This window comes from Limosilactobacillus ingluviei DSM 15946 (genome assembly GCF_001435775.1).
In the GTDB taxonomy this organism is placed as follows: domain Bacteria; phylum Bacillota; class Bacilli; order Lactobacillales; family Lactobacillaceae; genus Limosilactobacillus; species Limosilactobacillus ingluviei.
The window spans coordinates 54,167-111,837 of record NZ_AZFK01000018.1 but is presented as its reverse complement, the minus strand read 5'-3'; the positions used below and the strand labels follow the sequence as shown (position 1 = coordinate 111,837).

The 57,671-nt window shown below is 43.0% G+C and carries 47 protein-coding genes (2 of these 47 running past the window's edge); 10 read left to right on the top strand and 37 right to left on the bottom strand.

The features are described 5' to 3' along the window. The 37 genes from FC43_RS03515 to FC43_RS03335 all read right to left on the bottom strand — a co-directional run. Nucleotides 1–2,210: the 5' portion of a collagen-like triple helix repeat-containing protein gene (locus tag FC43_RS03515; RefSeq protein WP_056954163.1), read on the bottom strand. 184 nt of this gene lie to the left of the window's left edge; the window shows 2,210 of its 2,394 coding nt (coding positions 1–2,210); it begins with the start codon at nucleotides 2,208–2,210; its stop codon lies beyond the left edge, outside the window. Between the two features lie 106 nt (nucleotides 2,211–2,316). Then, nucleotides 2,317–3,600, bottom strand: a complete 1,284-nt coding sequence (locus FC43_RS03510; protein WP_056954161.1) for a LysM peptidoglycan-binding domain-containing protein — start codon at nucleotides 3,598–3,600, stop codon at nucleotides 2,317–2,319. Nucleotides 3,601–3,691: 91 nt separating this feature from the next. After that, the gene (locus FC43_RS03505; RefSeq protein ID WP_056954159.1) at nucleotides 3,692–4,837 is read right to left on the bottom strand and encodes a PDDEXK family nuclease; all 1,146 of its coding nucleotides are present in this window, start codon (nucleotides 4,835–4,837) and stop codon (nucleotides 3,692–3,694) included. Between the two features lie 27 nt (nucleotides 4,838–4,864). Further along, entirely contained in the window at nucleotides 4,865–5,557 is a 693-nt protein-coding gene (locus FC43_RS03500; protein ID WP_056954157.1) for a hypothetical protein, read from the bottom strand. A gap of 11 nt (nucleotides 5,558–5,568) precedes the next feature. Further along, a complete protein-coding gene (locus FC43_RS03495; RefSeq protein WP_056954155.1) occupies nucleotides 5,569–6,693 on the bottom strand; it encodes a hypothetical protein in 1,125 nt (374 codons plus the stop codon). A gap of 9 nt (nucleotides 6,694–6,702) precedes the next feature. Next, complete coding sequence (locus tag FC43_RS03490) at nucleotides 6,703–7,092, bottom strand: hypothetical protein (protein ID WP_056954153.1); 390 nt, start codon at nucleotides 7,090–7,092, stop codon at nucleotides 6,703–6,705. A gap of 11 nt (nucleotides 7,093–7,103) precedes the next feature. Further along, the gene (locus FC43_RS03485; protein WP_056954151.1) at nucleotides 7,104–7,841 is read right to left on the bottom strand and encodes a hypothetical protein; all 738 of its coding nucleotides are present in this window, start codon (nucleotides 7,839–7,841) and stop codon (nucleotides 7,104–7,106) included. Nucleotides 7,842–7,945: 104 nt separating this feature from the next. Continuing rightward, nucleotides 7,946–10,045, bottom strand: a complete 2,100-nt coding sequence (locus FC43_RS03480) for a DUF5048 domain-containing protein (RefSeq protein WP_056954148.1) — start codon at nucleotides 10,043–10,045, stop codon at nucleotides 7,946–7,948. Nucleotides 10,046–10,057: 12 nt separating this feature from the next. Next, the gene (locus FC43_RS03475; protein WP_056954146.1) at nucleotides 10,058–11,068 is read right to left on the bottom strand and encodes a hypothetical protein; all 1,011 of its coding nucleotides are present in this window, start codon (nucleotides 11,066–11,068) and stop codon (nucleotides 10,058–10,060) included. Between the two features lie 18 nt (nucleotides 11,069–11,086). Then, nucleotides 11,087–12,589: a hypothetical protein gene (locus FC43_RS03470; protein ID WP_235807580.1), complete on the bottom strand. Its 1,503-nt coding sequence runs from the start codon at nucleotides 12,587–12,589 to the stop codon at nucleotides 11,087–11,089. 233 nt (nucleotides 12,590–12,822) lie between these two features. Further along, the gene (locus tag FC43_RS03465; protein ID WP_056954144.1) at nucleotides 12,823–21,669 is read right to left on the bottom strand and encodes a phage tail tape measure protein; all 8,847 of its coding nucleotides are present in this window, start codon (nucleotides 21,667–21,669) and stop codon (nucleotides 12,823–12,825) included. A gap of 67 nt (nucleotides 21,670–21,736) precedes the next feature. Beyond that, on the bottom strand, nucleotides 21,737–22,765 hold the full coding sequence (locus FC43_RS03460; RefSeq protein WP_156648259.1) for a tyrosine-type recombinase/integrase: 1,029 nt from the start codon (nucleotides 22,763–22,765) through the stop codon (nucleotides 21,737–21,739). A gap of 11 nt (nucleotides 22,766–22,776) precedes the next feature. Further along, nucleotides 22,777–23,310: a hypothetical protein gene (locus FC43_RS03455; RefSeq protein ID WP_056954142.1), complete on the bottom strand. Its 534-nt coding sequence runs from the start codon at nucleotides 23,308–23,310 to the stop codon at nucleotides 22,777–22,779. Nucleotides 23,311–23,413: 103 nt separating this feature from the next. Next, a complete protein-coding gene (locus tag FC43_RS03450) occupies nucleotides 23,414–24,124 on the bottom strand; it encodes a hypothetical protein (protein ID WP_056954140.1) in 711 nt (236 codons plus the stop codon). A gap of 91 nt (nucleotides 24,125–24,215) precedes the next feature. Next, the gene (locus tag FC43_RS03445) at nucleotides 24,216–24,467 is read right to left on the bottom strand and encodes a phage holin (RefSeq protein WP_056954138.1); all 252 of its coding nucleotides are present in this window, start codon (nucleotides 24,465–24,467) and stop codon (nucleotides 24,216–24,218) included. Between the two features lie 3 nt (nucleotides 24,468–24,470). Further along, the gene (locus tag FC43_RS03440) at nucleotides 24,471–24,722 is read right to left on the bottom strand and encodes a hemolysin XhlA family protein (RefSeq protein WP_056954136.1); all 252 of its coding nucleotides are present in this window, start codon (nucleotides 24,720–24,722) and stop codon (nucleotides 24,471–24,473) included. A gap of 92 nt (nucleotides 24,723–24,814) precedes the next feature. Then, nucleotides 24,815–25,108 (bottom strand): hypothetical protein, encoded by a 294-nt coding sequence (locus FC43_RS03435; protein WP_056954134.1) that lies wholly within the window; start codon nucleotides 25,106–25,108, stop codon nucleotides 24,815–24,817. Between the two features lie 2 nt (nucleotides 25,109–25,110). Continuing rightward, nucleotides 25,111–25,278, bottom strand: coding sequence for a hypothetical protein (locus FC43_RS11035; protein WP_156648258.1), 168 nt, complete (start codon nucleotides 25,276–25,278; stop codon nucleotides 25,111–25,113). Further along, nucleotides 25,268–25,621: a hypothetical protein gene (locus FC43_RS03430; RefSeq protein WP_235807579.1), complete on the bottom strand. Its 354-nt coding sequence runs from the start codon at nucleotides 25,619–25,621 to the stop codon at nucleotides 25,268–25,270. The genes FC43_RS11035 and FC43_RS03430 overlap by 11 nt, the downstream gene beginning before the upstream one ends. Before the next feature lie 16 nt (nucleotides 25,622–25,637). Next, nucleotides 25,638–31,703, bottom strand: coding sequence for a coiled-coil domain-containing protein (locus tag FC43_RS03425; RefSeq protein WP_056954132.1), 6,066 nt, complete (start codon nucleotides 31,701–31,703; stop codon nucleotides 25,638–25,640). 111 nt (nucleotides 31,704–31,814) lie between these two features. Beyond that, nucleotides 31,815–32,918 (bottom strand): fibronectin type III domain-containing protein, encoded by a 1,104-nt coding sequence (locus tag FC43_RS03420; RefSeq protein ID WP_056954130.1) that lies wholly within the window; start codon nucleotides 32,916–32,918, stop codon nucleotides 31,815–31,817. A gap of 23 nt (nucleotides 32,919–32,941) precedes the next feature. Beyond that, nucleotides 32,942–33,730, bottom strand: a complete 789-nt coding sequence (locus tag FC43_RS03415; protein WP_056954128.1) for a hypothetical protein — start codon at nucleotides 33,728–33,730, stop codon at nucleotides 32,942–32,944. A gap of 10 nt (nucleotides 33,731–33,740) precedes the next feature. Further along, nucleotides 33,741–34,301: a hypothetical protein gene (locus tag FC43_RS03410; RefSeq protein WP_056954126.1), complete on the bottom strand. Its 561-nt coding sequence runs from the start codon at nucleotides 34,299–34,301 to the stop codon at nucleotides 33,741–33,743. 14 nt (nucleotides 34,302–34,315) lie between these two features. Beyond that, the gene (locus FC43_RS03405) at nucleotides 34,316–35,317 is read right to left on the bottom strand and encodes a hypothetical protein (protein WP_235807578.1); all 1,002 of its coding nucleotides are present in this window, start codon (nucleotides 35,315–35,317) and stop codon (nucleotides 34,316–34,318) included. A gap of 61 nt (nucleotides 35,318–35,378) precedes the next feature. Then, on the bottom strand, nucleotides 35,379–35,861 hold the full coding sequence (locus FC43_RS03400) for a hypothetical protein (RefSeq protein WP_056954123.1): 483 nt from the start codon (nucleotides 35,859–35,861) through the stop codon (nucleotides 35,379–35,381). 25 nt (nucleotides 35,862–35,886) lie between these two features. Next, the gene (locus tag FC43_RS03395) at nucleotides 35,887–36,471 is read right to left on the bottom strand and encodes a hypothetical protein (protein ID WP_056954122.1); all 585 of its coding nucleotides are present in this window, start codon (nucleotides 36,469–36,471) and stop codon (nucleotides 35,887–35,889) included. 78 nt (nucleotides 36,472–36,549) lie between these two features. Continuing rightward, nucleotides 36,550–37,542: a hypothetical protein gene (locus tag FC43_RS03390; RefSeq protein WP_235807577.1), complete on the bottom strand. Its 993-nt coding sequence runs from the start codon at nucleotides 37,540–37,542 to the stop codon at nucleotides 36,550–36,552. 21 nt (nucleotides 37,543–37,563) lie between these two features. After that, on the bottom strand, nucleotides 37,564–38,010 hold the full coding sequence (locus tag FC43_RS03385) for a hypothetical protein (protein WP_056954120.1): 447 nt from the start codon (nucleotides 38,008–38,010) through the stop codon (nucleotides 37,564–37,566). A gap of 26 nt (nucleotides 38,011–38,036) precedes the next feature. Further along, nucleotides 38,037–39,677, bottom strand: a complete 1,641-nt coding sequence (locus tag FC43_RS03380; protein WP_056954118.1) for a prolipoprotein diacylglyceryl transferase — start codon at nucleotides 39,675–39,677, stop codon at nucleotides 38,037–38,039. 15 nt (nucleotides 39,678–39,692) lie between these two features. After that, the gene (locus tag FC43_RS03375; RefSeq protein ID WP_235807576.1) at nucleotides 39,693–40,895 is read right to left on the bottom strand and encodes a hypothetical protein; all 1,203 of its coding nucleotides are present in this window, start codon (nucleotides 40,893–40,895) and stop codon (nucleotides 39,693–39,695) included. A 354-nt stretch (nucleotides 40,896–41,249) separates the two neighbouring features. Continuing rightward, nucleotides 41,250–42,503 carry a terminase gene (locus FC43_RS03370; RefSeq protein WP_235807575.1) on the bottom strand — a complete coding sequence of 418 codons (1,254 nt, stop codon included), beginning with the start codon at nucleotides 42,501–42,503 and terminating at the stop codon, nucleotides 41,250–41,252. A 721-nt stretch (nucleotides 42,504–43,224) separates the two neighbouring features. Further along, nucleotides 43,225–44,046, bottom strand: a complete 822-nt coding sequence (locus tag FC43_RS03360; protein ID WP_056954110.1) for a hypothetical protein — start codon at nucleotides 44,044–44,046, stop codon at nucleotides 43,225–43,227. Beyond that, the gene (locus FC43_RS03355; protein WP_056954108.1) at nucleotides 44,043–44,258 is read right to left on the bottom strand and encodes a hypothetical protein; all 216 of its coding nucleotides are present in this window, start codon (nucleotides 44,256–44,258) and stop codon (nucleotides 44,043–44,045) included. Before FC43_RS03355 ends, FC43_RS03360 begins: the two co-directional genes overlap by 4 nt. A gap of 232 nt (nucleotides 44,259–44,490) precedes the next feature. Next, complete coding sequence (locus tag FC43_RS03350; RefSeq protein WP_056954106.1) at nucleotides 44,491–44,757, bottom strand: HU family DNA-binding protein; 267 nt, start codon at nucleotides 44,755–44,757, stop codon at nucleotides 44,491–44,493. A gap of 153 nt (nucleotides 44,758–44,910) precedes the next feature. Then, nucleotides 44,911–45,327, bottom strand: a complete 417-nt coding sequence (locus FC43_RS03345; RefSeq protein ID WP_156648256.1) for a hypothetical protein — start codon at nucleotides 45,325–45,327, stop codon at nucleotides 44,911–44,913. Between the two features lie 410 nt (nucleotides 45,328–45,737). Next, a complete protein-coding gene (locus FC43_RS03340) occupies nucleotides 45,738–46,529 on the bottom strand; it encodes a hypothetical protein (protein ID WP_056954103.1) in 792 nt (263 codons plus the stop codon). 302 nt (nucleotides 46,530–46,831) lie between these two features. Beyond that, nucleotides 46,832–48,094, bottom strand: coding sequence for a replication initiator protein A (locus tag FC43_RS03335; protein WP_056954101.1), 1,263 nt, complete (start codon nucleotides 48,092–48,094; stop codon nucleotides 46,832–46,834). A 558-nt stretch (nucleotides 48,095–48,652) separates the two neighbouring features. Between FC43_RS03335 and FC43_RS03330 the strand changes: the two genes are divergently transcribed. From FC43_RS03330 to FC43_RS03280, 10 genes are all read left to right on the top strand, one after another. Further along, complete coding sequence (locus tag FC43_RS03330; RefSeq protein WP_056954099.1) at nucleotides 48,653–49,852, top strand: ParM/StbA family protein; 1,200 nt, start codon at nucleotides 48,653–48,655, stop codon at nucleotides 49,850–49,852. 29 nt (nucleotides 49,853–49,881) lie between these two features. Next, the gene (locus tag FC43_RS03325) at nucleotides 49,882–50,454 is read left to right on the top strand and encodes a hypothetical protein (protein WP_056954097.1); all 573 of its coding nucleotides are present in this window, start codon (nucleotides 49,882–49,884) and stop codon (nucleotides 50,452–50,454) included. 326 nt (nucleotides 50,455–50,780) lie between these two features. Then, complete coding sequence (locus tag FC43_RS03320) at nucleotides 50,781–51,347, top strand: hypothetical protein (protein WP_056954096.1); 567 nt, start codon at nucleotides 50,781–50,783, stop codon at nucleotides 51,345–51,347. A 4,179-nt stretch (nucleotides 51,348–55,526) separates the two neighbouring features. After that, nucleotides 55,527–55,784: a hypothetical protein gene (locus FC43_RS03310; protein WP_056954092.1), complete on the top strand. Its 258-nt coding sequence runs from the start codon at nucleotides 55,527–55,529 to the stop codon at nucleotides 55,782–55,784. A gap of 12 nt (nucleotides 55,785–55,796) precedes the next feature. Further along, nucleotides 55,797–56,072: a hypothetical protein gene (locus tag FC43_RS03305; RefSeq protein WP_056954090.1), complete on the top strand. Its 276-nt coding sequence runs from the start codon at nucleotides 55,797–55,799 to the stop codon at nucleotides 56,070–56,072. Nucleotides 56,073–56,074: 2 nt separating this feature from the next. Then, nucleotides 56,075–56,413: a DUF8033 domain-containing protein gene (locus FC43_RS03300; protein WP_191979093.1), complete on the top strand. Its 339-nt coding sequence runs from the start codon at nucleotides 56,075–56,077 to the stop codon at nucleotides 56,411–56,413. A 100-nt stretch (nucleotides 56,414–56,513) separates the two neighbouring features. Then, entirely contained in the window at nucleotides 56,514–56,831 is a 318-nt protein-coding gene (locus tag FC43_RS03295) for a hypothetical protein (protein ID WP_056954088.1), read from the top strand. 21 nt (nucleotides 56,832–56,852) lie between these two features. Further along, nucleotides 56,853–57,098, top strand: a complete 246-nt coding sequence (locus FC43_RS03290; protein WP_056954086.1) for a hypothetical protein — start codon at nucleotides 56,853–56,855, stop codon at nucleotides 57,096–57,098. Nucleotides 57,099–57,104: 6 nt separating this feature from the next. Beyond that, complete coding sequence (locus FC43_RS03285) at nucleotides 57,105–57,356, top strand: hypothetical protein (protein WP_056954084.1); 252 nt, start codon at nucleotides 57,105–57,107, stop codon at nucleotides 57,354–57,356. Between the two features lie 250 nt (nucleotides 57,357–57,606). Next, nucleotides 57,607–57,671: the beginning of a hypothetical protein gene (locus tag FC43_RS03280; protein ID WP_056954082.1), read on the top strand. It continues 178 nt past the right edge of the window; only the first 65 of its 243 coding nucleotides appear in the window; its start codon is at nucleotides 57,607–57,609; its stop codon lies beyond the right edge, outside the window.

The following is a 57,671-nucleotide window of genomic DNA, read 5'->3' as shown; positions in this document are numbered from 1 at the left end:
CCATCTTCATTGGTAAAGAACGAGAAGCAGACACCCTTAAGCGTTCCATCAGTGCGGATAATAGCCGATTGCCGAATATCATCCCCTTTGAGGAACTTCTGCATAATATCCTGAACTGGCAGGATTTCCACCCCAGCTTCGTAGGAATTAAATCGCTGAGCACTACCATGAGCAATACTGGTATCTCTACTTCCACCAGCTTCATGAAGTTGCGGCGTAATTTGAGGGAGTAAGTTAACGTCTGACACCCCCCCTAATTCTGCTAACGCCGGTAAATCAATGATCTTGGTACGTGTGGGCCAATTATTGTATACCCGTTTAAAGCTAACTGGTTCCTTGTCGAGGGGGTCAAAACTAATCCCATTAGCACTATAAGTGCTATCGTAGACTTGCCATGTCATGTTCCTAAGATTGTCACCAAGTTGGTAACGCGCCCCACCACGTAGGTAAAATACATAACCACCGTTTTGAGCATTAATATCGAAATGGACTGGACAAGTCTCGTCACTGGTAAAGTAGCCTTCTTCGGCTTCGATGATCCCATTAGTCGGGATAGCTCCCCACGCAGGATAGTTAGCAAGGTACCGACAACTTACCGTAAAGCCATTCTCGTGAGTGGCCCATGATGGTTTAAACTCCCCGGGGTCTAATTCGTGACTGGCCGCAAAGACGTTAAACTTAGTCGCCGGAATACCACCGTTTTTAACAACAGGGTACCATTTATTTTGGTCAAACTTTGATGCGGTAAGGTCTACCCATTGCCAGTACATGGTGCCTTCCCCATCGCGCCCCGGAGTACCTTCTGCGCCCGGGTCTCCCTTGTCCCCTTTATCACCTTGGTTACCCTTATCCCCTTTGTCACCCTTGCTACCACGCAGGGAATTGAGGAAGGTTGCTTCGGAATCATTTTGGTGACCATTACGCTTCCAGATCTCGTAAGCCGATTCACCGTTAGCCCCATTAATGGCAATACCTTGACCACCAACTTGGGCAAAGACCGTAGCAGATTGAGCATCACTACCATTGGTTACAGCTAAATAACCTTGTCCCGGTTTTAATCCATAGTCGGTAGACATGCCAATAAATGATAGCACCCGTCTATTAGCAACCATTGGTAAGCCGTAAAGGTCATCAGTCGCACCCATCTTAACCAACTGGTCAACCAGATCTTTGTTCAACCCCGCGGCGTCTGCTTCAATTACGACGACGATTGACTTAGCCAATCCCTTTAAATAGTTGGCGGCGTTGGTCACATCCCCAGGATAATTTCCATACGTGTCAAAGTGCTTTTGTGCTTGTAGGTTTAAATCCATATCAAACACAAGGATAGTCATTCCCTGTGAGAAGTCGCGCATCGTACGCTTATTAGGACCCGTGATCACCAACTCACCATAAGTCTTACCAGATTGATATGAGTCTGACGTAGCTTTAATAGTGAGTGCTTCGCCGTGTTCACCTTGTGGTCCACGTAGGGAGTTAAGGAAGTCTTGTTCAGACCCCCGGTGACCATTTCTAATCCAAGTCTCGTAGGCGGATTCCCCATCGCGCCCCGGAGTACCTTGAATACCCTGTTCACCCTTAGTCCAATTCAGATAATCTTGTAAGGTTCCGGAATGCCCTTGCTTTAACCAGAGGTCATATGCTGAATCCCCTGTATCACCTTTAACACCAGCGCTACCACCTGTGCTACTACTGGGAGATTGCGGATTCAGATCCAATACCATAAAGCCATTCACATAGATGGCATTATTACGCATCTCGGCATGGACGTTGTAGGCGTCCATTTTAGCCCGCGCATCTTCAATGTATTCCGGCGTCGCATTTTCAAACGACTTAATAAATACGGTGGCCACCGGGCTATCCAACCCATCAAGGTGCATACTCCCAATGGTGATATTAGTTACACTGGCCGAGGTGTCGGGGTAAACAGTCGTTACCCCATCCTTTTGCGACCACAATTCCAGCGTATAATTGCCCGGCGTTAAATCACCTAAATCGGCAACCTTAAATGAGATTGAGTAACTTGTAGCTTTAACGGGAATTTGCTTAACCATCCCCGATTGATTATTGATTTTAAGGACATTGACGGCGCCTGATAGGTCTACCGTAGTGTAGTCATTAGTAGCTTTAAGTGACATGTCAGTAGATCTAACATCGTACTTAAAACCCGCCCCCACGACCCCAGAGAGCGGCTTGAGCAATCGTGTCATTGTACCAGTCCCTTCTTTTGTAAAAGTGTTATTTTAGATATGTATAAGGGTCGGCGAACCGACCCATTTGGGGATGATTAGTCCCGCGTGAGATTAAATATGTGGCCTAATAAGCCAGCGTTTGACCTATATAGATTAAGTTAGCGTTGCGAATCCCATTAGCTGCTTGCAAGTGAGATACGGAAGTGCCTAACCGCCATGCGATAGCAGATAAGCTATCACCAGACTTAACAGTGTACTTCTTAACAACACTACCGTTCTTAATCGTCAGCTTTTGCCCCGGGTGGATAACAGAGTTAATGCTCAACCCGTTGTTAGCAGCCAACGTGTACATGTTCATACCGTACTTTTGAGCAATGGACCAGAATGAATCACCATATTGAACAGTGTAAGTTTGCCCACCAGTTACTTGGCTAGGTTGAGCAATTGGAGCACCCGTCCCCAAGATTTCAACGTCGCCCTTGTTAATCCAGCTCATAACACCGCTCAACAGAACCTTGTTACCAGATTCTTGGACAACTTGGTAGGACTTGCCCTTTACCCAACTTGGGATAGCTTGACCCGTTGCCCAACGACTTGCTGAGTAGTTAACCTTAACAGTGTAACCTTTGGTAATTTCCTTCTTTGGCGTGTTGTCGGCCTTAATACCCGCATCAACCGCTGGCGTGTGGGTCTTTGGCTTTTCTGGGTTACCATTCTTGTAACCATTGTCCGTAATCCCAGTAAGGTCAATATCACCGTCAAGCCCTCCACCAATATAAGTGGAAGTAAATTGGAAGATTCCAATATTTTCAAATGATGGGAAGTAGTTGTAGTTCGGACGTGGCGTTACCGAATAGTTAGGGTATTCGGCAAGCCATAATTGATACTTGCTTGCTAGATAGTGCAAGTTAGTATTGTTTACAAGGAAATTCTTGTAACCATACAACATTGGAGTGTAACCCGCGTCTTTAATCCGTTGTAGGGCGTGATCAATAGCAGCAGTGTTTTGCGCCCCGCTTTCAACGTCTAAGGCAACGATACTTCCTTTAGGGGTTTGCACCTTTGGAAGGAAGTAGTTTAGTACATAATCGGCTTGAGCGTTAGTGGTTACACCTTGCCACCAAATGTACGTATGAGCACGTCGGCCCATGGCAATGGTAGAAGCCACTTGGCTGTTGTAGGTCCATTGATCATACAAATTCCATCCAGTGGTCGTTCCACCAATTTGACTAATTGCAAACTTGTCTGAGGAATATCCCCATACACCATTTGCACCTTGATACTTTGACCAGTCTACCCCTTGATCACCTTTAGCAGCATAGGCGCTTTGCACCCCGCCAACAAAAGGTAGAACCAGTACAACCGTAGCTAGTAACAATACTAGCTTTTTGCGTAATGATTTAAGCAATTTACATTGCCCCCTTATTGTATTTTTCCTCCTAAGGGGTCCTCCTAATGCATATTGCTATTATCGTAATTAATTAATTCGCCTATTTAAGTCAACCTGCTAGTGAGTCTAATTTTTCTTGAATGACCTTCCCAATAGCTTCTGTTCCTTTAACAGTATATGGGATTCGTAAGAGATTGATGCCATTGTCTTCACAATACTTGTTTTTGATTAAGTCGTGACGATGAGTGTATTCGTAGGATTCTTTCCCGCCAAACATCTTGACTGGATGGTAATGTTGTTCGCCATCATATTCAATAACTAGATTGTAACTCGGCAAGTAAAAATCAAACGGCAAACACCTTTCATCTCGACAGTCGTCAAATACTTGTTGAGAGTTAAAAGTAACGCCCTGGTCTTTCAACCATCTATCAATCCACTGTTCCCCACGTGAACGAGCATGGCAATACGGACATTGCTGTTCTAGGGTTATTGACACAGGTTTAACGTTCCACACATTCCCACAAACATTGTGGCGAATATCAACCTTGGTTATAGCATCTATTACCGTGCCAAGCACTGTATAGTCTCCACCGTAGCGTTTAGTCAATTCATCTTGTAAACGCTTATTGTTCCATTCCAATCCGCCGTTGCATCGAGGACAACCATGACCGTTCATAATGTCGTTTGGTCTAATTTTCCAAATAAAACCGCAGGCATTGTGCCGACATTTCATCTTAATCATATTCCCACGATACAATTCAACAAACTCATATTCTCCATCGGTTTTCTCAAAAATCAGCCGACTAAATTCCTCTTGTGAATAACTACGGCTTCTGATTGAACTTTCCATGCCACATTTGGGACAGCGATTACCATTCAAAAAGTCGTTGGGGCGTGCCTTATATTCCGTACCACATAAATTATGGCGGAATTTAATCTTTTGAAGCGCAGCCTTATATTCAGAAATAACGCTATATTCATCCCCAACCAATTCTTTAACCTCGGCTTTAAATTGGTCAGTCGTCTTAGTGCGTTTTTTCTTAAAGTACCCCTTATAGCAAACATCACAACTCGCTACCGGATTATGCATTACCGATCGCATTTCACGTTCATAGTCATTCCCACAAACATTACAGTGCATCTTTAGTGGTGTCTTGTTATTCACATAACCACCCAAGAACGTAACCCTATCGCCGAATTTGTCTTGAATTCTCTGTGCTACCTTTTCATCATCTAGCTTATTTGATGGACTCATAATACTAGCTAATTCCTCCTAATACGATTATTTTTTATACGTAATTCTTAATTGCGGCCTGTTATTCCATTCGTTTGTGCCAGAAAAGATCATGTATTGATCATGATTTTTATTGTCAGCATGGGTGGTGATCCCAGTAATTTTATTATCTCTAAGATCGTTTCCAACCCAGTTTGGTAAGGTAATCCATTGACCTTGACCTCTCCCAGAGTAACGGGCACGTGCTACTCCATGAGCGTTTTCCCACCAATTACGAGGTCTTCCTCCACGCGCATTGTGTACTCCAATAACAGCAGTCCCGCCGGCCCAAAAATACGAATGTTTTGCATATAAATACAATTCAACTTTCTCGATAGACGCTCCTTGGAGTACCCAGCGGATATTCCCGTCATCAAATCCAGCCATCCCAGATTCAATTCCAGGGTCAAAGTAATCGTGATCTGGGCTATAACAGCCACTTGAGAGCCATGAGGGACCCCAAACGGCTGTGTTGTATTTTAATGCATTGTTATGCACGGATGACCAATATCCACCCGTCCACGTGGCACCCCACGTTCCCACATGTACCTGTGGTACATAAGGCGGTTTAGGTTTTTCCAATTCAACCCATTTACCATTAACTCTAACGCGGGTATGGGCGTCTACCCATTTACCATCAGAGTAGACTTTAGGGCGGATGTCTTCCCATTTGCCATTTTTTCGGATTCTAGCAAATACCATTAATCCACCCCCTAGTTACCAATCCAAACGGAACCTTCTGGAATGTCACCATACGGCTCCCCTTGTCGGATAAACAGGCGCTTTCCTTGTTCACCAACATATGGATCCTTTTTAATCCACATAGTCCCAGAGTTGTTGTTCCACGTATATACTTCTTCCCCGACACTAGCTTGTAGCATATTCCCACTTAGCTTTGCACCACTAGCCAGCCCCAAGGTGGTTACGGAATTCATAACAATATCGCCACTACCATTAAATGTAATACGCCCGGCACCAGAATCAGCTCTAAATGACGTGTCTTTATACATTGTGAAACCGCTAAATAAAATGTCACCATCATCTAAAAACTCATAGTAATGGTGTCCTTGCAACGTATCAGCATCAATACCAGTCCCACCAGCTTTACTAGTTGTTACAACACGTTGGCCATTGTATAACAAATCCCCTTTACCTTTAATTTCGGTTTGCTGAGTATCTCCACCAATCGTGAATTTACCAACCTTGTCAAAACTAATGGTGGCCGTTTTCCCACTACCACTAAAGGTGAGGTCTCCAGTCATGGAATCGCCAGACTTCTTAACATACTGATCATCGTGATTGTGACTCTTAAATTCTTGATAGTGGCTGTCTTCCCGGCCATCTAAGCTGGTAATCTTGTCCCGGTTGTCCTTGGCATATTGAGCAATGGTTACCCCGCCAAGGTCACTAGCCCTCCCAATACTGTTGTTAATGGTGTTAATGGTATTTCTTAAATCAATACCACCTTCGCCCCAACCAGATTGAGCAGACCCAGAAACCGTGTTTTCAATCGTCTTTCCGGCTGGCGTAATAATCTTGTAGAAGATTACGTCTGGATTGTCGGGATTACTCCCTACCGCCGTTACTGACAAGATACAGTTCTTGTCATTAGGAACCCCCGTTGGCAAATCCCGGTCGTTAAAACCATGTACCATGTAGATCCCCGTGCGTTTAATATCCCGGTAACTAATATTTGATACCGGCTTACCTTCAAAGGCTAATTGCTTTAAAGTCCCGATTTCGTTGTTGTTGTTGTCAATGATTTTGACAGCCTTATCATCGGTTTCAAAGTGGACTTTATTGCCCGCCTTCCAATAAATTGCTCGTTTCGTTCCCATTTAATACCTCTATTCTAAGACTATTGATTCGTCAGAAAGAGTGCCGTCAGTCTTTGCAAATTTGGTGACGCCACCCTCTAAACGCTGTGTATTTTCGTTATTAACGACCAAGGTTTGATCACGAGTTGACCCCGTCGACCCCGTAACAACCAAGTTAGCCCCGGTTCCATTAGTATCTGTTACCAGTACAATATCATCTTTACTAATCCAAGCGTGAAGGTGTTCTGGGAGGATGCACGTTTTTTCAGTGTTTTGGATTCTAACAATGCACTGGTAGCCGGTAGGGTCTTGGACCACTACACCAACCTCAACTTTTGGTCCGCGAGCTTTCTTAGCTTCTTCCTGGGCAATCACGGTGATCGCGTCAATAATTTGTTTTTGCTTTTCTGTGGCACTCATTCAGTACACCTCTAATCGTTCAAGAATTGGATATAAGAGATGTCGGGGTGCAATTGCAATGACGTTGGGTCCGTTTCACCAGCCATCAATTGGCGGTATGGGAACCAATAATCATTAACCCTGTCCATCGTTGGTTTTTGTCCCTGGTTATCTTTCTTGGCGATAAACACCATGTCAACCGGGTCCCAAGGTGCTCCCAAACGAATAGAAACAGCATCACTAATCCTGTATTGAGTTGACCCACTCCATTCACCTTTGTAAATGGCAGCCAAACCAATATCACCTTTATCCCCCTTGTAGGCACATTGCCGGTAGTGTTCTGCGTCTACGTTCGGATCATGGGAGCTGTCTGCCACCACGTCCTTAATAACGATATATAAGTTACCGTTATAGGTAATGATGTTTTGACGCTTATATTTACCAGTTGATGACCAGTCACCTTTGTAAACAAAGTCATTAACGTATTGATCCCATTCTTGTTGCTTTCCAAGGATGTATTGCCGCACGTTTTCGTCGAAGAACGTCTCTAATGCATTGATACAGTCTTGGATACGGTTAATCCGTTCTGGGGTGATCATGTAGTCTTGTAATTGTGCGGTCAAAGCCTGGATACGGTTTTGATCGTTATTATCAAGGGTCGTCTTTTGCTTTAGCTTCTGCAATTCGAGTGCGGCACTAACTAAATTAGCGGGCAAATCAAACGCGTCGGTAAAGGTGTCGACCCGTTGGGGAAATGTTGATCTTGACATTTACTAAGATCCTTTCATTATTAGTCCCCTCCTAATTTAAATCACATTAATATTTATACTGTAAGCGCTTACATTTGTCAATACTAAAAAAGGATTTTGTTATATTATTCAATGTAAGATAACTTGAAGCCAAGCGATTCACTCTTAGCTTCTTCGTTGTTGAACACGTCATCCGCATCTAATGCTTTACCGTAAATATTTAACATGTGATCCCCTCCGATCGACCCAGTATCGGGGTCAGATTCATTGTCTAAGTATTGCCAGATTGGCATGGTCTTCATCATCGATACGACCTCTTGCTTAGCGGCATCCTCATCAGACATCCCCAGGAAGGTACCCAGGATTTCTGATGATCCATTCGACACTTCTTCAAGCCGTTGGAAAGCCGCTTGTAGGTTTTGTTTGTTGCCGAGAATGTAGTACAAAGCACAGGCGATCAGATAGGCTGAAACATAATCTTCCGAAGCACTTTCCCATTGACCATTCATTTGAGCAGCCGCCCGTTTAATCAAAGCATCTCGTTTCTCGGCACTTGATTGGTAACTGATGATGGATTGATACCGTTCCTTGGCCCCGTGTAAGAGTTCGGCAAACCCTTCTTTCCACCAGGTCGGCCAGTTGACCAGTTTGAAGTAGCCATAGTAATCGTTACATACGGCGTGGAACATTTCGTGGGCCAATACCCGGTCTAGGTAATCACCCTTAGATCGGCCCGTGTCCCCACTTTCACTCTTGGTGTTTAGTCCTTCTACGTCAGACAAGTCAATATCCATTAATTGGTTGTAGGTCGTGTCATATGCCTGGTTCCAGGCTTGGGCGCCACCTTTACCTTCCACGTCAAATTGGATAAATAGGATATTCTTACCACTAGCCATAATGCCATAAGTATCTTTAATTCGTTGTTCACCAAGTGATAACCAACCAAGATTGCTGATCCCACGTTTAATCGCATTAACTGTTGGCGTACCCCATTCACCATAAGATGGGCGAACAAAGTAGATCTTGTGAGCGTCAATTTCCATCGTTCCATCAACGCCCAGGTCAACCGACATCTTGTCAATCTCATACTTAAAGATCTTGCCGGTTACAGGGTTGGTAACCGTGATAATATCGTTGGGTTGCAGGAAGTAGACCGGCGCGACACTAATCGTAATCGTTTCTTGCAGGGTACTTGCCTTGTATAATTCCCAAGCCGCTTGTTGGACACATTGCATATCATTGGTTAAATCAGGATTACTAATGACCTTGGTTTTATTCCCGATTGCTTCAATGCTGTACGGACTCTTAATATCGGTTAATTGGACCGTCCCCATTGGGGTATACCCCGTTTTAACCGACGTAGAACCAACCACCATAATCCGATTCTTAACGTCTTTTAGGTCGTAAGTTTCGGAAAAGCTCAAGGTTAAATTAGCCCGATCATTACGTGTGGCGTCAAATTCCCACTTTGGGTCTGGTAGGTCGGCTTCACGTTGGAAGTCAACCCGGCGAATTTCAAACCGCCCTAGGACGTCATACCCACAAATATAGGTCTTATACATATCCCGCAGATCTTCGATAATATCCATTACCGGAGTCCCAGGCTGTTTCTCGTAGTCATACGGGATGACTTGACCATCAACTGGTTCTTCAATGTAACCAAATTCAGTTTCACCCCATGATTCAACCAGGCTCTTAATGGCAGTAACCGCCGGGATTTCTTGTTTTTCTTCGAGTTTGAGCTTGGTTTCTAGCCCAACCCCATCCCAACGGGTCATCTTATCCGATAGGTTCAGATTGATCGTTCTTTCTTCATTGTTGTAGTTAATAGTGTGCTCATCCAACCAGAACGTCCCCAACAAAAAGTTCATCGCTTCGTGAGGGTATTGAGATAGGTCAACTACCCCTTGGTAAACTCGGAACTTCTTGTTAAACCAAAGCACGCTATCTGGGGATGGCATATAAGCCGGGTCAACGACCATGGTTAATGCCCCAGTACGCCGAATTAGCGACGTGCCATCGTAACTAATCGATCCACTAATTACCTTTCCCGTGATTGTGTCAATGATTTCGTCATTGTCGCCGAGGATTTGAATCGTGGTTTCAAGGTTCCGGATTGGTTGCCGGAGAGTGCTGGCCGCTCGACCACTAACATCCCCTTCCAACCCGGTAATGATATTCGGCAATACTTCGTTGTAGTTAGGCTTTACGTAATCAATCGGCAATTACGTCACCCCCTACAAAACCACATTGCGCCGGCTGCGTTCATCGCCGTCCCGGTCGTATTCTTGATTCCAGTTAATATCACCAGCATCGTCATACGTGTAGACAGACTTACCAGCCGTAGCAATCATACCGGCTTTAACCATCGTATTGTAATCTAACTTCCCGATTTCGGTAAAGTCAAAGGAAACTGTAGAAATGTTGTCGATTGCTTCAGACTTAAGCGAGGTCTTAACGCCCGTTGTCGCGCAAACAATCACATCCCCATCATCACGTCTAATTACCTTAGCTTTCCCGTTGTTCAGGAAGTCGATGACCTTCTGCCGGTTCACTAATTCTTCGTGAGCATCAATCTTATTGGTATAGCCGAATTCTTGTTGTGGCGTTAATGGCAGGAATGACACGGTACCAGTCCGATAGTTAGCATTACCATACGACACAATTGGGAATTGACCATTCAACGGTACTTGAGTGCTCATATTAGTGTTGTATGCCATATCGGAGAATTGGAAGTCAATATTCATTGGGTAATTGGCTCCAATATCCGAAATAAACGTGCCGCTAAATTCACTATTGATTGGGTCTTTGTTAATTAACATCTTCCCCATAATTTCTTTGGCAAGTGGAACTACGGCATATTGGTAGACTTTGTGGTTCTCAATAAATCGATCGACCACGGTATATAGGTTGTATTCCTTCTCGTAGTCAAATTGGGCGACTAATTGCCACTCATTATCCGTGCTCATATACTCACGCCGATAACATTGAATTTCGGTCACCACATGCCCATTACCGTCAATACTCCCGGCTTCAAGTGAGTTGTTAAAGTCGGCATCCATAATTGTTTTCAAAGTCCAGTCATCTGGTACGGTTTGGTCTTGACCAATATCTTCGTCAACGCTGACAAACATTTCGTCATACATCCCCGCCCCCATTGTCACTTCGTCCAGTTCCGAGGTTGGGATTGGGGTGTCAAAAAACATCTGGTCAAAGCCGTAACCGTAATAATCTACACCGATTATCAAATAACGGTCGCTCCCTTCTTATAGTCTTGGGCTATCAATAATCCCATAATCATCAAGGTATTTGTTGTAGTTCTTGGCAAAGTTCTCAAAGGTCATTCGTGGCGCGTTAAAGTCAATAATTTCCCGCAAAATCATACCGTAAACCGTGTTGTATGAGTTCAACTTGTCCCGGCCATCGGCAAGCGTCATTGAGCCATGCTGAATGTTGTAAAGCACTTCGTAAACCCGGTAGATATATTCTTCCCGGTAGGCTTTGTAGGCCGCTTCATTTTCATCATTAACCCGCTTGATTTCCTTCCAGTAGTTGACCATTTCGACTTCGTTAAAGTATTTCCAATAACGATTGTCAATTTCTTGGATTCTGTCCCGTAGTTCATTGTGAGAATAGATTCCGGCCCGCGCACTAGTGATTAACGCCTCAACTTGGGTCGCATACTTTTGCCATTCTGCATTATGGGTAGCGTGTAATTGATTCAATGCCGCGGTCATTTTGGCATTTTGCGCGTCAATTAATGCTTGGGTACTCTTGGTGACGTTCGGATATTCAGACAACTCATTTTGTTGTTTGCCACCGCTATCACCATCGTCCCCGGCATAAGTCGTGTCTGGTTGGATTACAATTTCAACTCGGTAAGCATGAACCCGAATGAACATAAAGAATGGGCGCAACTTCAATCCCGGGATTTTATTAGACCGTGTGACGTACTTAACATTCCCAAAGACCTTCTCACAAGTAATGTAGTCATCATATTTAACAAACTTAATATGATTACCCTTACTTTCTTTCGGAGCAAAGTCTAGGAATACCCCGTTTTGAACGTTCATGAGCCAGATCTTAGCAATCCATCCCCGGGCCTTTGCCATCGCCAGGTTGGTAAACATCAGCGGGTTTTCTTTAGGGACTACCACATAGTCATCTTTCCAATAGGTGTAATGAGTTGGGGCCGAATTGTCTCTTTTCGGCACATACGCCCGTGCTGACGTCCCCAATAATTGTTTTAAGAATAAGTCGACGACGATCTGACCATCATCCTTATTCATTCGTGGTTGGACAACCCCGGAGATACTTGGTGAGATATATTGCGCCGTAAACTCTTGGAGCTTTTCGTAGATAATATCGTGCTTGGTTTGGACCTTTAGCCCAATATAGTACAGCCTACCCTTTTCAAGATCACTGACCCGTTCGCTAAACCGAGTTGGGGATGCCGCGGTTGGGACCCGTTCCGGATAACGTTGCAAAATCACGTGACGTTGATCGTAAAGGGTGAATTGATAATGTTCAACGGGTTCGTTTTGCTTTTGAGAATACAATGCCGACATCAAAACATCGTTGGTATAGATGAATTGTTTTTGGTCGATCGTATCAAACCGAATTACCGGTGTGTCATAGCAAGTAAACCGAATTTCTGGCGACCATTCCGACTGTTCACCCGTTTGATTATTAATGATTACCCGAACTTTAGCTAAGTAAGTATTCCCATTGTTAAGAGTTCCTGGCGATAAAATATGGTTTTTATCCATCGAGATTTGCTCTTTTTCATAAATGGGTTTCGAGTCGGGTCGATCTTCTCGTATCGACAAGATATTTTTCGTTGTCGATTCCGCCCCAAGATACATGAACTTGAACGTGTATGAATTCGTCGCGTCATAATTTGGGACTTGATTAAGTGTTGGTTGGGTCAACCACATTAACCCCTTTCGTTTTTAGATTTTTGGATTATGTATTGCCGGGGATGAACCCGGCTTCCTTACCGTTACTTACTCGTGGCCTTTTGAGCAGCAACCTGTGGCAAGGTATTAAGTGCTTCGCGGAATTCATCAATATCTCTAACATTAGGCAAGGTTACCGTCATGTTTTGGATTGAGAGGGAGTTCGTGGTTCCCCCACCGATGAATCCGGCGTTTTCTGGACGGTATAGAATCGTCTTTAGTTCCTTCCCAAAGATTTCCCCTAGGTCTTTAGAAACAGCCTTAAACTGTTCCGTAAATCCTTTCATCAGATCTTGGTAGTTATTGTTGCTGGAGATGGTGCTGTTCCCCGTAGCACGATTCAAAATGTCCTTATTAGTTTCTACAAACTTGTTGTAGGCTTCAATTGGCTTTTCCAGTAGTGATGGATCAAAGCCCTTAATATCACCAAGCACAAATTCTTTACTCTTAGCAAGATCTTGAATTTCACGCTTTGCCTCGTCTTGGTTAACTGAGCCATCGGTCATGGCGTCAATAATTTCCTTAAACTTGGTGTTAAAGTCGTTAATTTCACTCTGCTTCAAGTCTTCCAGTTGTTGCTTGTCAGTGTTAACTTCTTTCCGTGCGTCATCGACCTGGGCTTGGTCATAGACGTAAGTGTTTTGGAAGCGCCCGTCTGCCGTCTTAGTGATCGTCTGTACGTCACGCTTGTGGAGTGCGTTGTTCAGCTTCTGTTGAGCTAGGGCCAGGTCTAATTGCTTGTCCACATAGTCGGCTTCAGCTTTTGACAATCGTTCTTGTCGATCCAGGGCACCAATCTTCTTATCAATTGTCTTGTCTTCCAATTCCGTGATCTTCAGCCGCATTTCTTCAATCCGCAGTTCCTTTTGGGAGCGCGTGTACCAAAGGTCTTGATCAAACTTGGCTTGATCCATCGTCTTGCCACCGTACGTATTCCGTTGCACGGCCTTCATATTTTCGTCGAGTGACTTCTTAAATTGGGTCCGCGTTTCATCTAGTAATGTCGTAATCAACGATTCTAGGTCGGCTTGGTATCCTTCAACCATTTCGGATAGTTGGTTGTATTCAAATGATCCCTTTTCGTATTGCGACATTTCCTGGCGAATCTTCGCAATCTTTTCGAGGTAAAGATCATACCGATCCATATCCGCGTCAATTTGGCGCCCGATCAAGCGTGCCTGGGTAGCACCATCAAGGTTCAAAGCGTCAGCAATCGTGACCAAGTTTGAGACCGTTTCGCTCATTCGTTGGTACTTGTCCAGCGTTTGGTCGATTAACTGTTTCTCATACTCAAACCGTTGCTTGATCGCTTCCTTGATATTGTTTTGGGCTTCAATCGCATTATCAGTGTATTCCTTGATTTGATCCTTGATATTCTTCAGCTGTTCGGAGTTCATGGACGGGTCTTTTGCCATTTGCTGGAGAGTAGCGATCGCCTTTTGGTCTGCACTGATTTCTTCCTTTAACACTTGCTCTTGGAGGTTCAGCTGCTTGTAAACCATCTCTTGGTTCAAGGCTTCTTTAGCAGAGGCCGTGTTTGCCCGAGCTAGTTTATTCGCATACTCTTCCTTCAAAGCATTCATGCGCTTCTGATATTCTTCTGAGGTCTTTTGGTATTCCTTATTGCGGGTAATCCCTGGAATATCCATATCACTGGCCGACCCCTTGGATTCAAACTGAACACGAATTGGTTCAATGGAGATAAGCGTCTTGTTGGCAAAGTCTTGGGCCATCTTTGCCAGCTCGTTATACTTCTGGAAGTTGATTTGTAGCTCTTGGTTAGCAACCTGGGCCGTCCGATCAACATTCTTCTTAGCGAAGGCGTCTAACGCGGCGTCAAATTGTTTCTCAAGTGCTACACGATCCTCAACGTTCTTTTCGTAAGCCGTCCGTTGATCAAACGAAGCAACGTCAAATGAGCTACTAATTAGGTCCGTGTAGTCCGTTCCGGAAAGCAACCCATCTTCAAGGTTGGTTACGTTGTTCTTTAACCGATCAATGCTGTCGTTTAAGTTATCAGTGTAGCGAGCTAAGTTATCAGCTACCGCAGCAATCTGATTGTCACGCATTGACTTCTTTAGTTCTTCAATCGCGTCCAAGTTTTCCATAACGGAATCGCGGATAGATTGGAGACTTTCATAAAGGTTTTGCGCGTTATCAGCTTCTTTGGTCCCGACAAAGTTAGCCTTACTCAACTCATTAAACTTCTGCATTAATTGGTAAACGTCTTCCGATTTCGTCATTATCTGATCGGCGTTATTCTTGTTCTTCATAACGTAATCAAGATCCGTTAACGATTCAGCATAACGTTCCATAATGCTCTTATGGTTTTCAACAACCGTGTTGAGGATTTCTAATGACCGTTGGAGCTTCTCGACCATCTTTTGGTCCTTAGTATTCCGATAGTCTTCTTGGTTCTTACCCTGTTGCCAAATATCGGTTTGTAGGTCCTGGATGGTCTTTGTTGCTTCCGACAGATTTTGGTAGGCCGTTTGGTACTTACCAAGGTATTCGTCAACCTTCGACGCATTATCGCCTTTAATGTCCTTCGCATGACCTAAGTTAGTAATTCGATTCCCATTGGACTGGAAGCCGAATCCGCGCAACTTATTGATCATATCCGTGACTTCTTGTTGGTAGGCGGCTTGCATTTGCTTTTGGTAAGCGATCTGCCGATTATCAACATCGATTCGTTGTTTAGCAACACTAATCAACTTATCCATGTCTTCGTCAGCTTGGGTAACCGTGTTTTCTAACTTATTGATCTGTTCGTCCAATGGCAACCCTGTGTAGAGTTGTTTATCCATATAACGCCAGTAGTCTTCATTCACAGTTTGATCGTCACCACCAGCCGAATAGTTGGTTACTGATCCTGGCATACCCGTTCCAACCGCTTGAGTTGGTCCGGCGCCCACACCTACATCAGCCGATACACCGGCGGGGATGGACCCAATACCAACCGACTTACCCTTTTTATGGTGTTCAGTAACGGTGATACTTTTGGTGATCGTAACAGTAGCGTGACGGTCAGTAACTTGGTTCAATGCCCCAACAAGGGCCAGAACATCACCCAACCCTTTGGTTTTAGCGGTTGCCGTAGCACGCTTATCAGTAACCTGGTTTAAAGCACTTACTAAACTTCTAACCTTACCAGTACCTTTAGTGGTTGCAGTAGCCGTTACTGATTTACTTTGTACTTGATTGAGGGCGCTAGTAAGGCTCTTAACCTTGCTTAATCCCTTCGTTTCTGCCGAAACATGAACCGTTATTTTCTGACCTTTAGCCGCAGATTTAATCTTGTTGACCATGCCCGAAGTATCAGCATCAGTTTTAACCCGAGCTTTCTGACCTTTAGCTGCAGATTTAATCTTGTTCTTCAGCCCGGCAGTATCAGCATCAGTCTTAACCTTAACTTTGGTACCCTTACCGGCCTTTTGTAACTTACCTTTGACGTTCTTGGCGTCTACGTCAGCCTTAACCTTGACTTTAGCGCCTTTGCCAGCCTTTTGTAGTTTACCTTTGACATTCTTCGTATCTACATCGGCCTTTACTTTTACCTTTTGTTTTTTGCCGGCACTCTTGAGCTTAGAGTTCATGCTCTTTGTATCAAGGTCGGCCTTTACTTTGACCTTCTTTTGGCTCTTTTTAGCCCCTTTGCTTCCGGAGCTTGCCCCCTTAGATTTTGCCTGTGCCTCTTTTTTACCTTGATTTTGTGCTTCCTTAACAGCTTTCTTGGACTCACTTGCCTTTTTTGCATTAGCTTGACGTTTTACTGAGTCACGCCCGCGTTGACGTGCTTTTTCTTCGTCACGCCCTTCTTTTTCGGCTTTCTTGTTATTTGAACTAGACTTCTTTTTAGTAGAGCTATAACCACTCTTAGGTTTTGACGACGATGACTTCTTGCCAAAGCCTAAAGCCTTAGCCAACATCTTCCCTAATTGAGAATTAGCCTTAATTTGCCCCGCTTTAGCAGTGCCTTTCTTTTTACTACTATCAGTGGTCTTGTTTGTCTTAGTGGTTTTATTGGTTTTACCATTACCACTATTTCTGCTTTTACCAGAATTGTTATTCTTCGTAGCAGTTTTAGGGACCTTTAAACCAAGCTGTTTAGCCAATGACTTTTGAGCTGATTTAGAAAGTTTCCCGGCCTTCAACAAATCGTTGTAAGCCTTGCGTTGGGCATCTTTATTACTTTTTAGGCCGTCACTCTTCATCTTTTTATTGAAGTCACTCTTGGAAACTTTACCCTTTTCGCCTTTTAAACTACCAACGGCAGATTTAATAGCGGCTTTTTCGACCTTATTTAGCTTCCCGTCACTACCCTTGCCGGGCATAGTAGAAGATTCGGTCTTTCCATTTGAGTTACCATTGGACCATTTTTCAAGAGCCTTAGCCTGTTTAGCTGTTAATAACCCTTTGTTCTGGGCGTCTTTTAAAGCTGCCTTCCGTTCTGTACTAGAAAGTGCTTTCCCCAGATCCTTAAACTGACTCTTAGAAAGTGAGCTTAGTCCCTTTGTAGCTTCAGCGAACCCTTTTAGGGTTTTTGCATCACCATTCTTAGTAAAGTTCTTTTTACGTGCTGCTAGTGCCGCGTCTTGCTGTTCCCCAGTAAGGTTCGATTGTCTTAGCGCGGCGTCAAACTGAGTATAGTTCATTTTGGTTCCGCTTATCGCCTGTGATTGGGCAATGGCTCCAGCTACTTGCGCCCCAGTAGCTTTCCCCCCACGGGCATTGTTCACAACAGAGGCGATAGTATTGGCGGCCGCCTTCCCTTTGGCGATATTGGAAAGTATCTTGGTTGGGTCACCATCCATACCTTTCGTGAGATCAAGGGCTTGACCAATAGACATAGTTCCGTCTTTTTGATACTTACTCCCCATACTCTTAAATAACGAACGGCCCCGCTTAGTGGTAACAGCACCAGAATTAAATCTAGCAATCTTACCGTAATCCAAGAATCCAGTATTAGGGTCATATAACGCTTCTGCGTTAGCGGCATTTTTATGCTTGCCACGGTATTTTTCGACCTGTGACTCATCACGAATAGCCGCTTTAATAGCCTTATTCCCAAAGCCGTGTTGCTGTTGATATTGTGCGGCTATTCCGGCCATCGCACCGATATTCCCAGCGCCAAAACCACCGGACATCAAAGCTCGCATCATGGACGAATTGCTTCCGTTCAAAGCGGCATTTTGAATCTTTTCAATATTCTTTTTGCCAATACCAGAAGCAGTTAACACATCGTTCAAGTTCTTTTTAGCGGTAGCAACATCCGACCCGTTCTTATCAGCACCAGAAGCAATAAGGTCACGAAGGTTTTTAACAACCCCCAAACCCGCTAGTTTTTGCTCCTCCACTGACATATTAGAAACTTCGTCCTTGGTCAACATGCCATTCGCATAATTTTCACCAAACGCCCCAATAGCTTGTCTCGTTGATTTTTGTGCCTTAGCGACCATGGCCGATAATTTACGCCCTTCTTTGGAGTTCCAAAGGGCTGCGTTGTTCGGACCGACCATAAACGATTGTCGAAGTGCATCCTCATCCTTGTGTAGTGACGAGGCACCCTTACCGGCATTGCGACCAGTATGACGACCCGTGACTGAGTAACTATCTCTAAGAGCGTCTAATTTTTTATTATATACGGAATTGCTTTTTAGCAATTTGTCCATATTTTTGCCGCTTAGAGCTTTGACAACATTTTGGTTTTGTTTAAACGCGTCAGATGCTAATTTGCTTGCGTCGTCCTTTTTGACGTTTTGCAAAACTTCTTGCAGGTCTTTAACCTTTTTAAGGACATTACCAACTTCCTTTTCGCCAGTAATTCTTAATTCAAGACCATTCTTTTTCGCTATTGAGTTGTAGGTATCTTTAATGTCTTTTAACGTGCCTTTATCTAGCTTAGACGCTGGATTAAGACCACTTAATGAATCACTAAGTTGTTTGGCCCCATCAATTCCTTGTTTAAGACTACCGTTTACAAGTCCATTATTTTCAATAGACTGGCTAGTCTTATCAATAGAACCGGCAGTGGCATCCAAGCTCTTGTTAAGAGCATTTGCGGCCGTACGTGCTGGATGAAGCGCCTTAGTAAACTCTTTAACAGGGTGAATACCAAATGCGTTTAGTACCATCCCAGTAACTGTAACGGCATCAAATATTAATCCAACAGCCCCAGCAAATTGGGCAACAGTATCTACTCCGGCCAGAGCAACACGCCCGACTGTTTTTACTGTCGAACCGATTCGAGCTATTTTACTAGCCCCTTTAGCGGCGGTAGTGGCCGCCCCCTCGGCTACCCTTGCGCTATTTTTCATAGCGCCACCAGCCATAATGGCGTGTTCACCAACGCCTTTCATGGTGTCGCCAAGGCCCTTTTGACTAGTACGAGCCTTTTTACCAGCACTTGCTAGTTCCTGTTCAGCTTTGGCCGCTGACTTAGTTGCGCCGCCGCCCACATATCCACCACCGGACAATTGTGGTTCATTTTCTTGTGATGAATGTCTTGGGTCATAAACGTCATTCTCTTTTCGAGGAATGTATTCTCGCGGTGCCAATCCAAATTGTCCGCGAAGTTTATTCATTTCATCATTAAAACGTTTGCGTGCAAAGACACGTCTGTTGACCTTACCCCGGCTACCTCTACCTTCGACACCGAGCGCTTCAAAATCCCTTGCAAAATCTTCACGTCTTTGACCGATACCAAGATAATCATTGAAGTTTCTTAATAATCCATTCAAAGCGCGACGAGCCATTAGAATACCGCCCGTCATAGCGGCCCAACGCGCAGTGGACATCAACCCCTGACTTGAGGTTAGTTTCTGCCCAATGCTAAGGAACTGATTTGCCATCCCAAGCATATCAGCGATACCTTCTCTGCCACCCGTTAAGTTGGCTAAGAACTGACGCCAATTGTTTCCAAGTGCGGCCAATTGGAATTGAATGGACTTCTTTTGCTTTTCCATTTCTTGGTAAGCAGAACCGCTCTTTCCAAGTCCAGTTTGACCTTCTGCTTCACTGGTTGCCTTCTTAACAATATCCCAGTTGTTAAGCATACCAGTAAATTGAGCTGAGTGTTCCTTACCAGCGGCGTATAGGGCGGCGTCTTGCTTTTTTTGTTTACTCAACGTACCCCATACTTTGGACAGATCGTCCATAACTTGGTATGTTGACTTCATCTTCCCATTAGAGTCTTTTAAATCGACACCTAAACCATGGAAGAATTCAGCACGCTTCTTGTCGGTTGCCGTTACTCCGGAACTCATCTTGGCGAAGTTTTGGGAAATTGCCTTGATAGACCGACCAATAACGTCACCACCAGCACGAGTAGCTTCTTGGGCACCAGTAATCATCCCAGTAAGTTGTCCGAATGTAGTACCAGTGGCAGACACAACGGCACTAGCCTTACTGTATGCCTGCCCCAAGTCCGTCATTTCAACGGCGTGCTTGTTGGAAACTTCGTTCATTGAGTTAATAATATCGTCAGCTTTTAAGTGTTGACGCTTAAAAGAGTTTAACGGCACAGCCATGTAATTAACCATGTCATTAACGTCAACATCACCAACGAAAGAACCCATCACCGACCGTTTAGCCAAAGCATTAGATTGCTTTAGGTTGTAACCGGCTGTGGCCCATTGTTCGACCGCGTTAGCATATTCTGGTACTGACTTCCCAACAGAAGAGGCATCCTTGTAGATCCCCTTAGTCCATTTTTCAACAGCCTTTTGGCTATCTGGGACGACCTTGGTAACCTTAGTAACAGCACGGTCGACTTCATTCATGCTCGAAATAATGCCAGCTAATGAATACCCAGCTGTTTGAAGAGCGGACCAAACATTGTAGCTATCACCAAATCCTCTGGTATTTCTTCTCCCGCTACTATAACGAGCCGTGCTTTGTCGAGCATCTTTCGCAATTCCTATATTCTTTGAAAGAGCAATATCCTTTTGAGCGGCTAAATATGCCTCTTCATTAAATTGTTTATTAACCCTTGCGAGTTCTCGCTGTTTACTAAGTTGTTCATTCAAAAAATTGCTACGTGCCCTGTAAGCATTACGCTCAGCAGAGCTAAGACTCGCATTTCTAGCACTGCGTTCCGACCGCGCCAATTCTTTTTCAAGCGAAATAAGTTTCTTTAAACTCGATTCGGCATCTTTAACTGCGGTCTTCAAACCCTGCTCATCGGCCTCAATGCGGACTCTAACGACCTTTCCATCATTCTTCATTAGGTCTTTCATTTCCGCATTAACTTGAGCCATCGCCTGGTTTTTGCCCATACCACTATTCTGGTATAGTTTGACCATCTTAGCCCTTGTAGCATCAAGCGATTTTTCGACTTGTGCCACCTGGTTCTTATAATGACTAACTAGATCGTCAGTCATATTGGCTGGGCTAATCTTGTTTTTGGACGTCTTAATCCGTTCAATCTCTTGATATAGATCACGAGCATTACGCCGAAGGGAATTTAACTGACGTTCAGCCGAAGCAACACCCTGCACACGAGTACGAACTTCGACATTGCCAGATCTTTTACCGCCCTTTCCAATCGCTTTTTCAAGAGCTTTGTCTGCTCCGGCCCCCACCACAGAAGCATGAATTCGAATTGGCTTTTCTGCCAATTTCTGCAATTCCCGTAGATTCCGGGTTAAATTGTTAATGGCTTTATCGCCTTTAACGTCGGTGTGAATGGTTACTTTTTTGGAATGACCTTCGATAGCCTCATCTAATTGTTTTTTAATACCATTAAGCGATTTCGAGCTTAATCTGGCATTAATACGGGCTGTCCCGTCAACATTTATGTCTTTGAGTCCCTTTAATTGGTCTTCGATTTGTTTTTGAATATCGCCTTCTTTTAAATGGACCCGAACGTTAATCTGTAATTGTTCTGCCAATTACTCTCACCGCCTATTGAATGTTTTTTGATTTTTGCGTTTATACCATTCATTGCGGTTTCGTTAATTAAATACCCATCAAGTTGTTAATTTCTTTTAGGGTTTCGGACGCGTCCTTCTTTTCCATGTAGAAACGAGAAGTCGTGTCCATCGATTCATGGTGGGCTAATTCCTTAGCCAATTCGATATTCCCGGTTTGCCCAATTTGGTTTAACCGTGACTTCCGAATACTGTGTGGCCGGAAATCACCAATCCCCACAATCTCACCAATCTTACGAATACGGAGCGCTAATGCTTGCTTACTCATTCTTTCACCTTCACGGTTATAGAAGAACGCATCCGTTTCAATACCATTTTCTTTACGCCATTCAAGATATTCGATAATCATTTGCTTGGTCCGATCAGTGAATGGAATGTCCACGATCTTGCCACGTTTCTCGCGAATATCGGTAAATACATTGCGCGACAAATCTAGGTCTGAAACACTTAACCGTTGTAGTGCACCAATCCGGCAGGCACTATCAAATGCAATGTTCCAGATTAATTCGTCTTGTCGATCATACTTATTTAATGTGGTCTTGTCTTGCGCTAAAGTTTCAGTGATCAAATCAGTCTCTTCTTTGTGGAGGAAGTGAACCGAGATCCGCTTTTCATCTTGAGCACCCTTAATGCGATCCAACTTCCCATCAAATGGATGATTCTTAATCAAACGACGCTTAGTAGCCCAGATATAGAAGCTAGACACAGCACTTAATTTAGTGTTAATTACCTTCTTACCATTACCACATTCTTCCGCCAAGAACGCCATGTATGACTCCATAACGTCTAGCATTTCATCTTCAATAAAGTCTTCGTCAAGTAAATAAAAGTTATCCCACTCTTCTGCAATGTAGCACATGAATATGTTCATGTAAGAGTGGTAAACCTTATAAGTAGTACCTTTAACGTCGGAGTTTTGGATTGTCCGACTCTTTAAATATCGATCATAGATCTTCAAATTCTTTGGGTTGACTTTAGCCATACGGGCTTTAGTCGCATACCGCACGATCTTACGATTCGACTTGGTTTGGTACTTTAAACCCTCTCGTCTTTTCAAATTATTACCTTCTAACCTTCTGTTACTTCAAACCCAGCAGCTCTCAATTCTTCTGCTAGGATATGGATAAACTGTTCTTGATACATTCCATAGGTACGCTCAAAATATCCAGAACCATGGTGTGGCACCAATCCGCCGCCACCGTATTCAAGTAAAGCTGGCATTTCAGTATTAAATGCCTGACCTCTCACGCCCATGTGAACACCCCATTGAATAGGTCTATGGTTCACAGCATTCCTATTTTTTACGGTCCCGACGTGTACTGGGGCAACCATGCTCATTCTCGAACCATCCATGCTAATAGTTAGCGACAGTCCGCTACCGGTAATATTGATCGCATTGACCAACTCACCAGTAGATACATATCCATTAGAGGCCCTACCGGCCGGCCAGTCTTTGGCAGCTTGTTCTCTCAAAATTTGATATGCCAACGCCCTAATTCGTCCCTGTAACGCCGCAATCGAGGTACTTCTAATTTTCCCTTCAATCTCTTCGGCGCCAGTAACGTCAATATCAAGCGTCCCGTGTAATTCAATCGTCGCCATCTTTTTTACCTCAAAAATAAAAAGGATAACGCAAAAGAAAGGTGGACCATCTATCCATCTTTCTAATTACTTGCGTTATCCTTATACCATTTGTTAGTTGACGCTAAATACCTTGGTACTTTTCGTCTAATTCAGTTGACATTTTCGTTTGTTCCGGGTCTAGATCGGCCCCAACAACGTGGTCAACTTCTTGATCAGATTCCGGTAGACCACTTGCGATAGTCCTTTCACCATTTCTGATTTGTTCTTTGATCTTTGCCTTAGTCATGTTATTCGCTTTCGCTTCCGCCAATTCATTAGCGTTTTGTGCCAGACCAGACAACATCATTCGACCTTCGTCCGTTTTAGCGGCCGACGAAACATAATGGTCCATCGTAGCATCACGCACATCATTCGAGCGTTCTACGACATCTTCCATCTGTACAATATTCCGATAGCGAAGAATCATGAACGTATAAATTTGTGTCACGATACCAGACAAGACCTGCATAACATTTAGCAAATCAATCGTAGGACTTTCGATGATCTTTTGCATTTCATCTTCAGTCATATCTTTGTCAATCTCAATATCCGTAAGCAAAGGAATTAACTCTTTAAGAATTGTTTCCCCACGTACATTGAGCATCATACCATCGTCGTCTTCCCCATCTTTAGATTCCGAGTTAAACGATGCAACCACATCGTTCATTTGCATAATACGATCAATGTCACTTTGCGACGGTTCAAAAATCGTAATTGGACCCGTAGTCCCATCAATAATTTCGCGGATCATGCGGTTTTCCGGATCATTGTATAAACTTCTAAACTTTACCAAATCTCTCTCGCTTTCCCGCTTATACCATTCTTACATTAATATTATATCACACTTTGTAAGCGCTTACAATAGTTTGACAAAGGTTTTTGCATTATTTTTTATTTTCTTCAATCTTTTCTACCGTAACTGGTGTTGGGTCAGCAATCACACCAACCAGACCAAAGATTGTCAATAAAGTGTTGATCAAGGCTTGCCAAGCACCGAGGTCCCCAGTGAACTTAAGCCCAAAGCAAGCCGCCACTTGTTGTACTGCTACGATAACCAAACTGATTAACGGAGCTAAAATCTTGCCGTTGATACTGCCATCTGGTTTAACTAGCGCTTTCTTGATCTTTTCAAACATATTTTAGTGGCCCCCTAGCCAAATCGTAATTAGCCCTGTGGCAATGGTGACGAAGGCGCCGACAGCGGTTCTCCAAAACCATTGCATAGAGTTCTGCAATTTTTTGATTTCTTCTTCGTTCTGTTGCGCCAAAGTCAATGCTGCATTTGACCGCCTTTCAGTTTCGTCGAAATGTTTGGTCGCTTCTTCGATCCGCGTTACACGGTCTTTAATATCCATGAGCATTTCTAATACTTTGTCGTTCCCCATTTCCATCGATTATCACCACCTATTACATATGTTATATAACAAGTGGCGTGAATAAAGGGACGGGCGTCCCCGTTTTCTTGGTAAAACTTGCATTTTAGTTACTTAGCGCCGTCCGTACCAGCAACTTTCGTTTCTTCCGTCTTAGCAGATTCGTCTTCGGCTACTTCTGCGGCAATTGCGTCTTGTTGTTCATAGACGTAGTTTTGGAATTCAGCAATATCTTGCCGAATTTCCCGCTTATTTGCCGCATATAGTTCCGGTGCGTGTACCTGTTGGTTTACGTAGTCAGAGTCACCAGCCGTAGACAACGTTGCTGACATACTTACTACCGTAGTCCCATTAATCTTGGATTCACCAGACAGGTTCGTAGTTCTATTCTTTACTAATGCCATTATTAAGCACCTTCCTTAACATCAGACTTTTGCAATTCTTGGATCAACTCGTTTGCTTTTTCCAAAGCAACTTGATTTGTTACTACCTGATATTCAAGTTCAGCAATCCGAGTTAATAACCGTTGAGTAATTTGAGTTTGTGTTTCTTGTTGATCGTTATTATTGTTCATTATCTGTACCACTCTTTCTTTCTGCATTAATAATATTCACTAAATCTGGGTCCACACCTTTTTCAACACATAACGCCTTTTGTTCTTTAATCGCGGTAGCCATAAATTTAGTCTGTTCACTTTTAATCAGTTCGTCGTCTTCTTTTGTCGTAATTGCAGTACCATCATCGTTGTACCCAACAATGCGCCCAATGCCACCGATAGTCGTAACGACTGGGGTCTCACCATCGCCATTAAGATAAGTGTGCATTTGAGCAACATGCCTACCATTTTCGTCATAAATAGTTTCTTGCAATTGTATTTGTTGGGTTTGATCATCTTCCATAATAATGACTTTTTTCATTTCAATGCCCCTTGTATTAAACAATAAAGTGTACACCACCAGTATTATCTGGGTTATTATTACTGGTACCAATATTGTTCATATCCTGTCCAAAGTTAATAAAATGCTTCCCCCAAAAGGCACTTACATTACCTTGAGGGTGGAATACAAATCCTCCATTGGCAACCTGCATATCTTTACCGCCATTAATTAGGTCAACTCGTATAATGCATGGCGCTTTTCCATCGTTATCCCAGTTATTAACATGCAACCATCCAATTGCTAATCCCGTCCAAGTCTTTGTCCCATCCTTTGTGCCAGCCCCCGATGGGTGGAAATAAAAGTCGTTAGTAATGATACGCCCATATGGGGTAACACCCGAAGGATTAAATTGAATACCGTTACCCTGCGGCTTACCTGTGCTATCAACGGCTTCGATAGCAGTATAATAATTGTTAGGATCCACAGAACCCGGTAATTTTTTGCCTAAAATTGTAATACCTCGAGTAACTGGAACCCCGCTTTCTGATTGCCATCCATATATTGAAGAATAAGGATCTGGATAAATGTGATCAGCTAAGTGTATTCCCTTTTTATACACATCACCATTAATATTAACGTCTCTCCAATTAACCAATAGTTGAGGTTGTATAAAATCTTCACCGGTTGGGGAACTATACCCAATGGCGATATAGTTGCCACCATCATAATTATCACCGGTGTTATTCTTTGTTGGGGACGCACCAATAGATAGCCCATTATAATCAGTTTTAGTTCTAAAGTGAGTCTGCTCGATTACTCCATATGCAACACCATTGCTATAATTTGCGCTATTACCCCAGAAAGACATACCGTATGACATAGCTTTCAATCTTAACGACCCACTCCCAATAGTGATTGACGAACTATCAATAATGAGTGACTGTGTTTTGTCTGAATTTGAAATTGTAATATTGCTACCAGTTAAATCGATTTGACCTGATTTACCCTTTAAGATAACTGTTGGGACATTCAGTGTTCCACTAATACTGGTATTCCCATTAATTTGTATTTTCGTAGCATCAATTTTTACCCCCTCAGTGGAGGCATTAATACTATTAATAACCTTGCCAGTATCAACCTTTAAGGCAATACTATTACTATTCTGCTCAATAGTAGCTTGGGCCGCACTCAATCCTTTTTGTAAATTCGTAGTTTTACCTTCAATTGTTTTAGGGTTATCACTCCACTCCGCATCATTATGAAGTCCTTTTTCTAGCTTATAAGAACCAATATGAATTTTTGTATTATTGCTCGAAGATTCAACACGAGGATAAACATTACCCGGTTCTGAAACCTCAAATGGGAATACGAACTTTTGCCACCGGTTCTGCACATTGGGGACCGCAGCAGATTGTTGGAATATGATGGCTGCGTTACTGTCTTTATCACGTGCCAAATTAGTATAAATATATACTGGGTCATTCCCCTCTATATAAACCAATCCAGAAAATGTATATGTCCCATTTGGCAGCCACCTTACTTGAGTATTACCATTCCAAGCGCTATTTTGTTTTAGAGCAATGTTACCATTAGCATCTTTCCAATTGTCCGATTGCGAAACGTTACTGCTATTAAAATCGAATCCCTCAAATGTTGAGCTTCCCGTAAATAAGTTACCAGATCGATCTTGAGAGCTTGCACACCAAGGGGTCGGATTGTCACCAACCTCTAATTTCTCGTTTCTTAGCTGAATTTCTTGATCACCAGTAGCTAAACCATCAGTATTTATAATATTTACTTCCATAGATAAGGCGCCTTTTGGTTTCGCTACTGGATGACAAATAGCAGTCTTTGTCTCTCCCGGTGCCACCTCAGTTCCCCAACGTCCACTATTAGCAATACGGCCACCATTCGAGTCCAACCAAATTAATTCTGGGACAACAGTTCTATTGGAAGTATTCTTAACATCAATGGAATATACAAAGGTTGTTCCTTCACCAAACTGAATCATTGATGGGTGAGCAGTATTAGCGGTACTAGTATGCCACCATGGATTAGTCGAACTATGAAGTGGAATTCGTCGCCAATTAGGACTTGTTCCTACAAGAATATTGTCGTGATTGTTTAAATCAATAGTCTTTTGATTGCTACCACTACCAACTGTGAATTTAAAGCCATCAGCTGTTTGTTCCATGGAGGAATATTGCAACGTATTATTTTGGAGATTTGTCACATTAGTTCTAATCCCGTCAATAGATACGTCAAAATCTGTTTTTCTAACGGTTGCAGGAACATAATTATGGGCTATTGAACCACGCTCAATTTGCAATTGATCAACTTGTATTTTTTTACCCTGCGTATTACTTGCGGCGCCAGAATATATCAGAACCTTGTTGGGTTGTATACCACCCAAAGTTGACGAATCTTGTGTTACTGTCAGAGTAACGCTATCACGTCTCCCCGGCCGTAAAAACTGTTGATTTGCGGCCTGTTTCGTTATTTTTTCATCGTATAAAACAACTTGGACACCACTAGGGTCATTACCAGTTAGGAATTTAGTTTCAGCAGATACGGTAATTGTATCGCCGATTTTAAGACCATCCGGGATCAGAATTGTACCCCATTTCCAACCATTGGGCTGTTTATTGGCTGTATCATCAACAATAAAACTCTCTAAATTACCAGTATTTTCCATTAACTGTAAAGCAATATTGCTACCGCCATCAGATAATTCAGATATTGTTGGTGACCAGTCGGTTGCTATAGTTCCCAGTTCTTGCTGTGGATGCCGAAATTTAACCGTGATTGATTGCCCAGTATTATTCACGATCCCCATGGTTGATTCGTCCCATAAGGCGGTATGATTTTTATTCTTCTCCGCTTTGTTCCAAGCAGTAAACGATACCTTTACCCATTGATTAGTTGGTATCGCAGTTGTAGTTGATGGTGACTGTGTAGACAAACTTCTTTCGTCGTTATCATTACCATCGAGGTTGGAGTCGGCAACAACACCATGATTATTAATATCATAACTCCAAGTCAACCCCGGATTGGTTACATAGACTTCGATCGAATCGGTATAAGCTTGCCCCCAAGGTACTTCCATTTTTGACTTATTAAATCCTATACCGCCACCCCAAGCACCACCGGCACCACTTGGAATCGTAACGGTATAAACATCAGTATTCCCATCATAACTAACAAGGGTACTATTTACAGCGCTAATCAAATTGTGGCTCATGTAGTTCGTGCCCCCGACCGAAATCCCGTCGATCTTATTATCAATACTACTAAACTTAGTGCTGAAGTGATCGTCCGTCATAGACAGGATGCCCTCTTTAATGGTCCCCCGTCCATTCTTCAAATCGTTGGTAACTGAGGTAACGGACGCCTTAATTTCACTATCGGTTTGTTCTAACTTACTTGCGCGAGATTGCAGAGAGCTAATACTTGAATCGGTGTCTTCAGGAGCCGGTGACCAGTCGGTGGGCTTGTTACCTTTTTCTATTTTAATTTTCCATGCTCTAATCTGATTAGTCGAGCCAGGATGATAAGTGTTCACTCGTAACACATATTTCTTTGTTGGATGCTCCCAGGTAAATGTTGTACCTTTTGCAGTATTTTCATCAGATATAATCTGATTGATTCCTGCATTATCTACAAGCCATAAAACACATTTATCGGATTCTTGGCTCGGATTATGTTCCTGAGAAAACACTCCATTAGTTTGTCCCGATATGGTGTATTGTTCCCCGTTAACTAATTCAACTACTGAGTCGTGATACTCATCATAATTGTCAATTGGACGATCTGTATGTGGCTGAAATGGCCCCACTGAATTTTGAAGCAGGTTCGTGCCCCCGACCGAAATCCCGTCGATCGTTTTGCTCAAGGTCGAAACGCTAGACGTAATACCATCAGCTTTAACCTCTAGGTTGGCCGCCCGTTGTTCTACCCTACTAATTGCACCAGACAATGATGATTTAGCCGCATCGATATCTTGGGTTACTTTAGTTTGGTCAGCCTTTAATGCAATGGCGTGATCGTTCTGTTCAATTCTCGTTCGTTGTTGTACAACTTGTTCATGTAGGTCAGCAGCGTTTGGAGCATATTCACCAGAATCTTCCCCATTAGCTACCGTCCGTGCCAAAACATTGGTTACGTACAATACACCATTCTTAGGCAATACAATGTGGACAGCCATGTATTGGGTATCATCACGCGTTTGGTTGTATTTGTAAGTTACCCGGTGTGGACCATGGTCAAATAACGTCTCTCTCGTAATCTTAAAATCACTGAACCCGACTTCTTGAGTAAATACCCGTTTTTGGTCCGCGTTATAACTTTCTAAAATCACGATATTATCGTTGTCGATCGCCCCAGCGTTATCCGTCCGAATATCAAGAGCAACCGTTACAATACCCTTCTTAACCCGGAACAAGTTACTGGTCAATCCAATTGGACTATCAGCAGTCAGCCCAGATTGTTCCATTTTAGCCCATTTCAGACCATTATCATCTTCAACAATCCGTACCTTCGGGCTAACGTTGGTCCACTTATCGTAACTATTCTTTAGGTTCCCAAACGAACTGTTAAGGATCAGGTTTGAACCGCCATCAGCCATTTGACCAATTGCTTGGTTGGTAAATGATTGATATTCAGAAGTCAAACTCTTGGAAGTGGCGCTGATCTTGCCATCAAACTCTTGGCGTAAGCCATCAGTCTTGGCTACAATCGTTTGGTTCGCTACTTCAACACCGTGTTCCGTTTGAGTGATTCGTGATTCATCTTGTTGCTGGCGATCGGAAAATTCTGATTGTTTAGTGATCGTTGATTCTAACTTATCAGCCGTCAGCTTTAAGTCGTGTGCAAGCTTTTCAGTCGTTGCGTATTGATCACCGGTATTAGTTGACCATGCACTAGGCCGATCAGATTGTTCCAGCTTTGGTTCCGAAATAATCAGATTACCTTGCGTAGAAGTATCACCAGTAATCCTAATATCTTGTTTAACGATAGTTGGCACAAACGTCCAGTAAACGCGTTGGTATTCGCCTTTGTCTTCCTTAACCTTCATATTGGTTAATTCAGCACTACCATACCAAGCCCGCGGCTTCTTACCTTTTTCAACCCACATAGCAAGCGTAAACGTCTTGCTCATATCATCAGTATCTAAATCAGTCGTTTGGGTTAAGTATGCCCCATTCCGGATCGATACCGACTTAACATCATGTTGGGTGTCAAATAGGTGGTCGTCGTCGATAATATCGTTACCGTTTAAAGACCAATCATTGGAAAAGTCCCGTGAATACTTCAAACGGTTCTCGCGATACTTGGTAAAGTCGTCCATTTCCTTGTACATGGTTTCCTTGGTAACAGAAGCCTTGATACCTTGGGCGTTTTGTTGAATATCGCTTTCAGCTTTCTGAACTCGTTGGGTAACCATATCAAGTTCATTGTTGGAAGCCTTCGTTGACAGCTCATTATTCAGCTGTCTAACCATCGTTTCTTGTTCTTGAAGTTTGGTCCGTGCTTCATTAAAGTCGGCACTAGATACCTTAGATTCAAAACCATTTTGGAGTTCCTTAACTGACGTTTCGACAACCCCGGCTTGAATTTCCATTTCGTTAAGGTGGTCAGCCGTCTTTTGTAGATCTTCATTCGTAGCCGCCAAGCTATCTTCTAAAGCCTTTGCGCTATTCTTTAGGGCTTCAGCGTTGTCCTGTTGCATTTTCTGGACGTCAATAGCATCAGCTTTCTTTTTCAATTCTGCGGAAGCTTCTTGGAGCTTTTTATTCTGTTCTTCCGCCAGCTTTTGCAGTTCAGCAACCTTAGCTTGGACCTCGGCTTGCATTTGTGCAATTTGTTGTTGCATTTCCTGACGCTCTTGATCACTCATGTTAAGGGCGTCAGCGTTTTGGTTGGCCTGTTGTTGGATCTGGTCAACCTTATTATTAATTTCGTCGATATCACTCGCAGCAATACCATTCGTGGCGAGTTCGTTGATGGCCGAAACCAAGTCTTCCTTCGCCTTCGTTTTTAGTTTATCTAAGTCCCCAGCGTCCTTGACAGTGGCGTATTGATAATTACCATCATTGTCAAGGTACTTGATCGTCTTCTTCATCTAGCGAATCGCTCCTTATTAAAATTATTTTAAAACCGTAAATATGTACAAAGGAAAGCTCGGTTCCCCGAGCCGTCCCATTAATAAGCGTTTTGTGTAAGCGCTTACAATTTAGTCTTCAACAATCTTGTAGTTAGCCATGTGGTCGTTTTCGTCTGGCAATAAGTCAAACTTGATAGATAACGACGTAGGTTCCTTAGAGTTTTGGTTGAAGTTAAAGTTCCCTTGTGGTTTAACGTTAGGGTAGTGTACTTGGATAAAGTGACGGTCCCCAGTTTCGCGTTCAACAACGTAGGATTCAGCGTAGATTTCGTAGTTTTCAGCAAACGTGTTTGCATCGATAGAGAACGAAGTCAAACCATCTAATTGCGTAGTGTAGTAAACTACGTAGTCAGCGCCCGCAACAGCTGCTTCGGACAATTGGATCAAGCCGTTTTCCTTCAAAGTGAAGTTCAAGCCATTTGCGTTTACAACTTCTGCTACCTTCTTAGCAGCTTCGATTGCTTCGCTAGTAGCCTTAACGGCTTCCCCTGCTTGTTGCGTCCCGGCAGTAGCAGTCGTAACAACAACTTCTGCGGAAGGAGCGGAAGCACCGTTCTTGTTTACAGCAACAACCTTGTACTTGTACGTCTTTTCTGGCGTCAAGTCAGAGTCGTTGAATGACGTTTGCGTAGGTTGACCAATTTGAACGTTGTCACGGTAAACTACGTAACTATCAGCGTTAGCAGAAGCACCCCAGGTAATAGCAGCAGTCGTGTCCTTTGCAGAAACAGAAACGTTTTCAACCATTACAGGAACAGAAGTAGCTTCCCCATTAACTTGTTGTGGAATAGCTTGGTCGTGCGTAATCCCGTCCTTGTTCAAACGGAATACGGATACAGAACCAGCTTCCGGAACATTTTCCAGCTTGATTTGCCGGTCGTTAGTAAGCGTGAACTTTTCAGTCTTAAATACGCTGTCAGCGCCACGCTTTGCTTCCTTACCAGCTAACAATGCCATCAAGCGGAAGTCGATGATTTCCGTTTCAACCGTCATTTCGGAAGTACGTGCAGCGTCAAAAGCAATGGCGTTAGCACCCTTCTTCTTGGCGAATACACGGTCAGCCTTCCATTCCACTTGAGTGGTGTTAGCGTAGTCGGCTCTAAATACGACTTCCTTCGTCCCGCGCTTAACAAGCACCAGATCGAAGGCGTCTTTCATACCATAAGTTGCCATATATTTTTCACCTCAAAGGTTATTTATTTAACTTTGACCACACCAATGGCGTTGGTGAGGTCTGTTATCTTCATGTTTTGTGTATCGAACTTGTAGCTTGTGTAGATCGTAAAGTCTTGATCGTTTGCCCGCTTAGATAAGTAAGCGTTAAGCAAGTTGGTGAACTGGTAATAGGTCATTTCACCGATCTGCTCAAACGGAATAAATGAGTTGGTCAGCGTTTCTAAAATAAGGATTTTATCGGCGAGCGTTTTGGTCTCATGGTTCTTCCTTTGACGTAGCCGTCCCTTATAAATCCCTTTGAAGATTCGACACTGATTCTTTTTCTTACTTATCCCTCTAGGGGCAATCAGATCTTCGTCTACCTCATAATTGGTAATCATGGTCAGTAGTGACCGAAATAACAGAAACATCTCTTTATCAACCACCAGGTCGATCTTTTCATTAACGATCTTGCCGTTAGACATGATCTGAAAGTCTGACATTTCCGTTCTTGTCCAGTAGGCAAGCCCGGCGACCATCATTGACAAAATATCAATGCCCTCACCGAACATTGCCTCACCGACGCTCTTACTCATATCGGCGTCATGTGCGATCTCCCAAAAGGTTGGATACTTATCTTCAATCTCATCAACCTTTTCGGGGACACTACTGAATTGCTCACGCACGCTTACGACAAACGCCCGCGAGAAAGCTAAAAGTTCATTCTGTCCTTGCTTGACTAGATCGTTGATGGTTGGGATATATAGCTTTGCTTTTTCTCCCAACTGAATCTCTTTACCAAGCAAGAGTTGATCGTAATTGACTTCCATGGCGTATCACCTAGGCCATGTCAATTACTTTCATAACTAATACGTAACCGCCGAATTTGTTATTTTGTTCCCACACCTCTTGCAAATCATCGACGGACAAGCGGCCCATACCGTAGTTATCGGCGTCCTGGAACTTGTCGTAGATCTTCTCTAGCAATAAGTCCTGGCGTTGACCCTCGTCACAATCCATGATTTGGTTATCAACTAGAATCCAGAAGTACAAATACCCCATCACATACTTGTCGGCGACCGTCCGATATGGGGCGAACGCTTCCTGTGGAACGAATCCGGAAACACTTAATCCGACGAATGATTGTTGATCCATCATCACTTTCGGAGTGTACCTAGTTGGGTATATCCGGCGTTTTTCTGATTCCCTATCAACCAAACTGTACCGTTCGTCTTCCGTTAGGTCAGGACGTGATAGAGCGTCTTCTGAGTTGTAGTAAAGCAACTTACCAATCTCTTGGTCTTCAACGAGCACTTCCATCATTCGTTGTTTCCATTCGCTGATTCTAGTGATAGCTGCGTGGTGGGGAATATGCCGAGTTGGCAATTTCTTAGCTGGCAATTCGTTATCCCCCTTTAGCCGAATTTCTTAATGATCTTGATCGCGATATTCTTGATCTCGCCATTAACTTTGGCTGCGATTGTAGACGTCTGTCCTACCAAGCTGTAATTGTCTTTAACCTGGATGGTCAATGCGTGTTCATTGCGGTCCTTAACATAGAATGGGATTCCTTCAATATCGCCGGTAATCCATTCGGTCACTTCTGGTTCAGAACCATCCGTACCCTTCACTGAGTACACGTAGGTGCGTCCTAGACGCGCTCTAGTTTCACCTTCGATATTCCATTCAACTTTAGGTTGAACGTCCTCAGACGGCGTCTCAGTTGATTCTGAGTGATCATCTTTTTGATCACTGGTATCAGGGTTGTCTTTGGGTTGAGCACCACTTGGAGAATCAGCATCCCAGTAATTGGCAATTTCTAATTCAGCGTTATCAATTTCTGGATTCTTGGTGTCTTCGTCCAATAACCAGTTGACTAGCCCAACACGAGAAACATAGTCAGCAAATTCAACTTTGTAGACTTGTCCGGCGATAAAAAGTCGAGTTCCGACCCTCACCGCCCGTGTTTCTGGTGTGTCCTTGATATAGACAGACATTTTGGCGTTTGCTAATGGCATGTGTTGCCCCGAGAACGAAACCCCTAAGGTATACAGAGTTTGGTTCTGAATGTAGGCACCCCAGCCATCGCCGTTGTTACATATCGTTTTCTTTTCTTTATCCACCAACCATTTAAGCCGTCTATTAACGTGCTTAATCTTAAGCTGTTGGTGAGTGGGAATCGTCTTAAATTCTTCCGTAAAGACAAGCCATTCTTCGTCACGCCACTTAATATATGAGCCAACGTCAATCGTTACTGAGTTGGGAGCGACAACGTACTTGTCATCAGAAAGGTCTTTGTTGTTACTTTGGGAATGGTCTTGGAAGACCAATTCAGTCTCAACCCCATCAACCAGGGCTGGTTCTTTATCCAAAGTATTTTCAAAGTATTTTTCAAATTCCCGTGATTTACGAATCATGTTGCGTTCTCTTTGGCTATCGCCAAGCACCTTCATTCTCTGACGATATAAGCTGGCAAAGTTACCCATTCAACATATCTCCGTATAATTCTTCGTCAGCGTATTCAAGCTCATTAATCAACGTCTTGATTTCACGTTGTAATGACTTATCCATTGCGCTGAGTCGATCTAAATATTGGTACCCTTGGACGGCCGCGTAATCACGGTCCCCAATGGCTTTTTCCATGAGTTCTTGCGAGTATTTGTGTGATCTTACCCATTCAAGCTTCATGGCCCGTGCCAAAATCGTGATTTCGATTCTGCTTAGTTTAAAATTGAAGCGGCCCTTTTCTTGGTCAAGGTCGGTAAAGTCTTTTGAGATATAAGTGCTAAAGACCGAAATACCGTTATTCAGGTACCCAAACAATGTTTCTGACAATTCTTCATCGTCCATTTTGGAAAAATAGTAGGATTCAATCGTCCCTAGGAATACCCGATAAACCTCTTCAAAGTAGGTGTAATCGGGGTCATTAATGACTTCTTCATTTACCGTTTCATCAGCCATTGTCATTCCCCTTTACAAAAGTTTGTTATTTGCGACCAAACTTCATAGAGGCGTTAATATCACTCCAGAACGTTTCCTGTTCACCTTCTGGGCGTGTTTCTTCGATCAATTCGATCTTGTCACGGTCAGATAGGCGACGGTCCTTGTAAAGTCCAACAGTGATTTCAATAATTCGCGATCTAACTTTGCTCTTAAGCATATCGGCAAATTCGTCTTCGTCTGATTCCAACACAGCGTCTTCAATATCAGTCGATTCAATCAGATCAACATTATCGAACTCTTCGGGGTCATAACCCAAGACCGTTCCCAAAATATCGTCATACAACTTGGTAAGACGCATACCTCTAACAACGTCCATAATCGTCGTATCGTCATCATTTACTTCAGAGATTACCAACTGACCGTTTGCCAAGAACGGCTTCAATTTCCGAAGTTCGCCATAAGTGACATATTCAGTTTCACCAAAGTTGGACAGCTCAATACTTAAATCGCCATTCTTACTTTCGTATACGAACATGCCCTTGGCATTATTGATAACTACAACTTCAACGTCTTTATCAACCAATTTGCGCTTCCGGCGCTTAGTGGTTACTTCCTCTTTCCGTGACATATTTAATCAACCTCTCTCTTCTCTTTAGTCACAATGGCGGGAGATGGGAGTCGAACCCATTCCCGTCTAATCGGTAATTTACTTAGCGGCTAATTCAGCCATCCCGTAAACCTTCATTTGTAGAACCCCAACACCGATCTTTTGGAGAACCTTCATGCTCATTTGCAAGTCGTTCCGGGCCGTGTTGTCACCTTCGATAACTTGAGTGTCACCTTCAAGAACAACACCAATGATCTTTTCGTTGTCTGGCAATACCAGTACCTTGTTGTCGTCGATAGCGAATTCATCGCTGTTTACCTTCATAGCTTGTGGGATTTCGATTAACTTCAATCCGCGAACCATACCAAGGTAGCCCTTAGTGTTCATTTCATTCTTCATGTCGCCAGAGTAAAGCGATACGTTTTCCATAGCGGCAACCTTAGCCAATGCGGAAGCAGTACCGTAAACAGCAACAGGAGCACTAGCCTTCAACTTAACCCGGTTAGCCAAAGTGCTGATGGCATCCAACGTAGCGGCACCGGATACCTTGTATGAAGCATCCAGGTCATCGTACGAAGCAGTCATAGCATCAGCAATCATAGATTCAATTTGAATAGTGAATGCATTAGCGCAACGGTCAACCAGCGTAGACCAGTCAATGTCACCGGCAACGTATTGTTCAAATTCAGCGTAAACAGCTGCACCGAACCATTCGGTTTGGATTTGGAAGCTCCGGCCAGTGATCGTTTGCCGACGAAGGTCTTGGTCACCAGCAGCGACACGCCCAACCCGAATACCGCGTGGGTCGTTTACCTTGAACAGTGGAGTGTCACCAGTAGCAACGTTCCGAATGTCTGCCAGGTTGTCGAATTGGTTCGTCAACAGCGTAGGAACAACAGCGTCAATAGCGGTAGCGATGATTTGGAATACATCTTGCTTGTGCTTTTGCCAAGAGTAGATAGTGTATTGGCCACCCAAAGCGTCATTAATAGCATTGCGCATGGCATCTTCACCAGATACCCCGTCGAATTCCATCTTCGGGTTGAAGTACAGGTCACGCGCTAATTTTTGTAAATCTTTCGTTTCAACCAAAATTAGATACCCCGTTTCTTATTAGCGAATTGCAATGACAAAGACTTTGCCGTCAAAGCCGTGTGCTTCTTCACCGATAACCTTGGCAATCCCGTTGCCAGAGTCGGCCTTCTTGAAGCCCAAACCGTTAGTACCGACCGTCAATGCGTCACCCTTCTTAGCCCCAGATACAAGGTCTTCCGTTACAGAGATAACGTCACCCTTGCCCAGGTGGTATGCGCGACCCGTGCGACCAGTGGCCACTTTGTAAGTTGCCAGGTCAAAGTGTGGGTCGTCGTAGGATAATGGAGCATCTACCAGGAATACTTCTGCGTCAGCTTCCCCAGTTGCTTTAGTTGCTTCCCGAGCTTCGCCATCTTCTGCCAAAACCCCAAGGGACAGCCATTGACCATTCCCCAAAGGTTCGCCAGCAACAATGGTTTCAATGTGTTCGGTAGCAGGAATCTTGTCTAAAAATACCTTAGCCATATTGTGCTAAAACCTCTTTCTCATTCTTATTTGTGGAATAGTGCGTTCGCACTTCCGTATCCGTAGTCAGTCTTGACGTTGAAGTCCACGGTCTTAATGCCAGATGACTTCGTGGTCTTTTGGAACGTTGCGCCGTTCTTGTAGATGGCAAATGCAACTTCCTTTTCAACTTCTTCCGGCGTCAACATTTCAAATTGAGCCTTGATAGCTTGATATTGTTCGTTTTCGATTGAGTCCCGAGCGCCTTCTAGGATTTCGCTCTTCTTGCTCATTTCGATACCATTCTTGTAGGCTTGTAATTCATCAATCTGCTTTTGCAGTTCAGCAGCCATGTTCCGGTCGTCTTCGACCTTCTTGACTTCTGCCGCCGTTAAGTAACGTGGGAAAACTTCCGTTTTATCACTTAACTGGATTGAGTCATCAGCGCCAACTGTATAGTTAAATCTAATGTAAGCGCTTTCATTTTTGTCGACAAAATTAACAACACCGTAGTCTTCATAAATGTCAACCGGCATTACATAACCATTACCTTGTGGGAATAGGTTTGCCTCAGCGGCATAAATGAATTTGCGTTCACGATCACTCAGATTCAATTCAAATTGAGTCTTGCTAGACTTCTTCTTGTCGTCTTCCGACGGTTCCTCATCGCTCTTGTCGTCAGATCCATCAGTTGGAGCGGGTTCTTCATCTTTTTCTGGGTCTTCTCCCTTTGAATCTTCCTTCTTGAACGTCTTCTTCTTTTTCTTAGAACCAGTACCGCAAGCCATTTCAGCAGTTTCTTCTTCGTGATCTTCTGCTTCTGGTCCGGCACCTGCTGGTTCAGCAGAACTCTTGCCTTTGTCAGCCGGTTGAGCAGCCTTTTCTTCGCCACTATCAGCGCTAGTTGATGCTGCCTTAATTTCGGCTGAATCGGAAGTTGCCTTCTCTTTGGATTCTGCGGGAACCTTAGCCGGTTCTTGTTCCTTAACTTTTGGTTCCGCAGCAGACGTCGTTTCGTCCTTATCCTTCTTCTTAGTAGGCAATTCATTCACTCCTTTCTCAGCCGAATATTCGGCTATCATTTCTTCAAACATTGACTTGAGGTTGTCCCCTTGACTGAAAATAGTCGAAATAGTGGAACCTTTCATAGCCGGTGGTGTATCGTCGCCCAGAATACATAATCCGGTAAATTCTGCCTTCGTAAACACCATGCGACCACGATCGTCCTGGTACCCATCAGCGTTTGAGATTTCCATAGATTGGGCCTTGCTACCGTTTGCTTGATCAAAAATACTCATCGCGTCAGTAAATCTGGTCCATAACACACCATCTGCCACCAGCCATTCTTTACCGCCGGTGATTTCAAAGTGTGCATTGTTCTCTTCCGGAATAAATCCGTAAGCACTGGTCATAAATTTGACGGTGATACTGTTATCTTCAATAACAACTTTCTTTTCATGACCGCGGAAGTCTTTTTCGCCATCCTCTTGCTTGGCCACGTAACCAAGAATTGGCACATTAACCAAGCTAGGGATCATATCTTCCAACACCTCACGTGAGAAAATCGAGTTGTTTAAGTTCTCACCGGTATGGGCGATATAAATGCGTACTTTCTGGAAACGAGTATCATTCGCTTCCTCTTCGACCTTTTCAAATCGAGTGGGCAACTTGATTGTTACCTTAGACATAACGTCAATTACCCCTTATGCTCCCCCATCAAGGCGATCGGTATCGTCCGTTGGGTTATCTGTCTTCGGGCGACCAACCTCACCCTTGACCGGGTTTAGATTATTCTTATTGCCATTACTATTGCCGCTATTCTTACTTGAAATGGTGTTAGACGTTGGCTTAACTACCATAAGCGAGTCAATATCAAGCACCTTTTGTTCAAATTCAAGTTTCGATATGATTTCTTCTGGGTTCATACCAGATGCGGCCATGTAATCCATTCGAGAACCACCAAAGGATAATTGGTCTTTGTAACTCGCTATATCGTCTTTTAGCGTAAAGTTAGATTCTCTAATAAACTTAATTACCCATTTTGCCTTGCTCTTAGTCTTAATTTGACTAATTTCGTAGTTGTAATAACTCTCAAGCATTGGGAATAAGTTGGTATAAATCCAATTAGCGTCCTTCTTAATGGACGTTTTAACGACGTTGGCACTGTTGGTAGTACCACCAAACATGGCCCCTGGGGCACCTAGGTCAAAGAAGACTTGTTCAAGCGTCTTTCCGACCGTTTCATAACCACCACTATTACCGGCCCCGTTTAATGGGATATTGGTAACATTAGTTGGGGTCGTAATAGCCTTAACCCCTTCTGGCAATCGTGCCTTCATTAACTCGTCGTATAATTTAACGTGCTTTAATGGGATAGACGGCTCACCATTTGAGTCAACCGGAACCTTAGAGTGCAAGATACGTACAGTATCAAGATTGTCTTTGATTTCAATGTTGTCCTTAGCTTTATCTAGCGAAATGCTATCAAGAAGCACGGAAGCAAATGGAGAAACGGCTTGTCCACCATTGACAATCACGTTTGGATCAAACGTAAATGCCACACCATCTTCTACGTAGTACCATTTGTTGTCATACCACTTGGTTTCGTCTTTATCCCCACCACCGTGGTACGTGTCGTATGCCTGTTGTAATTCAGTTGGGAGCATATCGTAGATTTCCTGTTTGATCTTACTCATATCAATCCGGAACCGATAAACACCGTCCTGAATATTTGACACCCGACACCATTCAGACGGGAACTTTAGATAGCCAACCCCAGTGGCATCTTCATACTTGTAGAAGTAAGTAACGCCATCAATCAGCGTTTCTCTGAAAAAGTACGGTGCATAGAACTTGATGTTTAAGTTCATCAATCCGTATGCCACGTCAATATAGTCGTTGCGCATATTAGCGTCCGTTTTGTATACTTTATTACCCAGAACTGGGGAAATAGAGTAGTTGTACGTTGGATGCGATTGGTAGTAATCAATAACCTTACTAATTACCCCGCTGCTAACATATGCGCTCCGTAATGCCCCAGCAATGCTGGTTGCACTTTGTTGGGGACGTTGCAGATAACTCTTAATCGTTGATTTACTTGTCGTAGCTGTCTGCGTTGATTGTAGGCGGCTCTTTGGATCAGCTAGGATGGAGACGTATTCCGAACTCCGGTTATGATGTGTTCTAGCTGAATTCCGTTCATAAGTCCGTTTACGTCCTCTCGGAGTCCTATTCCTTACCATGTTTCACCACCATTCCATTTAAAACAGGAAGAAGTCTTTAATGTTGCTATCTTCCATCTTTAAATCTCTTTCTAATTCGTCAGCGTAGAAGTTACAGTAAGCAAGGGAACTGTAACGGTCCTTTGTAGTGGTCCCGACTTCTTGGATCTTGATGCCACCTTCGCGAACCGTATATTCAAGGTTTACCAATTCGTTTACCAACGCTGTCGTCTGTACATATGGATATAACCAACGTACTTGTTCTTCCGGCGACGACCGACGGTAGACTTTGTTTTCCTGTAATTCTTCACGCTTTTCAATATCGTTAATCGGAAGTTCTAACTTGCCGCTTTGGATTGACGCTTGGAGCGCAACAGCAATATCGTTATTAAACTTCGCATTGGCTTTGACGGTATAAATACATTTCAAACCGTTAGCCTTACTTCTTTCATTTACAGCTTCGTCATTAAGAGAAGCCCATGCCGGATATTCAACCCCACGTTCTTTATCTTCAAGAACCGTGGCACAAGCATCGAATACCCCTTGCCCGATACCATTAATATCGACAACAGCATAATCGGCTTCAAAATCGTAATAGAGTTGCTTGAGTCTAACTGCCAGGTCTTGACTGGAGATTGACTTAGTAACGCTTTCTAAATAAACGATTTGACGACGGTAGTGATCACCATCTCTGATTAATCTCATAACTGTAAATGCGGACGTGTCGTTCTTAACGTTCTTGTTACCACCCATCAAAGCAACGTCCAATGCCACTAATCTGTATTCGTCCTTATCCCGATGATTGCCACGTGGGAAGTTCGATAGATTCTTTGGTTTAGACAGTGCTTCGTTCTCGATAAATTCCTCATTCGTAGGTGGTCGGAACGTTCTCGTTAAAGTCCGACACTTATTTAATGGCTTCAACTTGAAATATGCCTTGTCGTTTTCACCGACGAATAGTGCTTCATATTCCATGTCGAAACCAGCTTTATCAAAACCTTCTGAGGTCTTTTCGTTATCAACACGCCGTTGATCAAGTAGTCCGTGGAAAACGGATAACTGATAAGGTAGCGTAGCAACGAAATAGTCTCGATTGCCTTTGATCATGTTCTTGGTATATTTCTTAAACGCATCCCAAATCCAGTGGGACTTATACCATGCTGATGAAATATATATTTCTTTGTTTGCTTCTAATTTTCTGCCCTGGTATTCCGGTCTTGTTGAGAACCCTGGCTGACGTGCAACGTTAAGCATTGGCGTCAATACCTTGTCAACAATTTCCTTCTTTACCATACGGAACTCATCAACGATGAGAATGTTACAACGAATACCACGGGAGTTATCGTTAGACGTAACGGCCATAATCTTTGAACCGTTTTCAAAGTCAACGTGTGTATCGTTAAGACCGTCTTTGATATTTTGTCGCTTATCACCGATCTCAAATCGGATAGCAGGATAGTCGTTATAGAACGAAACCACCTTTTCCGTGATAATCTTGGCAGCTTGCCCCCGGGTCCCAGACGCAACAGCAATCTTGGTCCCGGGATATAAAATGCACCGGATAATGCAATACAGGGCAATAATGTATGACTTCCCCTCGGGACTGTTATCGTAACGGCTTTTTATCCGCTACTTCTCATGGTTTCCCATAAGTTCGGCATATCTTTTCACCCTCGACTCACTCGCTAGGGTGTCGCGGCCTCGTGGTAGGATTATTTCACCTACTATGCTCTGCCCCTGGACTAAATAGCCCTTCGGTTCTGATTACCATATCTTTCGACTTAGGCTCCCAGCTTAATTCCGCGATTCCACACAGCATTTCGGCTGATCTGGGCAAGGTGTTCGCCCACGCGCAGCAATGTACATGAAGTAGTTCTTCTTCTCCATCATATGGAGAAGCATTTCTTGGTAGAGGTGTAACTTGACACCTAGATAATCTCTAGCAAATACCTCTGGATTCTCTCGCCAGTAGGAAACCCATTCCACGAAGTTATCTTCACGCTTCTGAAAATAACTATCCTTCGTCTTGTTGCGGTGCACGCTCATTTTCGTATAGCGCTTCCTGTTCCTCTTCTGAAGCCAAACCAAAATTACGCTTCATGTTAGTGACGAACCACTTATCGATATATGCTTCGATCTTAGCGGCGTCCTTGTACTCGTCACGTTCCGGAATGGGTCTTGTCATTTCTACGTCACGGATCTTCTGTCCGATATTCTTAGACGAGTTATCTTTGGAACTCAAGACGGCATCTAAACCAAGAGACTTAAGGTCTTCTTCATATGCCTTTCTTAACTGCGAAATTGCTCTGTAATCACCATCACTAAGTGCCTGGTCGAACGACTCCTTCAACTTAATATTTTGAACATAACGATTGATTTCAAGGACCGTTGTCGCTGGTTTAATGTCCAATAGTGATTGCAATGCTTTTTCAAGGTATGCGTATTTTTCCGGTGTAAGTCCGTCACCCCAACGGACAATGATTTTGTCGGTAACTTCAATTTGTTCTACCGGCTGGGTATTTTCAACGCTGTCAAATACTGAATCGTTGTAATCAATAAACTTCTTGTATGGAGCAATCTTCTGCATGTACAAGCTAAAGTTAGGACGATCAGTGTCCCGAACCAACTTGTAGTAAATATCGTGTACAAACGGTAGATTAGCTAAACGACAGATATTAATTACGGAAGTTTCGTCGCTAAAGTCTGCGCATTCGTTAGCACATTCTTTGCAAATCGTAAACGCGATGCCAAGCAAATCATTTCGGTGCTTTAGGCATTCGCTTGCTGACCGTGGCCGACCACAAATAATACAGGTCTTAGGCCCAGTAGTGATCATAAGCTCGCCCCCTCAATTTCTAGGGATAATAATGCATAGGCGTTGCTTAGATCCTTTAACGTGTCAGCGTATCGTTCTAGGTCTGCCATCGCGTGGATGGTTAAACCAGATTGCCCCGAAGTCTTCTCAATCATCACCATTTGCTGGTTGATGAACTTAATTCGATTGATGAGTTCACCGCAGACAGATTCAACGTCTTGTAAGTGACTCAATTTCAATCCTTCTCTCTCACGCCATCGTGCAATTGCCACAATGCCTGATCAGTATGGTTTGTTTTTATTTTTATTAGGAGGTTTCCCCATCTGATCAGACACTCTGGTGATTGCACGTGGCCTACGTGCAATAAAAGTTAGTAAAGTTGCCAGAACCGAACCCGCAACTGCAATTTAAACGTAGGGTTTTTACGCCCTCATACGTGACGCCGGAGTGGTAATCTAGCTTAAATTACTTAACAATAGCCTTGGACAGCTTTGCCTTGTAAACGTAGTGAGCCGGGATCGTAACCAGTTCACCAGTGAAGCCAAGCACTCGTTGAGCTTCTTCCTTGTGTTCCGTAACAAACTTACCAAAGCCAGCCAAGGAAATAGATTCCTTGTTAGCTAAGATTTCCCGGACACCATTCGTAAATGCGTCGATAATCTTATTGGCTTCCTTCTTGGTAACTTCTTGTTGCTTTGCAATAATTTCAACTAAGTCTTGCTTCTTCTTCATGTTTTGTATCTCTCTCTTTCTCACAAAAATATTTCAAAATCGTCGCCGATAAAATCGGCCTTTTATGTATGCTCCGCGGTTATTAGACCGCGAATAAAATGGTATAAACGCAAGTATTTCCCGTAGGAGGATTAGAGGTTACTACCCCCCCAATCATTTAGATGTCCCTAATCCAGGGTTTTTTGCAACCGCTTTCTTTGCGATTTTATCCAATTTTTTTGAAATATTTTGATGAGTAGTCCCGAGAATGGCAGCAACATCAATGATTTTTCGCGTCCCGTCGAAGTATCTTAATGTCACCAGATCTACGCCATTGCTTACCGACTTAATGGCGTTCGATAGAGACTTAACAAATGCTATCAAGTCGTCGGACCAAATATCTTGATAGTCATCTGGGTTTTCCCACAGCAGCCCGAGTCTAATAAACTTCTTGACAAACTTCTTGTTGGTATCACCTCGTTGCATCATACGATTTAAATACTGTTCGGTATCGTGATACAAAGAGCATTCGTATTCGTTTATGGCCTCACCATTAACATCACCCAATCCGAAGAACGTGTGCTTAGCCATATTCGACTTGCTCCAATAATTGAGTTCGTCGTCATAAAATCTGTATCGTAGTTTGCGGCCGCTATCAATATCGCGACTCGCTAGTATGTAGCTCCCAACCGATTCAAGTAACTTTCCAGTTCCAGTATCCTGGGCTAGTTTTTCGTTTGCTATGTCATCGCTAATCTTCCGTCTTGCCAAGTCTTGGTCAAATACCTTCTCAACGTTAGCGATTCTTTCGGTTACGGTCGGGAATCCGTAATCAAATAATTTCGTACTTCGCACCTCGCTTTTGTCTTAGTTTTTGTGTTTATGTATGCCAAAACCGCCGGGACTATACGGCTTTGACTGTATTCCTCCGCATATCTTGATTATATAATACACGATTTACATTGTTTTGTCTATACGCGTCAAGAAACTAAGTCGAAAAATTAGCCAATTACGCTAATTAATTCTCCGGATTGTCGTTTTTCGACGACAAATTCAGCCAAAACCTTGGCATCGCGAATATCTGCTAAGTATCGATGGCGTTTAATACCGTATTCTGTATTTCGAATCGCTGTAAAGGTCGCCATTACTCGATTTTCGCAAAGCCAATTAACTTCTCGCGTTAAAGTTGCTAATACTTTACCGTTCTTAGACGCAATAGTTTTTAGTGTGCTTGTAATAACACGGTCGCTTGGCTCTTTCGTCTCGAAGATTTCTTTTCTCAAAACCGTGTATGTTGCTAAGTGTTTGAATCTCGTCAACGAGTTGGATAGCTCTAATATTTTCTTAGACTCTGTGGCATATATTTTGACATATCCAGTGACATGTTTAGGCCTACGTAATATTACGGCGAATCCGTAAAACTTGTCATCAACTAGGCGAACAAATCCTGCCTGCTCTAGGATCTCAAGACTTTCGTCGATAGCCTTGGTCTGATATGCCTGTGGGCGATCAACCCCCAAAGCATAGCGATACATAATACTCTGTTTCTGGAAAATTGCCCGTTTATCCCCATGCCCCATCAAGGGAAAGTGCGATGCTAATAGCGACAAGTAGACATATAGCCCAAGTGATTTATCGTCAAGATCAGCTGCTAATACCGGGTGAGGAACAACAGCATATGTATTATCGCCAATCACCGGATGGTTGGCATAGCGATTTAAAATTTCCTGTTCGTCTTTCGGGAACCCCTTAATTTTTTCGGGGTCAATTTTTTGGGTTCTTCGTTTTTCCATTTTTCGCCTCCTAGGGTTATTGTTATATTACTTAGTTGTTATATTACTAGATTGTTATATTATAATAATCACCACTTTCAATACATTTTTGCATTTTTTTGATAAACTTTTTCACGCTTATCAATACACCTGTCTATTATTTTAAATTATTTTTTCTCAAAATCAATACAAAATTACATTATCCACTATTTTCATAAGACACTTGTCTCATAATGCCACTTGATATACTGCTATATCAATATTTTCATCGCTTTCATAATTTACATATCGACAGCTAAATCAATGCGCTATTCTGACCAAAATTACAGACTCGAAATCATACGGTCTAATCGCCATGCTGATAGTGCATTTGACACTTCTTCGACACCAGTTTCTAACCCAAACATAGTCTTGATGGTACTCTTAATACGCTCTAATACGCCTTGTTCATGGTCATTAGAGCTAGTTTCTGGCACAATAAATCCTTGGTTTTCGAGGTAGTTTACTGACTTTTCGACAAAATTCTTCAAATCGGCGCTATTAGACTTGTTTTCAGTACATTGAGGCGTTACTTCTTGTTCTGTGTTTGGGGTCATGGCAACAGTTGATTCTTGGAATGGTTTAGGCGTACTATCCCACTGTTTTTGTGCCCAATCCGGCAATTTTTCAATCTTCTTCGCCTTCTTACGACCAAACGTCTTCTTGGATGGTCGCTTTTGCGCCTTCTCAGGCTTGTTTTGGGCGTATTGTTGGTCAAATGCCATCATTTCAGCAACAGTCTTCAAGCCATTATTAGCAGCGTTACGTAAGCAACTTTCTACGTAGGCAATCGGACTCTTAACATTGCGGCTAGAGGTCTTTTGGATTGCGTAAAGAACGCAGTCTTCCCCTTGGTTTGCCACTAGGTTGTTAAGTCGCTTAGCGATTGTTGGATTAATAAAGCCAAAGTGTTTTCCGAATTCAGTCCGAATTGCTTCTGGCAATTTGCGATATTCAGACACGGGCACTTGCGCCTGGGTCGTATCATGTCCATCTGTTGATAGACCCTGAGTTAGACTAGCTTGAGATAGACTTAATGGAACTTTTTTCCGGTTGGTCATGTCGTTATTTTCCACACGGTCCAGAATATTCTTCGCCATGGTATTAATCCAGTTTAACTTGGCAGAGATAGTCCAGCTGCTTACCACAGTTTCAGTACGTACAGTGTGGTTCTTCCAGTGCAATTTAACTTCAACGTTCTTTGGTGTCTGTTCAACGTCATTGACGAAGATACGGTTAATACGACGTAAACCGGTAAATACAACAGTCTGCGTGATTAATCCGACACTCGCAAGTTTCTTACGGTAATTGGCAATAGTTCTTGTTGACGTGCGAATCAATTTAGATGCCTCATCGTCTGTAAAGATTACGAAGTGACGACCATTTTTATCGACGAAATTGTTATTTCCGTTGTTGGAATTAGCCTTAGAACATGCTGCGCGATCTGCGTACAGTGAGTATAAGACCAGTGCGTCCATTTTGATTTCGTCATATTTTGGGTTGTTGAGTAGGTCTACGTTAAGACCTAAAAAAGCCTTACTTGGCATATTTTTCATTCCTTTCCTAAATAAAGGGTTTACAAATATCCAATAAGGCTTTAACTATGTACACTTAATATGCTATAATATGTGTACAGGTTTGAAGAGCCTTATTGGTATAAAAGGTTAGGTGTGTGTTAGTTTAGTTGCCTAACCTTAAAATTAAATTTTAGTCAACTCCCAGGTACGCCAATACCTGGGAGTTTTAATTTTGTTAAGACAATTACAAAGTCAAAAGAGTTTTATACACGCTCCGTTGTTTTTCGCAGTTGTCTTGGTTCAATTGTTACATACTTTTCCGTAATCGTCAACAAAACTTTAATTTTCTGATTCAGTTGATAGTTCGGTACATAATAAACGATAAACCACGGTATGGAATCGCTGATATATCAACATCATTGCACGTTTTGTAATACAATATATCACATTGTATTACAAAACGATACACTTAATACAATAATGCTTGACTTATGTTTGAAATGTGGTATTATTTGTATAACAAATGATATTTGCATTATAGCGAATGACATTTTAGGTTTAGTAGTATGTTAATTAGGAGGATTTAACATGATTTCATTAAGTAATGACTTAGGTAATAGCAAGATCAAAGGTACGATTAATGGTAAGCACTTTGAAGTGCCATCTGTTATTGCTCCAGTACGTGAATTAGATATTGTTGACCCAGCTGATATTGAAGATGATGGATATTTTGATACCTTACTTCAAAATCTCGATATTTCAGTTGCTAGTTCTGCTGTTTCGACACGTGGGCGGTTCTACTTTGGTGACGCAGCCGTTCGCAAGTCCAATAATTTAGTTGGATTTGACATTAATGACTACGAGGGTAAGTCAGAATCAGACTTATCAGTAATTCTTACTCTTGGTTTGATTGCTGGTCACCGTGTGGTTGAAGCGCATAATGATGGGGAGGACCTATCAGAAACGTTGAAGGTTGATGTTGATATGACTACTGCACTTCCGATTTCAGAAGCAAAGGTACCTGGGACGCGTAAACGTTACAAGGAACGCTACCTTGGACGGTCGCACACTGTTACGATCAACAACTTTGTAGACCCAATCACAGTCAAGATCAATTTCAAGAACGTATTCGTTGATTTTGAAGGTGAACCAGCCCATTTCTATATTCAAAACGCCGACAGTGCATTAAAGAAAGGAATTTGGCAAGACTTCAAAGAACACTATCCGGAAGCCGCTAAAGAGATTTCTGTCGACGACCTTATTAGTGCGCCAAACTCAATTCACCTTGACCTGGGTTCCAAGACCGCTGATGTTTTGGCTGTTATTGACGGTAACCCAATGCTCAACGCTTCGTTGTCTTCAAATCAAGGGTATGATTATGTATTAGAAGATGCGATTCTTGCACTTCAAGCTAAGAAGATCTTCTTTGAAGACCGTATTAAGCTGCAAAGTTACTTAGCACGTCCAGCTGGTCCACTCGACCGTAAGCGTAAGGCACGTGTAGAAGAAATTGTTAAACAACAAATTAGCCCACAAGTACCGCAAATCGTTAAGACGGTAAGCAAGGCGATGAACTTAGCCGGAGCAGATGTCAGTGTTGCATGGGTACACGGTGGTGCTTCTATTCCAATGAGCCAATACTCAGATTTGCGGGAACAATTATCTGAAAAGCTGCGTCAATTCACTGGTGGTGAAGACATTTTTGTTATCTTTATTCCGGCAGAAGACGCACCATATTGCAATGAACGTGGGTTGGTAATGATCGACAGTATCATCAATAAGAAATAGGAAATCGGTAATGAGAAAGGAGAACTATCATGCCTCGTCGTAAAGCTAAATCAAAAACTACTGGTATGTATAAGTCGTTTCGGTACACCAAGGACGATGACGTTGCAGCATGGATCGAGAAGCAGGGATCGTTTTCAGCATCAATTCGGGATATTATTCGGTATATTGATGCTACGTACGGGACGATTGACTTCCATGCTTTTGTACAATTGGTCGGCTGGGAAGCAGTGCTAGATGGGGCAAATGTACCATCTGGATTAACCCGGAAACGTCGGTCACGTAAGAAAACAAAGCCAAAGGTTGAAGACGAAAAGACGACTGATGACGAACCAGTAAAAGACGAAGTAGACGAGAGCGATCACGATGAGATCGAAGATGATGGTTCTGATAGTGTCGACACAACTAAGGTAGATAATGAATCAAACGACGATGAAACTAAACAGGAAGTCGAAAATGACGATCCAGTAGCGACAGAAAAAGCCGAAGATAATAGCGGTAACGGAGATGAAGAAGACGTTAAAGGGTTTGACCCAAACAACCTTGATGTTGATTCATTACGGGCTAAGTTTGCTAATCTGGCGTCGTTTGATCAAGAAAAATGATACATTTGATATAGATGATATATCTAATACACATGATATATGTATTATAAGTGATGCTAAATGTTAGATATATCATACAATAAGGTGGTTTGAATGGGTGGAGTATTTCTAGGATTGCTTGCTGCGTTCATTGGGTTTGTATTAGCCGCTTTAGCATGGTTAGTTATCCTGTTTATAATTGACGCCATGCTCTAAATGAAAGTGTGATCTTATGGACTATGGATTTTGGGAGACAGTATGGAAATCGTTTGGTTTGTTCTTCTTTCTGATCCCGATTTTAGTTTGGATATTTGGTAACGATTTAAGTTAATAATGGGGTGAGGCTAGTGTTAGTTAAGATAATTGTGGTGCTAGGAGTGATTTTAGCATGGGTAGTTTTTATTCTAGTGAAGTTCGTAGATACAGATACTGATGCCACAGAAGACAGGGAATTTAAAAAGAAATATCCGGGACCGTGTTTTTATTTGGATAATGGTAAAGTATACTTCGACACAAATAATCGACGATTACTATTTGTTACCAAAGATGGTCATTATTACCATAATATGAATAGCGATAATATGTTTAATGTCCAATCAATCGAGCGACTCAATGAAGAGTCTCGTAATGGGCACCCAATTTCAAGAGCAGTAGTCGGAGGGTTACTAGCCGGTGGCGCTGGTGCGATCGTTGGCGCTGTATCTGGAGCTGGTAATAAGTCTAGGGTATATTTACGGCGACTGGAGTATTCATTTAATATACTTATGGAAGACAATAGTATTAAAACAATTCGCCTCATTGTTGCTAGTTGTTTAAGTGATCCCGATGCTATCAGAAGTAGTTATAGTGCATTTGATTCAATCGGCGACCTACTACGGTCAAATATTGGTGTAGACATACAGCATGTAGATTAGACGACTGAGAGACCTACTGGTCTCTTTTTATTTTGCACCTAATTAACTTATACATAGGTCGTTACTACGGTTTAACGATAATTGCAGGTGCTCTAAATATAACGTGGGCAGTTAATTAGGGAGTATCAGGCTTAAAATACAGTGCTATTTTAGACGGAATTTAAAGGGTGTTAGACCGTGTTTTTACTATTTTGAGGTAATTAGTGGATTGCGCCTAATACGCTGCGTGCGTATTGATTAGGTTGGTTTTGAGGAAGCTGCTAAATCTTTGAGTTCCGGGTCGGTTTTGAGAGGGTTCCAAATTTTTGAGCGCTATAATTTCACAATGATTTTGCGATCCACTATTTAATAGGTGTTTACGCAATGCTGGTAAGCATCTTGTTTAGACGGAACTCAAATAGACGGAATTTACAGGGGATTAGGTCGATTTTTAGCGAGAGTATTTTACTGACGAAACGGTTTTATACGGTTGGATTTCACAAAGTATTTTGAGAGAGACTATATTAATGGTGATTAGAGGGCATTTGTGGTTTTGGCTGATGTGGAGTAATTCGTAGTATATAATGCACTTCAAAATAAAGCACTAGAACTCAAAGTTAGGCACTACCTAAGACCAGTGATTTAGGGGTCAATTGTGATAGGTTGATTCGAGTAAATACACTCCCTATTTTGGCAACCAATTCGGTCAATTATGAGAAAATACGCCCGATTTTGGGGCAATGCTTTTATACATTTTGAAAGTCACTAATTTGGCGCTGTCTATCATGCCTGCTAGTAGGTTAATAGGTAGCATTAAATTAGTGACTTTTTACTTCGCTTACATTGGGAATATACATAGATTTTCGGGTCATTTTGAGTAAATAGCCCCCGAATTATGAGAAAGGGCCAACTGGGGTAAATTAAGCCTAAAGTTAGTGAAGGAAAATTCACAATCAATTACCACAGACGTATTAACGGTAGATTACGATAGGCTAAAGTTTGTGAAAATATAGTGGACCAAAGGGTAATTCTAGGGTTCTACATGGTCAAAAATTAGAAAAGCATACCCATTGAGATGGGGTGGATTGGGTGGTTTTGGGTATGAAAATGTATGAAAACGATCGGTAAATCTTTCATTGTTTTCATTTTTGGGCAAAATGGTTGCGGAATTTAGACGTATATCAGTATATTCATTCTATAAATAGAGTTATGTATTTAGTGAGATACGGGATCAGAGATAAGTTAATGAGGGGTAATGGGTTGCAATGCTGGAATATGCTTCTGAGAGGGAATTTAGAGGTGGGGTAAGGAGTAATTCGTGCGAAATACGTAGCATTATTTCTTACGGGCAGGGTAGGTAATGTATTTAATGGTAGGGGATTGGGAGACTTAGCAGGGGCAGGCTGAGGTAATTCTTGTTAGGTACGCGGAGCGTCTATAAGGGAGTGGGGCGGAAAGCGTTGGTATTACTGGGTTTTGAGGGGTTGATAGGAGTAGGTTTGAGGTCGGATTGGGTGCGATTTTTGGTGTGTGGGTGAAGCAACTAGCTATAAAATGCTATAAATAATTTTATGAATTTGAGTAAATACACCCCCGCCCGGGCGTGAAATAATATGGATTATTTCTTGTCTGCCGTTTTCTAGTAAATTAATCACGTGCAAAATAAAAAGGGTTTTACCCCTTTAATAGAAAAGACCAGCCGGGGGGAATTGTCCGACCAGCAGACCAGCACCCCGACCAGCACCAAATTTCACAACTGCAATTATTAAAATTTTCTAATATAAGGACCTAGTTTTCCACACCATATCCACAGGTTATCCACACCCTAAAATATACACACAAGAACCATTTCATCCAGTTTCTAAAACCACACACCCACCCGCGCCCAATCCTACCAAACTGCTCGAAACTGTTTTCGTATTCATTCCGACAATTCAACCAATAAACCAAAAACCACACCACAAACTCACTCCCGAAATCCACCAACCACGCACTTTATAACCGCCAATTATACGCAAAATTAATAAACGCCGTTTAGTATACAAAACATGACCCGAACGATATTTCAAACGCCTACTCTCTCAACGCTTGAACTATGTATACACATGTTTGAATACGAACGACACACCCGAACAGCTTAACCGCCTATCGCCCTAAGGCTTAACCCGCTTTGTCTCTCTTTCTTGTTCGCTATAACGCCGTTCGCACGCACCACTATACCCGAACACGATAAGCCAAACCCTAGGTATACCAACACATAAGACCCCGAACACGATACACGAACGCACGCCGCGCGCTCTCACCTGAATACGTGCATACGATCACACCGCACTAGCATATCAGCACACCACCCCGAACGCCCTAAACCCTTACGCCCCTAAGCCTAGCCCCAATATCACCATACCAGCACGCCCACTAAGTCTACTATATACGCGCCCGCCCGCGTACGCCCGCGCGTTATAAATATAGGGGGACAAATTAATTCCGTCATAAGGAAAACACCCGGCGCCGTAAGTCTTACCCCGTGCAAAAATAGGACGTCATAACAAAAACTTAGGAAATAATCTTGACAAACTAAAAAACCTGTGGAATACTAAAAAACGTCCAAGGCGTGAGGCTTTGGACGAAATGGAAGGCGGTGGATAATTTAACACAATTTTTGGTTACAACCTAGCCGGCGGGGTGTTCCCAGCACCCCGGGACACGGGTTCAAAAGCTAATCCACCGGCCTAAGTGTTGAATTTACTTCAGCATTCTTGGCTAATGCTAAGTATAGCATGGGTTGGCATGATAAGCAAGGGCGGGAAATTCTCGCCTTTTCTTATTGCTGCTAATGTAAGCGCTTACAAAAATTAGCACAGAAAAACTGCAACCAAATCAAAGAAAACCCTTGACAAGGTTAATAAATAAGTGTACGCAAAAGGAACCCCGCCCGTAAGGGTAGGGGGTGCCCCTTGCTTTATATGTATAGGCTGGCCCCGCGTCGCGCGCCCGCGGTGTCTGCTCTTTATGTGGTGGCGGTCTATTTTCTCTTTGCTCAGCCCCAAAGAGTGCCGGCCGCCATGGCCTAGAAACGTTTCCCCCCAGCTACTTCGTCCGCCCGCTTGTCAATTCTTTAATTGCGGGGCTTTTCGCCTTGCTTGTGTCATTATAATACCCCTTAAATTATACGGTGTCAACTATTTTTGCAACTTTTTTGAAATACCCCGGCAAATGCACACTTCAAAATTCGTTCAATCCATTGAGGCACAAGGCGCCAGCACTGGTCAAACTTTCTCAAAACAAACTATTTCTACCATTAAAAGGCAAAAAACGACCCTCAAAACTTTTTAAAAAAGTAGTTGACACCAACCCGAAAGGGTGATAAAGTTAAGTCAACAACTTAATCTTACCGGGGGCGACAAGCCCCGCAAAAACTACTTAAAAAAGTAGTTGACACGGAATTGAAGCCGTGGTAAGATTAAGACAATCAAATAAGGGCTTGGCCCCGCGGGTTGCGGGGCGGTACAAATAGCAACCCAGTAATCTGATTAAGCCCCCGGCGGTAACGGGGCTTTACAAAAACCGCTCAACTGAATAACTTCCCCCGGGGGTAGTCCCGGGGGCGCCCGATCGGGTAACTGGTCGGGTTAGGGGTAGCCCCACCTTAAAGGGCAAGCCGACCATAGCGTAAGCCGGGCGTTAAAAGTTCGTCTGGTCGGCGCCGGTCTCATTCCCGGACCCGTAAGGGTTGGGCGAAAAGCCACGGTAAAAGTGGTGGGGTGAGAAACGCGCGCAAGTTATGGGGGTTAGTCGGGTAACCGGCTAATCTAGGCAAAGGCGTTTGGCAAGCGTCTAAAGTTGGGACAGCCCTTCAAAATTGCAAGAGTCGCGGGAACGCGACAAAATCCGGTGAAAGACTCCGGGCTTGAATCTTGAAAACTGAATATGTAAACGGGGCGCCGTAACGCCCGCAATTTAAGGGGATTAAGCCTGATTCCCGGCGGGTATTCGTCACCGTCCCGGGCGGCTGTAAAGTCGCTAGGGCTACCAATACCCCCGGGGGCAAAACCCCGGGAACCCTTCCCGCGGGTGGAATGGGTAGCACCGACAACAAAGTGGGCGCTTTTGGATCAGTCAAGGCTTGCCTTGATTGGTCGTTATACATAGCTGGGCGAATCGACCCAGCAAATTAAAAATGAATTGAAAAGGGGATATGTAATGAAAATTGAATATCGAAACGCAAAATTTGACGGGGAAGGCTACCCGGAAACTGTTTTAGTTGACGGAAAGCCGGTCGGTACTTTCTTCACTTATGAGGAGGGTTGGGGCTGTGAATACCGTGATAAGCTAATCACGGCGGACGATTACCAACGCAATTTAAACGGCGAAAAGCTGGGTCAAGTTGTTGATTTTGGTGAGCTTGATTACAACGACGCCAAGGCAAAGTTGACCGCAATTTTGAAGGCTATGAACTAAGGGGGTATAAACATGCTGAAAGTTGAACCGATTGAATTTGAAAAAGCACGTCACTTTGTGATCACGTGGCAAGAAACGAACGCGCCAGCCGCCATGGTAACGGCGCTTTTTGAAGGTCGCCGCGACTTTTCACCGCTGAACTTGGTAGGCTTGAAAGTCGCTGATGGCAAGTTTTACGACTTGACCGGCAAGTTTGGGGACGTTGTCGACCTTGCTTTGTGGCTTGCTAATATGGTTGATCAAGTCAAAGATGAATCGCAATTAATCGAATTTGTCAAGGGGGTTTAATCATGAAAACTCAACAAATGAACGCTTACAATTTCCAAACTATCGCCAAAGAAGCCCGTAAGGGTCGCCATGAATATGTTGAACTTAAACCGGTGTACGATGGTAGAAAATCGTTCTATGACAAGGCAAATGTTTTAGAATTTGAAAACGGTTTGAAAATCCTTGTATCCTATACAACTTACGTTGCGGCGGTTTTACCTGATGGCCGTTTCTTGTCGTTTGGTAACTGGTCAGCAACCACCCGTCGCCATCAATGGGATTTTTATAAGCAATACGGCCGGCAAGTTGCCGGGGCTACGCTTGATGATTTTGAAACGGCTATGCAATTCAATTTATACTAATTGACAAGAATAGACAAAAAGCCTAGAAACGCGGTATAATTGCCGCACTACATATCAGATTCTAGGCTGGTATGAAAAAATATTATAGGGGGTCTTGACAATGATCAAGAACACAGAATTTACGTACTGGGAACGCAAAAACGGCGCTGATATTGCGCTGTTAGATATTACGGACGGCAAGGCGAAAATTGCTTACCGCCGGGGCGTATGGATTGGGCCAAAGTTTGAAATTGAAATCATTGCATGGCCTTTTGAAGGTGAAACTTTCCCGGTTCAGCTAGATGATGACCGTGAAGAATACATTGAAGTATTCGGCGAAAAACTTTACCTAGGGTTTATGAGAATGGGAAACGCGGACGTCCCAACCGACGAAGAACAACGCGAATATGCCGAATGGTGGAAAAAGTACAAAGCCTAAAAGAAATACGGGGGTAAAACAATGCTTTTAAAAAATAAAATTTACGGTAGACAATTCAAACAGCTTTGGTCATATCGCTTTCAAAGTGGCGATAAAGAATTTCCACATATCTATGTGGAATTGATAGAAACGCCGGCCGGTGAGTTTGATTGCTGGGTTGATGGCAAGCATTGCCCCGACACGGTGGCAGATTTAAAGACCGTCAACGAAAAGAATTTATCTGGGTTAGCCGGTCAACCGGTAGAAATTTTAGAAATTAGGGGGTAATGAAAAATGAAGAAAATCTATCAGTTAACGTATCGTGAAAACATTGCTTTAAGTGCTAACAGTCAAACAGTTGGCTATTACTCAACGTTTGAACTTGCGCAAACGGCGGGTGAAAAACTTATCAGTCGTAAGATTGGTGAATCATTCTACTGGACTTCTGAATTTGGTAATTATGTAGCCTTTGACGACAAGGAAACTGGAATCGAAAACAGCGTTTTAACTATCAACGAAATTATTTTAGATAGCTATTTAGTATAGGGGGTAGAAATTATGTTGACGTGGTTTATGAATAAAATTTTGTTTTGCCTTGTTTGCTATGTAGCATTCAAGTTCGGCAAATACATTGGCGAAAATGGTTGGGACGATATTTTCGATTAAGGTGGTAGATCGGACGAAACAAAAATCAATGAAATATGGACTCTCTTAGCAATGTTGGCTGATGAGCTGGTTAAGTGAACAAGATTTATAAAACAGATTTTAGAAAAGGTAAGAATTGGAGGAAATTATTATGAATTATGTAGTAACTATTAAAAATAACAAGTTTATTTTTGAAAATAGCGGTTGGAATACTAA

What these genes read in the sequence shown, in the direction of transcription:
- FC43_RS03505 (WP_056954159.1), bottom strand. Translation starts at nt 4,837, where the DNA reads ATGAGTCCATCAAATAAGCTAGATGATGAAAAGGTAGCACAGAGAATT.
- FC43_RS03500 (WP_056954157.1), bottom strand. Translation starts at nt 5,557, where the DNA reads ATGGTATTTGCTAGAATCCGAAAAAATGGCAAATGGGAAGACATCCGC.
- FC43_RS03495 (WP_056954155.1), bottom strand. Translation starts at nt 6,693, where the DNA reads ATGGGAACGAAACGAGCAATTTATTGGAAGGCGGGCAATAAAGTCCAC.
- FC43_RS03490 (WP_056954153.1), bottom strand. Translation starts at nt 7,092, where the DNA reads ATGAGTGCCACAGAAAAGCAAAAACAAATTATTGACGCGATCACCGTG.
- FC43_RS03485 (WP_056954151.1), bottom strand. Translation starts at nt 7,841, where the DNA reads ATGTCAAGATCAACATTTCCCCAACGGGTCGACACCTTTACCGACGCG.
- FC43_RS03470 (WP_235807580.1), bottom strand. Translation starts at nt 12,589, where the DNA reads ATGGATAAAAACCATATTTTATCGCCAGGAACTCTTAACAATGGGAAT.
- FC43_RS03455 (WP_056954142.1), bottom strand. Translation starts at nt 23,310, where the DNA reads ATGGCGACGATTGAATTACACGGGACGCTTGATATTGACGTTACTGGC.
- FC43_RS03445 (WP_056954138.1), bottom strand. Translation starts at nt 24,467, where the DNA reads ATGTTTGAAAAGATCAAGAAAGCGCTAGTTAAACCAGATGGCAGTATC.
- FC43_RS03440 (WP_056954136.1), bottom strand. Translation starts at nt 24,722, where the DNA reads ATGGAAATGGGGAACGACAAAGTATTAGAAATGCTCATGGATATTAAA.
- FC43_RS03435 (WP_056954134.1), bottom strand. Translation starts at nt 25,108, where the DNA reads ATGGCATTAGTAAAGAATAGAACTACGAACCTGTCTGGTGAATCCAAG.
- FC43_RS11035 (WP_156648258.1), bottom strand. Translation starts at nt 25,278, where the DNA reads ATGAACAATAATAACGATCAACAAGAAACACAAACTCAAATTACTCAA.
- FC43_RS03430 (WP_235807579.1), bottom strand. Translation starts at nt 25,621, where the DNA reads ATGAAAAAAGTCATTATTATGGAAGATGATCAAACCCAACAAATACAA.
- FC43_RS03425 (WP_056954132.1), bottom strand. Translation starts at nt 31,703, where the DNA reads ATGAAGAAGACGATCAAGTACCTTGACAATGATGGTAATTATCAATAC.
- FC43_RS03420 (WP_056954130.1), bottom strand. Translation starts at nt 32,918, where the DNA reads ATGGCAACTTATGGTATGAAAGACGCCTTCGATCTGGTGCTTGTTAAG.
- FC43_RS03415 (WP_056954128.1), bottom strand. Translation starts at nt 33,730, where the DNA reads ATGGAAGTCAATTACGATCAACTCTTGCTTGGTAAAGAGATTCAGTTG.
- FC43_RS03405 (WP_235807578.1), bottom strand. Translation starts at nt 35,317, where the DNA reads ATGATTCGTAAATCACGGGAATTTGAAAAATACTTTGAAAATACTTTG.
- FC43_RS03400 (WP_056954123.1), bottom strand. Translation starts at nt 35,861, where the DNA reads ATGGCTGATGAAACGGTAAATGAAGAAGTCATTAATGACCCCGATTAC.
- FC43_RS03395 (WP_056954122.1), bottom strand. Translation starts at nt 36,471, where the DNA reads ATGTCACGGAAAGAGGAAGTAACCACTAAGCGCCGGAAGCGCAAATTG.
- FC43_RS03385 (WP_056954120.1), bottom strand. Translation starts at nt 38,010, where the DNA reads ATGGCTAAGGTATTTTTAGACAAGATTCCTGCTACCGAACACATTGAA.
- FC43_RS03380 (WP_056954118.1), bottom strand. Translation starts at nt 39,677, where the DNA reads ATGTCTAAGGTAACAATCAAGTTGCCCACTCGATTTGAAAAGGTCGAA.
- FC43_RS03375 (WP_235807576.1), bottom strand. Translation starts at nt 40,895, where the DNA reads ATGCGCAACGACTATATTGACGTGGCATACGGATTGATGAACTTAAAC.
- FC43_RS03370 (WP_235807575.1), bottom strand. Translation starts at nt 42,503, where the DNA reads ATGGTAAAGAAGGAAATTGTTGACAAGGTATTGACGCCAATGCTTAAC.
- FC43_RS03360 (WP_056954110.1), bottom strand. Translation starts at nt 44,046, where the DNA reads ATGATCACTACTGGGCCTAAGACCTGTATTATTTGTGGTCGGCCACGG.
- FC43_RS03350 (WP_056954106.1), bottom strand. Translation starts at nt 44,757, where the DNA reads ATGAAGAAGAAGCAAGACTTAGTTGAAATTATTGCAAAGCAACAAGAA.
- FC43_RS03345 (WP_156648256.1), bottom strand. Translation starts at nt 45,327, where the DNA reads ATGGCTAAGCACACGTTCTTCGGATTGGGTGATGTTAATGGTGAGGCC.
- FC43_RS03340 (WP_056954103.1), bottom strand. Translation starts at nt 46,529, where the DNA reads ATGGAAAAACGAAGAACCCAAAAAATTGACCCCGAAAAAATTAAGGGG.
- FC43_RS03335 (WP_056954101.1), bottom strand. Translation starts at nt 48,094, where the DNA reads ATGCCAAGTAAGGCTTTTTTAGGTCTTAACGTAGACCTACTCAACAAC.
- FC43_RS03330 (WP_056954099.1), top strand. Translation starts at nt 48,653, where the DNA reads ATGATTTCATTAAGTAATGACTTAGGTAATAGCAAGATCAAAGGTACG.
- FC43_RS03325 (WP_056954097.1), top strand. Translation starts at nt 49,882, where the DNA reads ATGCCTCGTCGTAAAGCTAAATCAAAAACTACTGGTATGTATAAGTCG.
- FC43_RS03310 (WP_056954092.1), top strand. Translation starts at nt 55,527, where the DNA reads ATGAAAATTGAATATCGAAACGCAAAATTTGACGGGGAAGGCTACCCG.
- FC43_RS03305 (WP_056954090.1), top strand. Translation starts at nt 55,797, where the DNA reads ATGCTGAAAGTTGAACCGATTGAATTTGAAAAAGCACGTCACTTTGTG.
- FC43_RS03300 (WP_191979093.1), top strand. Translation starts at nt 56,075, where the DNA reads ATGAAAACTCAACAAATGAACGCTTACAATTTCCAAACTATCGCCAAA.
- FC43_RS03295 (WP_056954088.1), top strand. Translation starts at nt 56,514, where the DNA reads ATGATCAAGAACACAGAATTTACGTACTGGGAACGCAAAAACGGCGCT.
- FC43_RS03290 (WP_056954086.1), top strand. Translation starts at nt 56,853, where the DNA reads ATGCTTTTAAAAAATAAAATTTACGGTAGACAATTCAAACAGCTTTGG.
- FC43_RS03285 (WP_056954084.1), top strand. Translation starts at nt 57,105, where the DNA reads ATGAAGAAAATCTATCAGTTAACGTATCGTGAAAACATTGCTTTAAGT.